This is a genomic window from Marinifilum fragile JCM 15579 (assembly GCF_001310955.1).
In the GTDB taxonomy this organism is placed as follows: domain Bacteria; phylum Bacteroidota; class Bacteroidia; order Bacteroidales; family Marinifilaceae; genus Marinifilum; species Marinifilum fragile.
Genome location: NZ_BAZX01000023.1, coordinates 1 through 57,671 on the forward strand (window position 1 = coordinate 1; position 57,671 = coordinate 57,671).

The 57,671-nt window shown below is 36.4% G+C and carries 45 protein-coding genes and 1 pseudogene (1 of these 46 running past the window's edge); 28 read left to right on the forward strand and 18 right to left on the reverse strand.

What is annotated here, in order from left to right:
• Nucleotides 1–25: 25 nt before the first annotated feature.
• From JCM15579_RS14860 to JCM15579_RS14870, 3 genes are all read right to left on the reverse strand, one after another.
• The gene (locus JCM15579_RS14860) at nt 26–547 is read right to left on the reverse strand and encodes a hypothetical protein (RefSeq protein WP_157471499.1); all 522 of its coding nucleotides are present in this window, start codon (nt 545–547) and stop codon (nt 26–28) included.
• 217 nt (nt 548–764) lie between these two features.
• Nucleotides 765–1,853: a tyrosine-type recombinase/integrase gene (locus JCM15579_RS14865; protein ID WP_083464703.1), complete on the reverse strand. Its 1,089-nt coding sequence runs from the start codon at nt 1,851–1,853 to the stop codon at nt 765–767.
• Between the two features lie 177 nt (nt 1,854–2,030).
• Entirely contained in the window at nt 2,031–2,600 is a 570-nt protein-coding gene (locus JCM15579_RS14870; protein ID WP_054721229.1) for a hypothetical protein, read from the reverse strand.
• A gap of 2,580 nt (nt 2,601–5,180) precedes the next feature.
• Between JCM15579_RS14870 and JCM15579_RS14875 the strand changes: the two genes are divergently transcribed.
• The 3 genes from JCM15579_RS14875 (at nt 5,181) to JCM15579_RS22130 (ending at nt 8,147) form a co-directional block, all read left to right on the forward strand.
• Nucleotides 5,181–5,480 (forward strand): hypothetical protein, encoded by a 300-nt coding sequence (locus JCM15579_RS14875; protein WP_054721230.1) that lies wholly within the window; start codon nt 5,181–5,183, stop codon nt 5,478–5,480.
• Nucleotides 5,481–5,718: 238 nt separating this feature from the next.
• On the forward strand, nt 5,719–6,888 hold the full coding sequence (gene purT, locus JCM15579_RS14880; protein ID WP_054721231.1) for a formate-dependent phosphoribosylglycinamide formyltransferase: 1,170 nt from the start codon (nt 5,719–5,721) through the stop codon (nt 6,886–6,888).
• Nucleotides 6,889–7,316: 428 nt separating this feature from the next.
• On the forward strand, nt 7,317–8,147 hold the full coding sequence (locus tag JCM15579_RS22130) for a YecA family protein (RefSeq protein WP_305067104.1): 831 nt from the start codon (nt 7,317–7,319) through the stop codon (nt 8,145–8,147).
• Between the two features lie 208 nt (nt 8,148–8,355).
• On the opposite strand, the gene JCM15579_RS22335 is transcribed toward JCM15579_RS22130, so the two are convergent.
• The 5 genes and pseudogenes from JCM15579_RS22335 to JCM15579_RS14905 form a co-directional block, all read right to left on the reverse strand.
• A complete protein-coding gene (locus JCM15579_RS22335; RefSeq protein WP_373280239.1) occupies nt 8,356–8,499 on the reverse strand; it encodes a 4Fe-4S binding protein in 144 nt (47 codons plus the stop codon).
• 181 nt (nt 8,500–8,680) lie between these two features.
• Nucleotides 8,681–9,499 (reverse strand): annotated as a pseudogene (locus JCM15579_RS14890) (FMN-binding protein); the annotation flags it as partial.
• 188 nt (nt 9,500–9,687) lie between these two features.
• Nucleotides 9,688–9,978, reverse strand: a complete 291-nt coding sequence (locus tag JCM15579_RS14895) for a VcrB family reductive dehalogenase putative membrane anchor (RefSeq protein WP_054721234.1) — start codon at nt 9,976–9,978, stop codon at nt 9,688–9,690.
• A 66-nt stretch (nt 9,979–10,044) separates the two neighbouring features.
• Complete coding sequence (locus JCM15579_RS14900) at nt 10,045–11,538, reverse strand: reductive dehalogenase (protein WP_054721235.1); 1,494 nt, start codon at nt 11,536–11,538, stop codon at nt 10,045–10,047.
• A gap of 123 nt (nt 11,539–11,661) precedes the next feature.
• Nucleotides 11,662–12,750, reverse strand: coding sequence for a helix-turn-helix domain-containing protein (locus JCM15579_RS14905; protein WP_054721236.1), 1,089 nt, complete (start codon nt 12,748–12,750; stop codon nt 11,662–11,664).
• Between the two features lie 168 nt (nt 12,751–12,918).
• Here JCM15579_RS14905 and JCM15579_RS14910 point away from each other — a divergent pair, with 168 nt between their 5' ends.
• Entirely contained in the window at nt 12,919–13,380 is a 462-nt protein-coding gene (locus tag JCM15579_RS14910) for a hypothetical protein (RefSeq protein WP_054721237.1), read from the forward strand.
• A gap of 14 nt (nt 13,381–13,394) precedes the next feature.
• On the opposite strand, the gene JCM15579_RS14915 is transcribed toward JCM15579_RS14910, so the two are convergent.
• Nucleotides 13,395–14,447 carry a quinone-dependent dihydroorotate dehydrogenase gene (locus JCM15579_RS14915; protein WP_054721238.1) on the reverse strand — a complete coding sequence of 351 codons (1,053 nt, stop codon included), beginning with the start codon at nt 14,445–14,447 and terminating at the stop codon, nt 13,395–13,397.
• Nucleotides 14,448–14,757: 310 nt separating this feature from the next.
• On the opposite strand from JCM15579_RS14915, the gene JCM15579_RS14925 reads away from it, so the two are divergent.
• The 4 genes from JCM15579_RS14925 to JCM15579_RS14940 all read left to right on the forward strand — a co-directional run bounded on the left by JCM15579_RS14925 (nt 14,758) and on the right by JCM15579_RS14940 (nt 17,478).
• Entirely contained in the window at nt 14,758–15,057 is a 300-nt protein-coding gene (locus JCM15579_RS14925; protein ID WP_054721240.1) for a hypothetical protein, read from the forward strand.
• Nucleotides 15,058–15,262: 205 nt separating this feature from the next.
• Entirely contained in the window at nt 15,263–16,126 is an 864-nt protein-coding gene (locus tag JCM15579_RS14930; protein ID WP_054721241.1) for a beta-keto acid cleavage family enzyme, read from the forward strand.
• The gene (locus JCM15579_RS14935; protein WP_054721242.1) at nt 16,086–16,766 is read left to right on the forward strand and encodes a DapH/DapD/GlmU-related protein; all 681 of its coding nucleotides are present in this window, start codon (nt 16,086–16,088) and stop codon (nt 16,764–16,766) included. Before JCM15579_RS14930 ends, JCM15579_RS14935 begins: the two co-directional genes overlap by 41 nt.
• Nucleotides 16,767–16,962: 196 nt before the next feature.
• Nucleotides 16,963–17,478: a hypothetical protein gene (locus tag JCM15579_RS14940; protein ID WP_054721243.1), complete on the forward strand. Its 516-nt coding sequence runs from the start codon at nt 16,963–16,965 to the stop codon at nt 17,476–17,478.
• Nucleotides 17,479–17,534: 56 nt separating this feature from the next.
• Here the strand turns inward: JCM15579_RS14940 and JCM15579_RS14945 are convergent, their stop codons facing one another.
• On the reverse strand, nt 17,535–17,924 hold the full coding sequence (locus JCM15579_RS14945) for an FKBP-type peptidyl-prolyl cis-trans isomerase (protein WP_054721244.1): 390 nt from the start codon (nt 17,922–17,924) through the stop codon (nt 17,535–17,537).
• A 44-nt stretch (nt 17,925–17,968) separates the two neighbouring features.
• Between JCM15579_RS14945 and JCM15579_RS20445 the strand changes: the two genes are divergently transcribed.
• Complete coding sequence (locus tag JCM15579_RS20445) at nt 17,969–18,154, forward strand: hypothetical protein (RefSeq protein ID WP_054721245.1); 186 nt, start codon at nt 17,969–17,971, stop codon at nt 18,152–18,154.
• An 11-nt stretch (nt 18,155–18,165) separates the two neighbouring features.
• On the opposite strand, the gene JCM15579_RS14955 is transcribed toward JCM15579_RS20445, so the two are convergent.
• Both JCM15579_RS14955 and JCM15579_RS14960 read right to left on the reverse strand, forming a co-directional pair.
• On the reverse strand, nt 18,166–19,023 hold the full coding sequence (locus JCM15579_RS14955; protein ID WP_054721246.1) for a YjjW family glycine radical enzyme activase: 858 nt from the start codon (nt 19,021–19,023) through the stop codon (nt 18,166–18,168).
• Nucleotides 18,998–20,539, reverse strand: a complete 1,542-nt coding sequence (locus JCM15579_RS14960) for a YjjI family glycine radical enzyme (protein WP_054721247.1) — start codon at nt 20,537–20,539, stop codon at nt 18,998–19,000. The genes JCM15579_RS14955 and JCM15579_RS14960 overlap by 26 nt, the downstream gene beginning before the upstream one ends.
• Before the next feature lie 174 nt (nt 20,540–20,713).
• On the opposite strand from JCM15579_RS14960, the gene JCM15579_RS14965 reads away from it, so the two are divergent.
• On the forward strand, nt 20,714–21,325 hold the full coding sequence (locus tag JCM15579_RS14965) for a leucine-rich repeat domain-containing protein (protein ID WP_054721248.1): 612 nt from the start codon (nt 20,714–20,716) through the stop codon (nt 21,323–21,325).
• 47 nt (nt 21,326–21,372) lie between these two features.
• Here the strand turns inward: JCM15579_RS14965 and JCM15579_RS14970 are convergent, their stop codons facing one another.
• A complete protein-coding gene (locus JCM15579_RS14970; protein ID WP_054721249.1) occupies nt 21,373–21,897 on the reverse strand; it encodes a hypothetical protein in 525 nt (174 codons plus the stop codon).
• A gap of 196 nt (nt 21,898–22,093) precedes the next feature.
• Between JCM15579_RS14970 and JCM15579_RS14975 the strand changes: the two genes are divergently transcribed.
• From JCM15579_RS14975 to JCM15579_RS15020, 9 genes are all read left to right on the forward strand, one after another.
• Nucleotides 22,094–23,956 carry a tetratricopeptide repeat protein gene (locus JCM15579_RS14975; protein WP_083464704.1) on the forward strand — a complete coding sequence of 621 codons (1,863 nt, stop codon included), beginning with the start codon at nt 22,094–22,096 and terminating at the stop codon, nt 23,954–23,956.
• A gap of 301 nt (nt 23,957–24,257) precedes the next feature.
• Nucleotides 24,258–24,776, forward strand: coding sequence for an RNA polymerase sigma-70 factor (locus JCM15579_RS14985; protein WP_157471501.1), 519 nt, complete (start codon nt 24,258–24,260; stop codon nt 24,774–24,776).
• A gap of 136 nt (nt 24,777–24,912) precedes the next feature.
• Nucleotides 24,913–26,097: a FecR family protein gene (locus JCM15579_RS14990; protein WP_054721253.1), complete on the forward strand. Its 1,185-nt coding sequence runs from the start codon at nt 24,913–24,915 to the stop codon at nt 26,095–26,097.
• 148 nt (nt 26,098–26,245) lie between these two features.
• Nucleotides 26,246–29,815 carry a SusC/RagA family TonB-linked outer membrane protein gene (locus tag JCM15579_RS14995; protein ID WP_218186192.1) on the forward strand — a complete coding sequence of 1,190 codons (3,570 nt, stop codon included), beginning with the start codon at nt 26,246–26,248 and terminating at the stop codon, nt 29,813–29,815.
• Nucleotides 29,816–29,880: 65 nt separating this feature from the next.
• On the forward strand, nt 29,881–31,392 hold the full coding sequence (locus tag JCM15579_RS15000) for a RagB/SusD family nutrient uptake outer membrane protein (RefSeq protein WP_083464705.1): 1,512 nt from the start codon (nt 29,881–29,883) through the stop codon (nt 31,390–31,392).
• A gap of 83 nt (nt 31,393–31,475) precedes the next feature.
• Entirely contained in the window at nt 31,476–32,384 is a 909-nt protein-coding gene (locus tag JCM15579_RS15005) for a zinc-binding metallopeptidase (RefSeq protein ID WP_083464706.1), read from the forward strand.
• Nucleotides 32,385–32,406: 22 nt separating this feature from the next.
• On the forward strand, nt 32,407–33,735 hold the full coding sequence (locus JCM15579_RS15010; RefSeq protein ID WP_083464707.1) for a DUF4302 domain-containing protein: 1,329 nt from the start codon (nt 32,407–32,409) through the stop codon (nt 33,733–33,735).
• 82 nt (nt 33,736–33,817) lie between these two features.
• A complete protein-coding gene (locus tag JCM15579_RS15015; RefSeq protein WP_054721257.1) occupies nt 33,818–34,063 on the forward strand; it encodes a hypothetical protein in 246 nt (81 codons plus the stop codon).
• Between the two features lie 61 nt (nt 34,064–34,124).
• Nucleotides 34,125–35,150: an Ig-like domain-containing domain gene (locus JCM15579_RS15020; RefSeq protein ID WP_054721258.1), complete on the forward strand. Its 1,026-nt coding sequence runs from the start codon at nt 34,125–34,127 to the stop codon at nt 35,148–35,150.
• 769 nt (nt 35,151–35,919) lie between these two features.
• Here the strand turns inward: JCM15579_RS15020 and JCM15579_RS15025 are convergent.
• Genes JCM15579_RS15025 through JCM15579_RS15040 form a run of 4 tightly spaced genes read right to left on the reverse strand, consistent with a single transcriptional unit; the run spans nt 35,920 to nt 38,458 of the window.
• Entirely contained in the window at nt 35,920–37,575 is a 1,656-nt protein-coding gene (locus JCM15579_RS15025; protein WP_054721259.1) for a hypothetical protein, read from the reverse strand.
• 3 nt (nt 37,576–37,578) lie between these two features.
• Nucleotides 37,579–37,821: a hypothetical protein gene (locus JCM15579_RS15030; protein WP_054721260.1), complete on the reverse strand. Its 243-nt coding sequence runs from the start codon at nt 37,819–37,821 to the stop codon at nt 37,579–37,581.
• A 21-nt stretch (nt 37,822–37,842) separates the two neighbouring features.
• Nucleotides 37,843–38,175, reverse strand: coding sequence for a hypothetical protein (locus JCM15579_RS15035; RefSeq protein WP_054721261.1), 333 nt, complete (start codon nt 38,173–38,175; stop codon nt 37,843–37,845).
• A gap of 25 nt (nt 38,176–38,200) precedes the next feature.
• On the reverse strand, nt 38,201–38,458 hold the full coding sequence (locus tag JCM15579_RS15040) for a hypothetical protein (protein WP_054721262.1): 258 nt from the start codon (nt 38,456–38,458) through the stop codon (nt 38,201–38,203).
• A gap of 394 nt (nt 38,459–38,852) precedes the next feature.
• On the opposite strand from JCM15579_RS15040, the gene JCM15579_RS15045 reads away from it, so the two are divergent.
• The 7 genes from JCM15579_RS15045 (at nt 38,853) to JCM15579_RS15075 (ending at nt 53,836) form a co-directional block, all read left to right on the forward strand.
• The gene (locus tag JCM15579_RS15045) at nt 38,853–40,898 is read left to right on the forward strand and encodes a TonB-dependent receptor plug domain-containing protein (protein ID WP_172677447.1); all 2,046 of its coding nucleotides are present in this window, start codon (nt 38,853–38,855) and stop codon (nt 40,896–40,898) included.
• A 663-nt stretch (nt 40,899–41,561) separates the two neighbouring features.
• The gene (locus tag JCM15579_RS15050) at nt 41,562–42,629 is read left to right on the forward strand and encodes a two-component regulator propeller domain-containing protein (protein ID WP_054721264.1); all 1,068 of its coding nucleotides are present in this window, start codon (nt 41,562–41,564) and stop codon (nt 42,627–42,629) included.
• Nucleotides 42,541–44,205, forward strand: a complete 1,665-nt coding sequence (locus tag JCM15579_RS15055) for a helix-turn-helix domain-containing protein (protein ID WP_157471502.1) — start codon at nt 42,541–42,543, stop codon at nt 44,203–44,205. The genes JCM15579_RS15050 and JCM15579_RS15055 overlap by 89 nt, the downstream gene beginning before the upstream one ends.
• 274 nt (nt 44,206–44,479) lie before the next feature.
• A complete protein-coding gene (locus tag JCM15579_RS15060; RefSeq protein WP_054721266.1) occupies nt 44,480–47,569 on the forward strand; it encodes a SusC/RagA family TonB-linked outer membrane protein in 3,090 nt (1,029 codons plus the stop codon).
• 41 nt (nt 47,570–47,610) lie between these two features.
• Nucleotides 47,611–49,245 (forward strand): RagB/SusD family nutrient uptake outer membrane protein, encoded by a 1,635-nt coding sequence (locus JCM15579_RS15065; protein ID WP_054721267.1) that lies wholly within the window; start codon nt 47,611–47,613, stop codon nt 49,243–49,245.
• Nucleotides 49,246–49,495: 250 nt separating this feature from the next.
• Nucleotides 49,496–51,877, forward strand: coding sequence for a hypothetical protein (locus JCM15579_RS15070; protein ID WP_054721268.1), 2,382 nt, complete (start codon nt 49,496–49,498; stop codon nt 51,875–51,877).
• 9 nt (nt 51,878–51,886) lie between these two features.
• Entirely contained in the window at nt 51,887–53,836 is a 1,950-nt protein-coding gene (locus tag JCM15579_RS15075) for a glycoside hydrolase family 97 protein (protein ID WP_054721269.1), read from the forward strand.
• 246 nt (nt 53,837–54,082) lie between these two features.
• Here the strand turns inward: JCM15579_RS15075 and JCM15579_RS15080 are convergent, their stop codons facing one another.
• A complete protein-coding gene (locus tag JCM15579_RS15080; protein WP_054721270.1) occupies nt 54,083–55,099 on the reverse strand; it encodes a helix-turn-helix transcriptional regulator in 1,017 nt (338 codons plus the stop codon).
• Between the two features lie 650 nt (nt 55,100–55,749).
• On the opposite strand from JCM15579_RS15080, the gene JCM15579_RS15085 reads away from it, so the two are divergent.
• Together JCM15579_RS15085 and JCM15579_RS15090 are read left to right on the forward strand one after the other, a co-directional pair.
• The gene (locus JCM15579_RS15085) at nt 55,750–56,856 is read left to right on the forward strand and encodes a slipin family protein (protein ID WP_054721271.1); all 1,107 of its coding nucleotides are present in this window, start codon (nt 55,750–55,752) and stop codon (nt 56,854–56,856) included.
• A 62-nt stretch (nt 56,857–56,918) separates the two neighbouring features.
• Nucleotides 56,919–57,671: the 5' portion of an RtcB family protein gene (locus JCM15579_RS15090; protein ID WP_054721272.1), read on the forward strand. It continues 411 nt past the right edge of the window; the window shows 753 of its 1,164 coding nt (coding positions 1–753); it begins with the start codon at nt 56,919–56,921; the stop codon falls past the right edge of the window.

Here is a 57,671-nt window from a genome sequence, read left to right on the forward strand (position 1 = left end):
TTGTAAAACGTACTTTATTCATTTCTTATCCTGGGTCTTCACTTCTGTATTCTAATTTTATAATCAGGTCATTATCGTCATAGTGAAGTTTTAAATAATCAGATTCTCCAGCGCCAACTACATAAACAATGTTTTCTTCCTGATTTTCGTAATTCGGCATCTCAAATCTATCCCAATCCGTTATTTTTTTCTGTAAGTCAAAATCCAAGTCAAAGGTTTTTGGTTCTTTTTTATCACACGCCCATCCATCACCATCATTTTTAACTTGCAATTTAATTATCGAATCAATCTGTGTACTTTTTAAATTGTCAATTTGTCCATCTGTCGAGCCATCACATCTGTTATCCTCGTGATAAATAAAAATCCAATTATCATTGAAGAATGAACTCAATTTTTCTCCAGTTTTGAGATTCGCTAAAAATTCTGATGCTTTTGAATTTGTTTGAGTTTTAATCTCTGTTGCTGGCTCATTCTTTGTCTTAGAATCAATAACGGTATTATCAATTTGTTCTTTGTCTTTGTCAATTGTTTTCTTGTTATCATTCACATTGCTGTTTGTCGAGCCAGTACATGAAATCAAAATTATCATAAAGCCAAGAAGAGTTATGATTGTCAATTTACTCTTTATCATTTTATTATCATGTTTATTTATGTGCAGTATCGCTCTTAGTATGTTTTACAACGTTGGGCTAACCCAACCTAGTTGGTTTATTTTGATTATATCATTTTGTTTATTTATCAAATTTGGGTGGCTAACCCAACCTTTAGGTAGAGTTATTAAAAATATCATCTATTGGATTTTTAAACTTTGAAATCTCGCTTTTTGCAACATGAGTATAACGCTCAGTTGTTTTACTCGAACCATGACCTAATAACACCTGTATATGTCTCAAGTCTGTTCCTTGCTCCAAATGATGAGTTGCGAATGAATGCCTAAGAATATGTGGATAAACTCTTTTACGAATACCAGCTTTATTAGCTGAAGATTTTAATATTTTTGAAATACTTTCCCCTGAATATTTAGCAGCACCATGCTGACCTTCGATTAAATAAAATTTAGGTTTAAATTCTTTGTAGTATTTTCTTAATATCCTCAGCATATTTTCCGAAAGCTGTACATACCTGTCTTTTTTTCCTTTTGCATTATTAATTTTAACCAGCATTCGGGAAGAATCAATATCCGATACCCTTAAATTTATTAACTCTCCTCTTCTTAAACCACACGAATAAATCATAGCAAGTATTGTTAAGTGCTTAAGATTTAGCGTTGAATCCAGAATTTGCTGAATTTCTTTTTTGCTTAAAACTTCTGGCAAATACTTCTCTTTTTTAGCTCTTTCAATATGATAATATTCTCGATCGCGACCTTTTACTTTTTCGTAATAGAACTTAATTGCATTTATTCTTTGGTTCTGCTGACTTGCAGAGATATTTTTCTCTTTTACAAGTCTATGCACATATCCATTAATATCATCAACACTAACTTCCTCCAGCACTCTATTATTAAAGTAGTTCTGAAACTCCTTAAAATAATGAGTATATGTTTTTATAGTTTGTGGACTATATCTTTTTTGCTCCAACTTCTCCAAATATCCCTTCGGAAGAACAGTTTCAACCTTTTCCTTTTTTTTATCTGCTATTGCCACAATTTCTGCAATGGGAGAGAACACCTCTTTAAACTTTTTATAATCGAATTCTGTTCTGGCAATCCACCAACATTTCTTCGATTGGCTCCATTTTATCTGGAAATGCTTTTTCAATAATTCCAATATCCCCAAATTGTAGTCAAATGTAATCTTGACAACTTTTCGATTTCTGTGTAAATCCGGGGATAATAAAATTCTTGCTTTCATTTCTTGTAAAACTAGATTCTCAAATTTAACAAGATCTTATAATATAACAAAATATATACTTATGAACGGATCTTTGTCACTTTCTCCTTTCTCCTTTTTTTTCCTTTTTCCTTTAACCCAAAAACACCCAACAGCCCCAATAGGGGCCATCAGGTCTCTTTTTAAGCAAAAGCGCGATTATCCCAGCACAAATTCCTTATCCGTCTCATTTCCTGGATAATCGAATGCCTTCACTATAATTTTGTCGCCAGCATATTCCGTATTGGCAACCGTGGCAGCATATTCCCATTCGAAATCGCTACCATTTTTACTGGCCAGGCCTTTTTCAACCAAGCTACCATCATTGTGATAAATCTCAATTTCAACATGTTCAACTTTAAAGTTGTCGAATGCGATAATTTCAATTTTATTCCCAACTTCACCATGATAATTGCTAACATTTAAATCTCCTATCTCAGGAGAATGAAAATAATCCGCAACAGCCATATTATAGGCACTAGGAAAACCTTTTTCTTTTGCAATCTGTTTGTACTCTTCCTTCACATCAGGAATTTTCATTTGAACTTTTGCAAACTGCGTGGCTTTCTTAAATCGGTCCTGTTGCGCAATTTGTCCACTGGTACTTTCACCAGATCGGCGAGGAGCCGACGATAATATGGTTTGTCCACCATTTTGTCTAAATACCAAATCTTTCCCAAGTTTTCCACTTAGGCCTGTTGTAACTAAATTTTTCTTTACTATTGCCATAAGGTTGTGATTTAAATTAGTATTACTTTTAATTATAAAATGAAAAGCCTATAATCCATGACAAACGGATTAAAAACTATGATAAAGTTTAAAAAGATATCTGTAAATGCCAATAGTTTATTAAAAATTATGTCTAGGTTAATAGCAATTGTAGTGAATAAAACCTAACGTATCAATTAAACAATAATCAAAAACTAACCTATATATTCGTGCTTATAGTCTTCCTATAGTCTTCCTTCGGTCTTTCTATAGTCTGCTTATTTCTCGTTTAAGAAAACATAAAAAGATTATTAAGAGACTTTAAATATGATAAGTAAAATAAAGCTTGAAAATCAAGAATATAGAGCGTTATTTATTTTAGTTCTAAATAAATATTGTCATAATATACAAGTTTATTGATTTCCATATAAGCTAAAATAAGTCACTAAATAGGTAATCCTTGACAGCTTATAAATACCTATAAAAAATATGAATGAATAAAAGTAAAATAATAGCCCGTCTGGCTCGAAGACAATACAAACAATCCATATTCGTCGCATAAAACGACCTAGACCAAACCACATCGACACTTGCGACAATAATAAACTGCATCAATAACTCAGGGCGGCGGTCATTATAATTCCCTTGCCCTGGGCTATATGTTCTTTGCCCTTCAGGCAAAAATTGTTATACCCCTTTGCCTGTCGGGATTCTCCCCTGAAAAGGGAAAACTCCCAAATCAACTCAATAGTGCATTTTGAGCGGGAGCTGCCAATCGAGCGCGATTCGGGGCAGACCGTTGCCATAGAAATGCGAACAGCTTTCGATTGGCTTGATTCTTTTGCATACTTTTCTCATTTAAGGAGAAAAGTTTGAGCCCGTCTGGCTTGAAGACAAGAAAGGTTCCAATTTATTTCGTCGCAATAAACCAGCCAGACCAAACAACATCAACCCTTGCGACGATAATAAACTGCATCAATAACCCAGGGCGGCGGTCATTATCATTCCCTTGCCCTGGCAGAGTGTTCTTTGCCTTTCAGGCAAATTGCCATTTTAATGCCATTTAATATAAACAATAGGAAAACCAGATTAATGTAATGACTCGAATATAGATTCAAACCTCAATTTTTGTGAGGATCGGCATCAGCTAGGTAAGTGGGGCCCATAGGAGAGAAAGCGGCAAATAGAAATGCTGTCGAATGAAGAATGAGTGAGACTATCTATTTCTATTCGCTTTTGATCCGTTATGGGTCACTGAGTAGATGCGCCGTAGATTCTTTGCAAACTTTCTCATCAATGGAACCGAACGAAGTGAGCTCATGAATGCCCGTTAAAATTATAAATGAATAAAAGTAAAAGAATAGCCCGTCTGGCTCGAAGACAAGACAAAGAATTCATTTTCGTCGCAATATACCAGCCAGATCAAACAACGTAAACCTTTGTGACGATAAACAATCATTCTCCTTTTCCCTACAGGCAAATGGTAAATTAGTTTCTCATGCTATCCATTCTAAATCAATTCCGTAATGGACATCGAGTGGGAGCGCCAATTTATCTCAACCCGATTCAAGTTAGTTAGGTATGAGCAACGCAGGTGGGGTATCCATAGGTGAAAATGATGATTAAAAAGAAATTCTGTGGAGTGAGGAACGAGCTTCACTATTATTTCTTTTCATCATTAAACCGTTATGGGTCACCGAGTGCTTCCACCTAGATTTTTGTTACTTTTTATCAATGAAAAAGTAAAATAATAGCCCGTCTGGCTCGAAGACAAGACAAAGAATTCATTTTCGTTGCAATAAACCACCTTGATCAAACAACATCCACAGTTGCGACAACAATAAAACTATGTTATTACCCCAGGGCGGCAGTCGATCATGCTCCTTTTCCCTTGGGTATTAATGATCTTTGCCATACAGGCAGAATTTATTTAAAATATCGCCTATTTATTGCAGTAATGCTGACATTCAAAAATTTGTTGGGCCCCATAGATGAAAAAGTCGTTAAGAACAGAATTCCATGAGCGAGGTACGAGTGAATATTATTCTGTTTAGACTTTAAGTCGTTATGGGTAACGAAATTTTTGGTGTCTAGATTTTTTGGTTCTTTTATAGCAATGATAACCGAGCTTTGCGAGCTCATGAATGCCCGTAAAAATTATGAATGAATAAAAGTAAAATAATAGCCCGTCTGGCTCGAAGACAAGACAAAGAATTCATTTTCGTCGAAATATACCAGCTAGATCAAACAACCTAAACCTTTGTGACGATAAACAATCATTCTCCTTTTCCCTACAGGCAAGTGGTAAATTAGTTTCACATGCTATCCATTCTAAATCAATTCCGTAATGGACATCGAGTAGGAGCGCCAATTTATCTCAACCCGATTCAAGTTAGTTAGGTATGAGCAACGCAGGTGGGGTATCCATAGGTGAAAATGATGATTAAAAAGAAATTCTGTGGAGTGAGGTACGAGCTGCACTATTATTTCTTTTCATCATTAAACCGTTATGGGTCACCGAGTGCTTCTACCTAGATTTTTGTTACTTTTTATCAATGAAACCGACCGAAGGGAGCTCATGAATGCCCGTGAAAATTATGAATGAATAAAAGTAAAAGAATAGCCCGTTTGGCTCGAAGACAAGACCAACAATTCATATTCGTTGCAATAAACCACCTAGATCAAACAACATCCACAGTTGCGACAACAATAAAACTATGTTATTACCCCAGGGCGGCAGTCGCTCATGCTCCTTTTCCCTTGGATATTAATGATCTTTGCCATACAGGCAGAATTTATTTAAAATATCGCTTATTTATTGCAGTAATGCTGACATTCAAAAATTTGTTGGGCCCCATAGATGAAAAAGTCGTTATGGGTAACGAAATTTTTGGCGTCTAGATCTTTTGGTTCTTTTATAGCAATGATAACCGAGCTTTGCGAGCTCATGAATGCCCGTAAAAATTATGAATGAATAAAAGAACAGCTCGTTCGGCTTGAGAACAAAAAACGAAAAGCACTATTGGTGTTCTTAATAAAATTGCAATTTGAAAATACTGGTTTGAAATCCTACTTTTGCACTTCAAACAACCAAACACGAATTTTATAAATCCATTATCTAATTTAGAAAGATACATTTATGCTAAAAAAGATTTTACTTTTAGGATCAGGTGAACTGGGAAAAGAATTTGTAATCGCAGCTCAGCGATTGGGACAACAAGTAGTAGCGGTTGATTGTTACGAAAATGCACCAGCCATGCAAGTAGCAGATCACTTCGAGGTAATCAACATGTTGGATGGAGCTGCCTTGGATGCAGTGGTGGCAAAGCATCAACCAGACCTAATTGTACCGGAAATAGAAGCAATTCGCACTGAGAGATTTTACGATTACGAGAAGCAGGGAATTCAGGTTGTTCCAAGTGCCAAAGCAGCTAACTTTACCATGGATCGTAGAGCCATTCGCGATTTGGCTGCCAAAGATCTTGGATTAAGAACTGCAAAATACCTGTATGCAACATCACTTGACGAAATGTATACCGCAGTAGAAGAGGTAGGAATGCCTTGTGTGGTAAAACCTTTAATGTCCTCTTCGGGCAAAGGACAATCGGTAGTAAAATGTCAGGATGATATTCAAAAAGCCTGGGAAATTGCAGGAGCAAAGGGCAGGGGCGATTCAGGTGAAGTAATTGTAGAAGCCTTCGTGAAATTTACCTCAGAGATTACCCTATTAACCGTAACACAACAAGATGGTCCAACTCTATTTTGCCCGGCAATTGGTCATGTGCAAGAGCGAGGCGATTATCAGCAAAGTTGGCAACCAGCCTTAATCTCTGATGCAGATGTGAAAGCTGCTCAGGAAATGGCTGATAAGGTAACCGCTGCATTAGGTGGTGCAGGCATTTGGGGAGTAGAATTCTTTATTTGCGAAGATGGAGTAGTGTTCTCGGAGTTATCACCACGTCCGCACGATACAGGAATGGTTACATTAGCAGGAACACAAAACTTCTCGGAGTTCGAGTTGCATTGCCGTGCCGTATTGGGTTTGCCAATTCCTGAAATTACTTTGGAAAGAGTTGGAGCAAGCTCAGTAATTCTTGCCCATCAGGAAGGAGAAAATCCTTATTTCGAAGGATTGGATCAGATTGCGGTATATCCAAAATCAGACTTCCGATTGTTTGGAAAACCAACCACACGAGAGTACCGAAGAATGGGCGTTACCCTTGCTTACGATTCTGCTGATGCCGATGTAATGGCAACAGTAGAAAAAGCCAAGGAAATGGCTGCTTTGGTAAGCGTAAAAACCAAATAGAAAATCCCAATAGATATCAACAAGAGGCGCAATTTTTTGCGCCTTTGATCTTTGCCTTTCAGGCAATATTTGCAAACTTCCTTAAAATCTAAACTCAATTAAACAAACGCATTATCCATTCAAGTTGATTTGGTATGAGCAACGCAGGTGGGGTACCCATAGGTGAAAATGATGATTAAAAAGAAATTCTGTGGAGTTAGGAACGAACTTCACTATTATTTCTTTTCATCATTAAACCGTTATGGGTCGCCGAGTGCTTTCACCTAGGTTTTTGTTACTTTTTATCAATGAAAAAGTAAGAGCCTGTCTGGCTTGAAGACTAAAAAGCAATTCCTAGTAGGTTGCTCTTAAACACAAATGGATTCTTAATTAATAATTCCCAAATTATAATTGCGAATGCATATCTTTGCCACCTAAACATGAAAGATATGATCCGATCAATAAAACAAGCATTCGATATAATAGACACAAAAGCAACTGGCATTCCTTACGAAGCAATCGATTACCTAAGAAATCACGAAACATGTGATGAGTTGAATGAAAAGCTCGTATATGCACTTAAAAACGCCTATAGTGGAAAGGCCTATTATTCAGAAAAACACAGGGTCATGTTGCCAGCACCTTTATGGTATGCAGTGGTTGCCGAGAAACATTTGTCCGAGGATCTGTTCGAACCTTTGTTGGAAATGTTTACTACCGAGGAAGACTGGGATGTAATGAACGAACAAGCAGTGTATTTGGTTGGATTATTGGCCAAAGCATTTCCTGGTGCATTTCTCGAGAAAGTATTATTCTTTATTGAAGAGAACATCAGGAAAGACAACAAAACCCCATACATTTTCTGTTTCGAAGCACTTTACTATGCAGAGGATAATCATTTCGAAAGAATCCATGCCATGCTCGATAAAGAGAATTTCCATTGGGTAGATCACTATGTGAGAGTATTAGGTGATTTAATGCGAAAAGATACGCTTGCAAAATTCAAGCAGATTCTGCCAAAGTTTGAAGGTAAGCATACTGCTATCGAATTACAGTATTACATTGATGTAATAGAAGGGAAGATTACCGACTTTCAAAAAGGAGTAGCATTCTGTGAAATGCGCGATCCGGAATGGAAGAACCATTATCAACATATGGAGCAGATGTTTGCAAGCGCTCAATCGCCAATACAGCAAGAAGTAAAAGTGAATCGTAACGATGCCTGCCCTTGTGGATCAGGAAAAAAGTACAAGAATTGTTGCTTGCAAAAACTGTCATAAGAAATAAATGAGAGTATAATAAAACGGTTTTACTACAATGTGGTAAAACCGTTTTTTAATAAACCCAAGCGCCAACTACAAGTTATATTTTCTAAGCTGAATTGTTCATGGCATTAGCTTTTAAATCTTACTGGCAATGTAAAGTAGTATGGATAAAAGACAGATTGCATAAAGTGCAAATCCAGCCCATGTTTCCTTTTTAAAATTTTTAAGCATCTTGTTTGTGTTTTTGAATCAGTTGTTTAACTTGATTTCTCCTGGCAATTACCCAATTTAAAATGCCACCTACAGGACAAAAGAATCGACAAAAGAAATTCGAAAAGAACAAGGCCCCTATGAGTGCTGTAGGCAAAATATACCACTGAATGCCTTCGCCTTTTAAAGAGAATCATCATGGCAAAGGGTTCATAAGACGATAAACTTGGATTTTGAGATATAAAGATCAGGATCAACGACAACCAAATCAAAAAGTTTGGAGTGAATGCCAGAGCTTTAGCCAGAGATGGATCCATTTTAATATTAATTCCAGATATCTGATGCAGCAACATTTGACTGGCTCTAAATGGGCAAATGGCTGTGCAATACACATTTTTACCCCAAATGATGATGATACTTAGTGTTGCAGCAACCAAAAGCCACCAGCTTAAATGAGTATGAATATCCGGAAAGTATCCCAATAATATTCTTCCAAAATGAGTCAGCGAAAGCGAGGCATTAAAAAGAAAGCCAATAAACACCAAGCCTAAAAACAGGTTGAAATATATTAGTTTCTTACTCTTAAAATAGATCGCCAAAAAGGCAATGATAATGATTAATGCAACAATTCCCTCTTTGGGAGTAAGTCTCCAGCTTTTCTCAATTCGCGGAGTTTCCAGCTGAAATACCTTATGAGCAATTTGGTAGGAAGCATCACGCGCAGCATTGGCAATGGCAAGTGAGCTAACCGTTGCTCCCGATACGGCTTCTACATCCTTTTTTAATTGAAATCCATCATTCAAACTTTTCTCTTCGTATTGTTTGTAGTATTTCTTATTGGAGAGTTTCGCGACAAATGACGGTGTTTCAAAGCTTTTAATCAGTTCTGTTCCAATAATTAATCCACAGGTGTCGCTTATAACCGCTACCTGTAAAGGTCCACCATAGCCTTGAGATGAACCTGTTGCTAAATATCCATAAAGCTTTTCGTTTTTATAAAGGGGATATACTCCTTCCTCAGCTTCTTTCAGTTGAAGGTCTTCAGATTGAAGTATTTTTAAATGCTCAAGTTCATGGGAGTGATCGGTAAAGATGATACCATAGCAAAAAGCCATGCCCAGACTTATCCAGGCGATCCAATTGATATATTTTTTCATCTGTTTAAATTTATCTTCATTTGTCAGATGGTTCCGAAAGCTTTCGGGATCACAAGAAATTCAATCATTTACTTGTCTGTAAATTATATGATTGAATTTACATGTTCGGTTCATGTACTGTATTGAATCCTAATGAATGGAGATCGAAGCCATACGTATCTATGACTCCGAATCTCCTGAAACAAAAACTATTTGCTTGCCGCTTTTTTTAATGCCAGTTTCCTTGATAAAAGAAGCAGAATGAGCGAAGGAATCACGAAAACGATTAATCCCATACTTGCTGCTCTTGGCTCACCTTCAAGTATTGAACTAAACGACCAGGCGATACCAAATATGAATAAGAAAACCCCAATGCAGATGCTTATCCATGTAGAGATATTAAATTTCAATTTTTGATTGTAATAATATATGAGTCCTGTGGCAAGAGTGGTAATTACGCCCAGGGAAAAAAACAATATTTCTATACCTGTAAATATCATGTGTTTGATTTTTTAAATGTGATTAATATGTATTGCAGTGTGAAGCAACCTGCAATACATTATGCTTTAATGTCCATCGTAGCTTTTGCCTTCAGGACTGTAGAATTTCTTAATGGATTCCTTGTCTTCTACATTACCATATCCAAAGAGTATATCCATTTCACGCATCAGGTCGTGCACCGGACCAGGCATTGCTGCCGTAATGCTATCCACCAATCTGTGATGCCAAAAGTCAGGCTTGTTGTACGGACAGGATGCCATACAAATTCCGCAATCATCTCCCAATTCACCCCATAGTTTAAAGCATTTTTTAGCATCAACATGATACTTTTTAACGCCCTTCACATTGTACCAGGCATTGTCTTTATTGTCGTGAGTTGGCTCAAAGGATGGTTCTTTATCGAATGAAATGGCTTTGGTTGGGCAAGCATCGGCACAGCGCATGCAGTTTTTGCAAAAATCCATTACGCCAAATGACTTTGGCTTGTCGTATTCTACAAAGTCAAAATCGGTATATACCTTTGCCAGTCTAACACGAGGTCCATATTTATAGGTTACGGCTTGTCCCAACCTTGAAGCTTCCCCCAAACCTGCAGCAATAGCATATGGCACACTTAATCCCATATCATTACCTGCCGAAACAGCGTTAAATCCAAGGTTTTTAAGATATACAGCCAACTGATAAGGAACTTTTGCCATTTCTGAATAACCAGCTCCTGCAGCGGCACTTCCCACAAAGGAAGGAGAGGTGGAAATTCCCTCGTAGTCCATATTGAAAGCCATTACAATTACTGTTTTTGGTTCAAAGGGAAAGTCACTCCAGTCGGTAATAAATTTGTCAGGTCCCCAATTGTGAAGTTCTTCCAATTGTTCCTTGCTTGGAGGAGCCAACAATGGTTTTCTGAATAAAGGAGGAACCGGATTCAGGAATTTACTGTAATCCCACCTTTTATCTCTTCGAGTAATTCCTACCAAATCAGCACCAAAAAGTTTAGCAGCTCTTTTAATTTGATTGGCCGCCTCTTGTTTGCTTTCAAACTTGTATTTTTCTTTTACTACATAGTCGTTATCAAATAATGCAAATTGCACTTTTTCAGTGCGCTGTTCCCAGGAGTTTACTCCAAAGTTAGGCACTGCAGCCGGACTTGGTCCAGCAGCATAATTATTCATGGCCCATGCTCCTGCTAACAGGGCTTTATCAGCTTGATTGTATCCAATTTTATCGTTGTCGTAAGCAAAGTTCATTTTCTGAACAAATGCTTGCCCATCGTCAACAATATCATCTTCTACAGTTTCGCCAATTGCTCGTATTTCGTTCACGAAAAACGATCGGGCTTGTACATGATCCCAATTTCGAGGTGGTACATAGTCAGGTCGTACTTCTACAGGAAAATCATCATGTGTGGTTACAAATTTATCCACAAGACGTTTATCCAATTCTTTGGCTGCAGTTTTTTGCGGTAAATTAGTTAAGGCACCCGCACCAACAGCCGCCGTTATTCCTCCAATTTTAAAGAAATCTCTTCGATTTAATTTTGATGAATTTTCGTTTTTACTCATTGCGTCAATGTTTTTGTTACAGTTCAAAGCTGCATCTAAAACATTGATATCGCGACAAAATCAATAATTTCGGACGTATTCCAATTTTATCGTACCATCAATTGCCTCATTTTAAATCGAAAACTATTTGAGTTCTTTCAGGAATTGGGAGGGTGTTTGATTGGTGAATTTTTTAAAAGCTGCATTAAAGGTAGCTTTCGATTTAAATCCAGCCTCGAATGCCAATGCCAAAATGGTGTAGCTCTTGTAAGCTTCCAGTTTCGATAAACGCTTAAATTCCTCCACCCTGTAATTGTTGATGTAATCATTAAAACTTTGATTCATTAATCCATTCATGGTTTCAGAAATCTCGTGGGAAGAGATGTTACATTGTTGAGAGAAACTTGACAAGTTTAGCTCTGGATCAAGATATGGCTTTTCACTTTCCATAAGCTGATTCATTTTGATTACATTCTTTTCGGCCAATTCGCGGGTAAGTTTCGATTTGTCATACTTTTTGAATCCACCTAAACCCACTTTTTCGGTGCTTAAATGCAAAGTTCTAGGTTCACTTACAATTACATAGGAAATTGCATAAGCCAAAAACATCAAAAAACTAAGGTTAATGATATCCATGGTGGCTTCAAAGCCCGATACAAAGAGTGGAAGATTGGTTTTAATTTCAAGAATAACAAAGTGCAAACTCATCATGAAACAAAGCAACTTAATCAAGCCTGTTCTTTTCTTGTTGTAATTAAATATACTTAGCGACATGCCTTTGATTTGGTAAAAATTCCCAATCATCTTTAAAATCAAGAAAGGATAAATCAGGTAAAGGGAAACTAGAATGTTTTTGGCAATTAATAGATATGTGCTTTTAAAAGAATTGGTATTCAGATATAAAATAAAGATGACTCCGTTTATTAAGAAAGGAAGCAGATGCAATAAACTTACTTTCGTGAACTTTAGTTTTCCATATAATACCGACATTACATAGTAGTACACCACTAATGGGGCCATGGTAGCAATAGGAACTACACTATAGGGCCAGTTCGAACCTATAGTTATGAATCCTTTGTAAAAGAAATAATAATAAACGTAATGGAATATAATATTAACGAATATGAGCTTTAAAATAAAGTTAGGCAGAGTTCTGAATTTTTTGCGCAGCAATATCAGGATCAAACCAATAATTTGGGCTGAACAAAAAAGAATCAAATAGGGAATATTCATATAAGAAAAGCGATGGTTTAGATTTTTCGAAAAGTAAAGTATTTTTTAAAAAATCGCAAAATAGCTCGTGCTGATTTAAACTTCAAAAAGGCACAGATGATTGTTTTCGATGTCAATCGTGATTACTATTTCTTATTTGTACATTTGATTCCTTAATGGAATACAATAATGAATAAACCAGACACACTAAAAGTAGACTTGTACAACCAAGTGCAAGAACTAATTCAATCTAAAATCAAGACAAACCAAGAATCGCTATCGGCATTAAAAGAATCTGTCGGCAATGAAACCAAAAGTACAGCAGGAGACAAGCATGAAACGGGTAGAGCAATGATGCATCTTGAGCAAGAAAAGGTGATGCGACAATTAGCAAACAACCAAAAACTAAAAAGTGTTGTGGATAGGATTAGTCCTAAAATCAACAATGAAACTGTTCAGTTAGGTTCACTGGTAATTACCAACCACATATCTTTTTACGTTTTGGCAGGTTTGGGACAGATGGAATTGAATGGACAGAACTATTTCATCGTTTCATTTCAATCCGAATTGGTCCAAGCCTTTAAAGGGAAACGAAAAGGAGATAATCTTACATTTAAAGGGCAAAACTATACGATACAAGAGATTTTGTAGATCTTATTTGGGAATTAGGATATGTGATTGGCTCGTTTGATTAGCGCTTTATTGATATTTTTAATCAGACCAGGACCACCATATATAAACCCAGTATAGATCTGAACCAGCGAAGCTCCAGCATCTAATTTTTCAAGAGCATCTTCAACGGTCATAATACCACCAACTCCTATAATTGGTATTTTCCCATTCGATTTTTTGTGGATGTAGCGTATTACTTCCGTGGACTTTTGCTTTAAAGGATTTCCGCTTAAACCACCTGCACCAACCGCTTCAATTTCTTCATCCGAATAGCTCAATCCATCTCTCGATATAGTTGTATTTGTTGCAACAATTCCGGCAATATTGGTTTCTGTAACTATATCAATAATATCATCTAGCTGTGCCTCATTTACATCAGGGGCGATTTTTAGCAGGATTGCTTTGGTTTTCTTTTTGATTTTATTCAATCCCATTAATTTATTCAATAGATCTTTTAAGGGTTCCTTATCTTGCAATGCCCTAAGATTAGGAGTATTCGGAGAACTCACATTCACCACAAAGTAATCAACATATGGATACAAAGCTTCAAAACAGTTAATATAATCATCGCTGGCACGTTGATTAGGTGTGACTTTGTTTTTACCAATGTTCCCACCAATTATAATATTGGTTTTCTTTCTCTTTAGTCGTTTTACTGCTTCCAAAACGCCATCATTATTAAATCCCATTCTATTCACAATGGCCTTGTCATTTACAAATCTGAATAAGCGAGGTTTGGGATTTCCTTCCTGAGGTTTGGGAGTTAAGGTACCAATCTCAATAAAACCAAAACCCATACTTCCTAGCATATCAAATGCTTCAGCATTTTTATCCAATCCCGCAGCAAGACCTATCGGGTTTGGAAATTTTAAACCAAATAGCTCACGTTCTAGTGAAGGGTGTTTTTGGGTAAGGAATAATGAAGAAATTTTGCGAATAAAGGCAATCTTTTGAAAAAAGATTAAGCATGAAAAAGTAAACTTGTGAATTTTTTCAGCATCGAATTGTATTAATACAGGACGTATAATTAGGCGATATAAACTCATTTTGTAATATTGTTTTGCACAAAGATAATAGGATATTTTGAAGAAAAAGAGTTTTGTGTCTGATTTAAATAGGAGGATATTAAAACGATTGGTAAATATTTACGAAACCAAACGTCTAATTGATTTATTGGATGAGTTTTACCAATGGTTTCGCTGCGGTTAATAGTAAGACTGGTATTTTATCTGGAAATGTTAATATTGCTTATAAAAAGCATAAGAAAAAATTTGTCATAAGTCAGAATATTCCTAAATTCGTAATACAATTTTTTTTTAGAAAAACTACTGCATTAAATATACTAAGTGTTATATAATGAGTAAATTAAAAGAGATTAAACTCAACTTGTTTCAACTAAATGTTCTTTTAGATGAAGAGGAAAAAGCAGCTTACGACTATATTGTTCAGGAAGGCACTTATTGTGTACATTGCAAGGAAATGTGTGCAAAGGGTGTAGAGGTAAAAGAAAACTTTCTGAATGATATGAATGATATCCTGATAAAAGGAACCTGCAAGAAATGTAATGGCAGAGTAAGTAGGTTTATTGAATATGGAGAGTTCGATGATTTTCGGGAAAAAGCACTTCGATTTAGAATATCCATTGGAGCTGAATAAATAAATTCAAATATATGCCTCCTTATTGTATGATAAGGAGGATTTTTTTTGAATTAAGGCTTAAAGTGATCTTAAAATTAAGATGAGATAAATCTGTTTAAGAATAGTTAAAGCGTTGTAAATCTGCACATACGTTCGAGGTCTTAATTGTATAAAAAAAGAAAAATATTGTATATTTAATAATACACCATTAACTATACAATAGATGAAGAACAATGAGATTATTATAAATTTTTGCCCAACCGGAATGGTGCCTACAAAGGATATGACACCATTTGTGCCGGTTTCTCCACAAGAAATTATTGAACAAACTCATGAGGCCTACGAAATTGGGATCACCATTGCACATCTTCATGCACGTGGAGAGGAAGATGTGCCAACTTACAGAAAAAATGTATATCGAGACATTTTTGAAGGGGTACGAAAATATTGCCCCGATTTAATTATATGTGGCAGTACCTCAGGCAGGAATTTTCCCGAATTTGAAAAGAGATCTGAAGTCATAGAGTTAAAGCCGGATATGTGTTCGCTGACCTTAAGTAGTTTGAATTTTGTGAAACAAGCCTCGGTAAATGCTCCCGATATGGTGCAGCGTTTGGCTCTTAAGATGAAAGAATATGGCGTAAGAACTGAACTGGAGTGTTTCGATTTGGGTATGGTCAATTACGGTAAATATTTAATCAAAAAGGGAATTGTAGAAGGTCCATTCTATTGGAATTTATTATTTGGAAATATTGCTGGTTTTCAAGCTAGTTTTCAACAAATGGGAACGGCTTTATCCGAAATTCCAGAAGATCATTTCGTGGCTTTAGCTGGTTTAGCTGCCGATCAACTGAAAGTAAATGCAGCAGCAATTGCAATGGGGTATGGTGTGCGAGTGGGGCTGGAGGACAACATTTGGTGGGATGAAAGGAGATCACGCCATGCAAGCAATATTGAGTTGGTGAAGCGCATCCATTCGTTAATTGCAATTCACGATAAACAGTATTTTTCTCCTAAAGAATTTGGTCAACTTGGATTTAGAAATAATGAAGTCGCAAAAAAATGTGTGCCAGTTACTAGGATTTGATCCGAATTGGATTTGTGTAATTCATGATTTACTCTATTACAATCATGAAAGTGAAATAGATTTGCAGGTTTTTCTGAATATTGAAATGCAGGCAAAGCTTAATGATCATTTGATGGAGATTCCTATTCAGGTAAAAGATAAATCAGAAATTAACAACAATTTGCCTTTGCTATTTGGATTGGCAAGTCCCAAAAATAAATATCCTGTTTATCAGAGTTTTTCAAAGGTTCTAAAGAAGAAGGATTACACCAACTTAATAGCAAACTCATCCATTATTAGCCTTAGTACTCAATTTGACAAAGCACTTTTAATGGATCATCAGTGCATTGTTAGTGCACAAACCAAAATTGGTTTTGGGGTAAGTATTAAGCGTGGTGCAAAAATTGGGCATCACAATGTTATTGGTGATTTTACTGATATCAATCCTGGCGTGATAACTTCTGGAAGTGTTACAATAGGTAAAGGCTGTGAAATAGGCTCAGGAGCAATTATCAAGAACAATGTAAAGATTGGTGACAATTCATTTGTGGGAATGGGCAGTGTTGTTACCAAAGACATTCCGGCCAATAGCATTGCATTTGGTAACCCGTGCAAAGTAATTCGGAAAAATGATATTTGGAACTTTAATTATATCGATTAGAAATAAATATAGGCTTTGGGGATTTACAAACCAAAGTCTATTTTATTTTGGATGACTCGTATTCAATCACTTGTAAAATCAATAAAAACAAAAGGTTTAAATAGAAAGAATATTAAATAGTAAAACACCTGCCTTGCACTCTTGGTTTTTAACAAAAAATGCTTTGTTTTGTAGTGCAATTTTAAAATTACATATCATGTTGAATAATATTATAAGATTGATTATTGCTGGAATTCTACTGTTGGGTTCAATCTTTCTATTTATAAATTCTTTTATAGGATTAGGAGTGTTGGCAGTATTGTTGTCTGGATTATTTGTTCTTACATATTTTAAGAATGAGAAAAATCTTATTGCCTTTTATTTTTTAAGGAAAAATAAGTTTCAATCTGCTGGAAAAGTTTTAGCAGGAGTAAAGCATCCAGAAAGAATGATCAAAAGTCAGGAGGCGTATTACTACTATTTATCTGGATTGATTCATTCTCAAGAGCATAAAAACTCTGTGGCAGAAAAACAGTTTAAAAAAGCCTTGAATATTGGTTTAAGAATGAAAACGGATAAGGCAGTTGCCAATTTAAATTTGTCAGGAATTTACCTGTCAAGAAGAAATAAGCAACTATCTAAATACTACTTGCAAGAAGCCAAGAGCTTAGACAAGCAAAAAATGCTTTCAGCTCAAATCAAGGAGCTTGAACATATGATGAAAAGAATATAATACTTAAATGCTAAGTATAAAGAAGCCTGATAATTGATTTAATCAGGCTTTTTTATTTAAAAAACTTTAGTCAGAATAATATCAAATATCAGTACTGAACCTCCAGGAATTGCTCCATAATCAGTACTTCCATAAGCCAAATGAGATGGGATGATTAAAATTCCTTCTCCTCCTTCTTTAAAATAGGATAATCCTTCTTTCCAACCTTCGATAACTACAGATAGGTTAATTTCCAGGTTTTCACTTTTGTCGAAAATTGTACCATTGGTAAAGTAACCAATATAGCTAATGGATACATTGCAATCAGCAATGGGACTTTTGCCTTCGCCTTTGTTTACAATTACATAGTGTAAACCGGATTCCGTCCTTTGTGCATTAAGCTTATGTTTTTCGATATAATCCTGAATCTCTTTCTCGTTAAGTTGTTTAAATTTATTTTTCTTCATGCTTTTAATACTATCTTGTAAGCTCAAAGTTAGACTTTATAATTATGCATCCTATTTTTTGTTTTATTGGAGGAGCCATTCGCTTTGCAATTCTGTATATTCAATCTTTAATTTCAGGAAGGGAGAGACCCAAGTACATGATGGTCTGTCAGAACAAGTCGAATGCATGGTTGGGATTTTTATTGATTATTCCTTTAATACTTTTGTATCTGTTAATTTATCAATGGTAATATCAGTTTTCTTATATAACAAGAATATCTAAATCTGATTGTGTAAGAATACTTTTTGCATGAATCATTTCATCTTCATTTGGTTCTTTTAGGTATGCAAATTCTTTTCTAATACCATGATTTCGCATCTTAATTAAAGTTTTTCTTACTGATGGAGATACCGATTTCATCAAATTGGCAATATTCATAATTTCGATTTCATCGTTATTGTAATTGGGAACCAAAACAAAACGAAGCTCACATAGTTTGTTTTTAAGGTTCAGATAAGCAACTGAGTTTAAAATCTTCTCGTTGGAATATCCAGTGATTTGCTTGTGTATATCAACCGAATATGCTTTGATATCCAGCATTACACCATCAATATAGGGCAGGAGAGAGTCCCATTTCTCTTGATTTATATTTCCGTTAGAGTCAATTAAAATGGACAAATGTTTCAGTTCTGAATTGGATCTAATTTTCTGAAATAACAACTTTAAGAATGGAGCATGAAGCATTACTTCACCACCAGATACGGTTATGCCCGAAATAAAATCTTTTACCTCATGAATTTCAGAAATGATATTCTCAACCGACATTTGTTTGTAAAATGGACTGCTATTTTCAGGGCAAATTTCCAAACATTTATCGCAACGATTACATGTGTTTACATCGTGAATGATTTGTTGATTTTCAGAATCAATTTGCAAACTGTTAGTGGGACATGTATCAACACAAGTGCCACACAAATTGCACAATCCGATGGTGTGAGAATTGTGACAGTACATGCAGTTTAAGTTACATTCCTGAAAGAAAATAACCATGCGATTTCCTGGTCCATCAATCACACTCGATTTAATAATACCACTAATATTTGCTTGCAACTTGCTCATTGGAAATAACTCGTTTCGAAACACGATTGTCTACATTGGCATTATCCATAGAATTGGCAGCAAAAAGTGTACTTCCATATCTCGAGCCCTCTTCTCTAAACTCTTTCAAGTCACTTCTTCTTACTAAATATCCTGTAATGCGAATAAATTCACCATCCGATAAATTAAAGGTAAACATTCTCATTCCTTTTGAAAATGCTCCTTTGATGATATCCAGAATAGCAGTTGGATTTCGTTTTACCGTTTCATCGAAATGAAAAATGTCACTAATACCACCATTAAACAGATGATGATGTGGAGCCACTGTATTAATATGGGAATAAATATCTGGTTCGCTACCAATTGGAATTCTGGCTCCTGCAGTTTCTTCTATATCAATATCAATACCCGACTGTGAGTGAAAAAATGCTCTGCCATCATTGGCTTCACAATAGGGTAGTTCCCTTGCGTCAACATATTTCTTCATCGTCTCTAAAATCAGGCGTGCAAGTTCATTGGCCTCTTCATTCTTTCCATATGTATGTTCTCTGCCACTTTTTTCTATTAATTGGTTAACACATTCAGCAAGACCATAAAAGCCAAACATGGCAGAGAAATTAGCTAAAGAAATAATTCTCTCTTTGGCAAGAAAATCTGTATCGTAATACTTTACAGTTTCCACCAAATATTTACTTCTGGCCTCGATAACATCCAATGTCATCTCACAATACTTTTTTAAAGTATCCGATAAAAAGCTTTTGATATCGCCCTTATGCAGATCGGTAATCTTTTTCAGGTTTAAACGAATAAGCGTATGAGATCCGCCACCTATTGGCAAAGAATTATAACAACTTACTACGCCATAATCTCCTTTAAAATCAGAAGCAGTCATCTTGTGATTGGCGACATGAGGTTTTGCTACCTCAAATACGGTTTTGCTTGCCTCAAGTAGAAGTTCATCCGATGTTAGTTCAGAATCATATTTCAAAGTAAGATTGGGAACAACCTGCTTTAATTCTCTCTCAATTCTTAAAACAGTTCTGGCAATTACATTATCTACCGGACCGATGTTAATGTGTACAAAAGCATCAGGCAGACTTCTATCAATAAATCGCCAAAAAAGCTTCATTTTTCTATAGATTTCATCTTCCGATAAATCGCCAACATAATCAAGAAGTAGCGTATCAATATTGCCCAGATATACTGAATAACCAGTAATGGAAGGAACCTGAAGGTAAAGAATCGATAGAAAATTAATCGCTTCATCGAAATTTGTAGGAGGATCTAATTCAAGATACTCAACGCCATTTTTTAAGGCATAAGCATAATCTGGAAGTACATATCTTGGACGGTAAGGTGCACTTCCTTCAAACAAGTCGCAAATGATTTTTTGATCTAATGCATCCTTTGCTTCTTCCGATATTGTTGGATAATCCTGAGAGCTCTCTGCAATATAGGCCAAATGGTGCTTTTTTTGTCGATAATCTAAATTACCATCTGTTAATACTTGTAATACTCTTGACTTAATTTCTTCCATTCGTATAAATCTATATTTATTCTAATCGAGGCGATTTTGATGATTCAAAAGTATACAAAACTTAGCAGGCTTGAGATACCAAAACGGAAAATATGTTCGGAATGTTTATTTTGTTTGGTACAGCTATTAACTTTTTACTATTTTGCACACAAGAAACCTACTTGAATTGCATAAATGAAGGATGTAAAAATTATTGAGGAACTAAGCGGTCAAATAAATCGAAACCTAAAACAGGTGCGAAAAGTTACATGGTTAATCAAAGGCTATCAATTGAACGACTCAGGACATGTTACGCATTTGAATATTGCCAAGTGCAACTTGAATGGGAATTGGCCTTCTGCTTTATTTAAATTAACACATTTGCAGTTTTTGGATATTCAAGAAAATCAATTGGAATCTATTCCTGAAGAAATTAAAGAACTCAGGAATTTATCATACCTTGATATTCGCAACAATCAGATTCAAGAATTGCCTCAATCAATAAGCACTTTACCAGTACTTCAAAGGTTATACCTTGGAAATAACCTATTTACCAAAGTTCCTGAATTGATTCAAAATTGTGATACTTTAAAACTAATCGACTTTACCGATAATTTGTTATCTGAAGGTGTAGAGCATATTTTAAAATCTACATCAATAAGCAACATATACCTTAGAAATAACTGTTTAAAATACTTTCCCTTTCACCTCATTAAGCCCGATAGAATTCTTGAGTTGAATATAATGGAAAATAATATTGAAAACTCACAGGAGAATTTATCTTGGGTAAAAAACGTTTTGCTTTGATTAAAAAGAAGGGTGACTATAGAGTAAAAATAGCCACCTTTCAATTATTATCTGGGTTTTAGAATTTTATAATTCACCTTCACAATTTCATTTCTGAAAGGCATATCATACAGCTGGTAATGATCATCTATATATGGATCATATTCAGGATGGAATTCATCATCATGTAATGGATAGTTACGAATAAAACCTGGAAAACCGGTTGATGGATTTAAATCGAACCAGTATACATCATAAGGATTCAAGTGAATGTATATTCGAAAATCATGCTCATATTCATCGGGGTGGTAAATATAACCTCGCTCACTTAGTGAATGAATATCGGCGCGACTCCAATGTGCAACAATTCCATTTACTTCAACCCATCCGTTTTCCAGTTGAACAGGCCTACTATTTTTATCCCTGATAAAAACCTGTACTTCCTTATTGTTATTGTAATCTTGTGCGATTCGCACCGAAACTTTCAATAGTGATGGATCAGTCAATTCAATATCGCTAAGGGCAGATTTGCTGCATGATTGCATGCTCAGTAAACCAAGGAGAAATAATAGTGTATATATTCGTGTTTTCATATTTTTATAGTATTGATTTACTACTATGACAGCTATCTAAACAAATACACGTATTAAAAAGATGATTTTGTGGGAATAAAGTGAACAAGTCAAAGCTACTGCCTGCCTTTTGCTAAATATTTTAATTATCCTATAGATAAAATTGTTTTCAAGCTAGGTATAAATCTATATATTTGACCTGTATAATACTTGCCTTATGAAAAGCTTTCTACTTACTATACTTCTTTTAACATTATTTTTTTCAAACTCAGATGCTAATTCTACTATACAAATAAATAGGCTTGATAGCTTGGAAACAAAACTTATCAGTTCTTCAGGGCAAGCAAAGCTAGATGTATTATTGAAACTTTGTGAAAGCCTGGTAGAAAAAGATTCTGAGAAATGTATTCTTTACAGTAGGCAAGCCCTTGATTTGGCCAGAGAATTGAGACAACCTGATAATGAAATTAAGGCATTAATATATTTGGGGCGCGAACACTCTAATTTGGGAAATTATTTTGAAGGTCTTCAGACATTTAAAAAAGCCCAAAAAATTGCCATTGAAAATGAGTTGGATTATTCATTAGTAAATGCATTGAACGAAATAGGAATTACTTATTTTCATATAGGAAACTATAAAGAAGCTCAGACCTATTATTTCAAAGCTCTCGAAAAGGCTGAATTAATAGGGTATAAAGAAAGAGAAATAGGCTTACAGAATAATATTGCAATTATCTATTCCATTTATAAAGATCACGATAAAGCTCTTGAATTATTTACTAAGTTGTTACATATCTACGAAAATGAAAATGATTCAATTCAGATTGCACTTACGTCAGTTAATATTTCTAACATATACGATGAACTTGGCAAATACGAAGAGGGATTACAATATTTAAATAAAGCTATCCCTATTTTTATTTCTTCGGGAAATAAACTGAAACTTTCGTCTACCTTGAATAATCGGGGAAGTATTTATTTTAAAGTAGGGAAAGTTGATAAGGCATTGAATGATTATAGGGATGCATTAAAAATTGCGGAAAAGAATAATTTTGAAAGTGGCATTATTTCTTCATCTATAAATTTAGGACAGTATTTCATATTTGATAAGAAACATGAAAAAGCAATCGAGTTCTATGAAAATGCACTAAAAATATCACTTGAAAACCATGATAAAGCACGTGTAATGGAATGCTATGAAGGACTTGCCAATGCATACGAATTATCAGGGAATTATAAAATGGCATTGAGTAATACAAGGCTTTATCTCTCATACAAGGATGAAATATATAATGAGCAAACTCAGAAGCAAATTAGCGAGATTCAAATAAAGTACGAAACTGAAAAAAAAGAGAATGAGATTGAGTTTTTGCAAGCTCGTATAAAAACACAAAAGAGAAATCTTCTTATTATCTTGGGAGGTTTACTTGTGATAAGTGTATTGATATTGAGGCTTCTGAGATTGAAGCAGACTAGTCTGGAACGGAAAAACCTTCTTTTGGAACAAGAAAAGCAAATGGATCAGCTCGCACTGCTAAAAATGGAAGCTGAAACAAGAGAAAAAGAGCAAGAGAACCTGCGATTGAATGAAGAGATGCAAGCCAAAGAAGAGATTAACAAGTTAAAGCAACTCAAATACAAGTCTGAATTAAAACACAAAGAGAGAGAGTTGGCAGCTAATGCTTTGCACATGGTAAGTAAGAACGAAACTCTGAATAGTTTTAAAAAACTCGCGGAAGATGCATTGCTGGCTCAAAATACAGAGGTGAAAACAGCATTAAAAAAGTTGATTCAAGAAATAGAAAGTAACATTCACTTAGATCAGGATTGGGACAAATTTAAAATGCATTTCGAGGAAGTACATCAAGGATTTTTTAAGAGTTTATTGGAGAAACATACCGACCTGAATACAAATGAACTAAGGTTTTGTGCCTATCTAAGATTGAATTTGGATGCCAAAGAAATTGCCAGAATCCTTAATATTTCCGTTAATGCCATCGAAAAACGTCGATATAGATTGAGAAAGAAATTAAGTTTAGAGTCTACGGATAGCTTATTTGAATATTTAAATAGATTCTAATTTTATTCTAAAAACAAGTTCTAAATTCTCACCATAAGGCAAAAAAGGGTGGGATTAATTATATGCTGGAACTTGATCTGTCCGCACAGAAATCTAAGCCAATAATCACCATTCAAATGCTACTTTTTAACTTGCGACCCCTTTTGTCTGGGTGTGCAATATTCATACGACCCCTTTTGTCTATGCTGTAAGTTAGGTGTTTATGCAACTGTTGAGATAATTTTAAACGCAAGATTTGGAAGTCTCCCAAAGCTTCTAAATTCTTAGAAAAATTATTAACCAACAATAAATACCAACCAAAGTGAAAAGGAAGACAAAAGAATTCCAACAGTTTTTTGAAAGATTTTACCCAATGCTGTGTTTGTTCGCCCAAAAGTATGTTCAAGATTCAGATGTGGCAGCAGATATGGTTCAAGAATCTTTTATTAAGCTTTGGAAAGGGAAGGATGACTTTGAGAATCAAAGTGCGGTGAAGGCTTTCTTGTATACTGTAACACGAAACAATTGCTTGAACTACCTAAAACACAATAAAATTGTTCTGGACTACAGTTTGCAAGTTATGGAGAAAGACTTGTTCTATAGAGATCACATTATAGAACAGGAAACCTATATGGCTATTCACGATGCTATTGAAGTATTACCATCACAAGGAAAGCGTGTGGTTGAAATGAGTATGCGTGGGATAAAAAATCCAGAGATTGCTGAAAGGTTAAGTATTTCGGTAAATACGGTAAAATCAGTAAAGGCCAATGCATATCGTCTGCTTCGATTAAGATTGCAGGATGTTGTTGTTCTCCTGATAATGTTTGTTTTTCTATAATGAGATTGTATTTAAAGTGTTGAATACCTGTTAAATGTTGGAGTTTATATGAGCTCTGGCATTTTTTTTTACAAAAAAGACAAATGACACCCACCCACTTTTATTTCTGAATTGTTTAAGCACTAAATATTTTTAAATGGATAAGATTGACCACTACATAAGAATATCTCAATTGATTGCTCGAGAGGTAAATTATGAACTTACCACTGAAGAGAAACTTGAATTGGATAATTGGCTCAATGAGAGCAAGGAAAACCTTGACTTATATCATAGCATTCGTAATCGTGAAAAATTTTTGGATTGGGACCAACAGTTACATCAAATAAATACTGAGAAGGGGTGGGATAGATTCGAATCTACAATTAAACCACATTGGAGCATTAATACTTTTAAAACAGTTTTAAGATATGCGGCGGTTATTCTGATTCCTTTGTTTTTATCAGGAATAGGATACTTTATTTATAATGATATTTCTTCTCTACCTCAACAGCATGGGCAAGTCAAAGATCAAAAGCAAATGAAACCAATGGCAAGATTGATATTGGCCGATGGTAGCAAAGTAAACCTAGAGAATCAAGAAAATGTTGCCTTGAAAGAGAAAGATGGAACCTTGATTGAAAAAGATGCAGGTCGATTGAAATATCAGAATAAGGCAAATGAAGATTCAAAGGTCCTGTATAATACTGTAGAAATTCCCAATGGAGCCAATTATCAGCTGTGTTTGACTGATGGAACCAAAGTTTATCTGAATTCAATGAGCGCATTGAAATTTCCTACCCAATTTTCAGGTAAAACAAGAGAGGTGCAATTGACAGGAGAGGCCTACTTCGAGGTTGTCAAAGACAAAGAACATCCATTTTTAGTAAATGTGTCAGGAACCAGAATAGAGGTCTTGGGTACTTCTTTTAATGTAAAGGCATACAGTGATGAAAATGAAATTGTCACCACTTTGGTTGAGGGGAGTGTGAAAGTCAATCCTTCTGAAGTTGATAAATCGACTTTGCTTAAACCGGGTCAACAGGCAGTTGTAGATGTTAAAAAGGAAGGAATACTTGTTCAGGATGTAGATGTTAATCTGTTTACATCCTGGAAGGATGGTGTCTTTTTGTTTAAGGCAAAGAGACTTGAAGACATTATGAATGAATTGACTCGTTGGTATGATTTAAAAGTTTTTTACATGAATCCAGCTGTAAAAGACCTTCGTTTTGGTGGTCATTTTAACAAGGATGAAGAATTTGAATCAATTATGGAAATGTTTGAGTTAACCAGAAAAATAAATATCGAAGTAAATGGAAAAACCATTTTAATCAGTGCAAAATAAAACAGGAAATGCTCCAACATTTCCTGATGTATATATTTCTGCAGCAACAGAAATAAAATTTAAGTACAACCTAAATTAACACAAAGTTATGAAAAAATGTTGGAACGACGGCTTTCGACCCCGAAAGTTGTTTAAAATGTTGTTATTTATGAAGATGCTAGCCTTGTTTTTATTGGCCAGTGTAATGAGTGTATCGGCAAATACCATAGCTCAGGATGCCAGAGTTACCATTAACTTGAATGGAGCGGACTTGGAGCAGGTATTGTGGGAAATTCATGAACAAACAGGCCTTATCTTCCTGTATAGTTCGGAAGATATTAAGGAAGTGAAGGATGTTTCGGTTGAAGCACAGGATGAAACAGTTAAATCTGTACTGCAACATTGTTTAAAAGACAGTGAACTTGAATATGAATTCAAGCAGGAAGCAATTACACTTCGTAAGAGTGTAAAAGAAAAACAGCCATCAGGTGAGGTTCAGCAAGAGAAAACGCGTAAGATTTCTGGTGTGGTGGTGGATGACCAAGGACTTTCTCTTCCTGGTGTATCGGTTCTAATAAAAGGAACAACAAATGGAGTATCTACCAATTTTGATGGTGAATTTACTCTAGAAATTCCAGCAACAGGAAAGTCGGTATTGACCTTTTCTTTTATTGGAATGCAATCTCAGGAGATAGTGGTAAGCAAGCAAACTAATCTGAATATTACCATGAAAACTGACTCAGAACAGTTAAGCGAAGTGGTTGTTGTATCAGATGGTTTTCGTAAAACTGACCGCCGTTTGTTTACTGGTTCGGCTACGACTGTTAAAGCTGAAGACGCCAAAGTTGCTGGGGTAGTTGATGTAGGACAAATGCTGGAAGGTAAAGCTGCGGGTGTTTCTGTTCAAACTGTTTCCGGAAGTTTTGGTGCAGCACCAAAAATACGTGTTCGTGGTGCCTCTTCCATTTATGGAGATCAGAAACCTCTTTGGGTTGTAGATGGAGTTGTATTGGAAGATGTAGTAGACGTTTCTCCTGATGATTTATCTTCTGGTGATGCTGCAACCCTAATTAGTTCAGCGGTTGCAGGTTTGAACTCCGACGATATTGAAAAATTTGAGATTTTGAAGGATGCATCGGCAACAGCTCTGTATGGAGCACGAGCAATGAATGGAGTAATCGTTATTACAACCAAGCGCGGGAAAAAAGGTGCAACTTCAGTTTCATATTCTGGTGAATTTACGATGAGATTAAAACCATCTTATTCGAACTATAATATTATGAATTCTCGTGAGCAGATGTCTGTTTATCGTGAATTGGAAGCAAAGGGGTGGTTGAATCATGCGGAGATCTCTCGACAGAAAAGTGGTGGGATTTATAAGAAGATGTACGATTTAATTAATACCTACGATCCTACAACGGGTTTTGGTTTGCAAAATACCCCTGAAGCAAGAGCTAAATTCTTACAGAAATATGAAATGACTAATACCGATTGGTTTGATGAATTGTTTACCAATAACATTACACAAAATCATTCGGTTAGTTTAACTGGAGGTACAGAAAAGAGTAGTTTCTATTTCTCGACAAGTTATTACGGAGATAAGGGATGGTCTATTGCTGATGAGGTAGACAGGTATACAGTTAATGCAAATGCTTCTGTTCAATTAAATGAAAAGTTGAAGATCGGATTTATCACAGCAGGTTCATTTCGTCAGCAGAAAGCACCCGGTACTGTGAGTCGTACAGAAGATCCTGTGAATGGAGAATATAGTCGTGATTTTGATATTAACCCATTTTCATACGCCTTGAATACAAGTAGAGTTTTGCGTCCTTATGATGATAATGGAAATCTGGAATATTATAGAATGAATTATGCCGATTTCAATATCATTAATGAGATGAAAAACAACTATTTGGATATTGATATGTTGGATTTGAAATTGCAGGCGAATATCGATTATAAGTTGTTAAAAGGACTGGATCTGAATTTTGTGGGTTCGATTAGATATGTGAAATCTACTCAGGAGCATAAAATCTTGGAAAATTCTAATATGGCATCAGCTTATAGAGCAAATGATACATATGAGATTGCCAAGGACAATAAATTTCTATTCAAGGACTTAGAAACTCCAAACTCATTGCCAAAAGTGGTTCTTCCGAAAGGAGGATTTTACAATAGAAGTGACAATAGTCTGTTGAACTATTATTTTAGAGGAACTACAAACTGGAATAAAATCTTTGAGGAAATTCATATCGTAAATGTAATGGGTGGTATGGAGATTAAGTCTTCCAATAGAAAAAACAGTGCATTTGATGGTATTGGTTACCAGTGGGAAAGAGGTGGAATACCATATATTGATCCTGACTTTGTTAGACAGCAGTTGCAAAATGGAGTTTCTTATTATGGAATGCAAGAATATCGAGATCGCTTTGCTGCATTTTTTGCAACAGGAAGTTATTCTTATGCAGGAAAATATACAATCAATGGTACTTTCCGTTATGATGGTTCAAACCAGTTGGGAAAATCAACTTCTGCACGTTGGCTGCCAACTTGGAACGTAAGTGGATCATGGAATGCACACGATGAAGATTTCTTAAGAGATTCTGAAGTGATTTCGCATTTGTCGTTGCGAGCTACCTATGGACTTACAGCAAGTATGGGAGCTGCAAATAACTCAACATTGGTATTAATGAATCAGGTGACAGATCGTCCATATATTTCAGAGCAGGAATCTCAGATGTACATTGATGGTTTGGAAAATTCAGAACTAACTTGGGAAAAACAGTATGAAACCAATGTGGGGATGGATTTAGGTTTGTTTCGCAACAGAATCAATCTGAGTGTGGATGCCTATCAGCGTAAGGGGTTTGATTTGATTGCTTATATCAAAACTTCTGGTATTGGTGGTGAATTCTGGAAATATGCCAATTATGCAGATATGGAATCTCATGGTATTGAGTTTACACTAACCACACACAATGTGAAGTCTGATGATTTTAAATGGAAAACCAACGTGACTTTTGCCTACAACAAGAATGAGATTACAAAATTGAAATCGTTCCAGAATATTTACAACTTGGTGAAAGATGTTGGAGGACCATTGGAGGGATATCCAGTAAGAAGTCTATTCTCTGTACAATATAAGGGACTCAATGCTGAAGGTTTGCCTACATTTATTAATGAAGATGGAGTATTAACTGTTTCTGATCTGGATTTCCAATCGACCAAAATCGATCATTTAAAATACGAGGGATCCATTGATCCAAAAGTTACAGGTGGTTTTGGTAATATGTTCACTTACAAAAACTGGAAGTTGAATGTTTTCATGACTTACCAATTTGGAAATAAGGTGAGATTACGACCTCAGTTTAAAGCAAAATATTCTGATCTGGATGCCATGCCGAAAGAATTTTACGATCGCTGGATGCTAAAAGGAGATGAAGAGATTACTGATATTCCTACCATATTATCGCAACGTCAGTACAATGTAAACTATAGTAAGGCTTACAATGGATACAATTTATCTACAGCTCGAGTTGCCGATGGTTCTTTTGTAAGAATGAAAGAGATTTCTCTGGCTTATAGCCTTCCAAAAAAATTACTGTCTGGAATAGGTTTGAACAGTGCGACGTTTAAACTTCAAGGGTCGAATTTGTTTTTGTTGTATTCCGACAAAAAAATTGAATGGACAAGATCCAGAGTTTATGGGTTCAGGAGGTGTAGCAATGCCAATTCCTAAGCAATATACTCTATCGGTAAAACTTGGTTTTTAAATAGTGAAGAAGATCGATAAAAATTAAGACAATGAAAAAAATTAAAAATATAGCCTTAGTCTTTTTGGGGATGACCATCTTATCTTCATGCAATGACTATTTAGATGAAACACCTGATAACAGGACTATTTTGGATTCACCTGAAGCAGTGAGTGAATTATTGGTATCTGCATACCCAGAAGCTTTCTATCATGGATTTGCAGAAGTAATGTCTGATAATGCTGGTGATAAAGGAATTGGACAATATGTCGCAGAATATATCCCAAATGAAAATGCTTACTATTGGGAGGATGCTGCTTCTTCGCAGTACGATACACCTACAATGTATTGGAATGCTTGTTATGCTGCGATTGCTGCAGCCAATCACGCTTTAGATGCGATTGAAAAGGCTTCGGATGAAGAAAATTACACTGCCCAAAAGGGAGAGGCTCTTGCCGCACGTGCCTATGCACATTTTATGTTGGTGAATTTGTTTGCAAAGCATTACAATCCTGCTACAGCAGAGAATGATTTGGGAGTGCCTTTTGTTGAAGCACCAGAGAAAGTAGTATTCAAAGATTACAAGAGAGCCACTGTAAAAACCATATACGATAGAATTGAGGCTGATATCGAGGAAGCAGATAAGCTGATTAGAGATGATAGCTATGCTGTTGGTAAATATCACTTTACACAAGCCGCACTTCATGCCTTTGCATCGCGATTCTATTTGTTCAAAGGTGATTGGGACAAAGTAATTGAGCATTCTGATATGGTTTTGGGTAGTGATCCGTCAAGTAAATTGAGAGACTGGAACGGAAAATATCTTACCTATGAAGCAAGCGAACTTTGGGCACAGTATACAAAAGCCGAAGAAGCTTCCAATATCATGTTGGCCAGAGGATATTCCAATTGGGGGAATGGTGCTGTTGTTTTTCGATATTCTCTTTCATCCCTAAAAATCCAGGAGTTGTTTGGAAAAGATCCAATAACAGATGCAATGCGCTTCGAAATGGTGATTGGTGACAAAGTTTTGTATGCTGCAGGTTCTCAACTGTTGGGCTTTATCCCAAAATTAAAGGGCAGAATTGAAAGTCATGATAATAATCCTGATCAGGGGCTTGCCAATATGGTTGCTCCACTTTTTACCACTGAAGAAGTGCTGTTTAATAGAGCTGAAGCCTATGCAATGAAAAAGGATTATGCATCGGTATTGGAGGATTTGGATAGCTACCTGAAAAAAAGAGTAAGATCCTATAATCCAGAAAACAAAGTTACGCTTGAGAAAATACAGAAGGAATATGAAATGGCTGATGGACCTGAATTGGCTCCATACTATACCATTGAAGAGGGACAGAAATACTACCTATGGTATGTGTTGGATTTGCGTCGTCGTGAGTTTGTTCATGAAGGAATGAGATGGTTCGATGTGAAGCGATTCAACATTGAAATTACTCATGATATTATTGACGGTAGCTCAATTACCTTATCAAAGGATGATAATCGCAGAGTGATTCAAATTCCTGAACAGGCGATAGCTATTGGTTTGCAGGCAAACCCTAGATAAAAAAGGAAAGAAATGAGTTATTTTCTCCTTATGGAGTTATTGGAACTAAAATGGAGAATGAATAATCAAATAAAATTTAAGAGATGAAAAAATATATATGTTTTCTAATGTTGGGACTCCTGTTTTTAGGGGCGTGTAGCAGTGATGATGACTTGGGAGAATCGTTAATTGATACCTCTACGCCAGAACTGAACGAAGTGGATGAATGGATCAGAGAAAATTATACCTACCCCTACAATGTAGAAGTGAAATACAAGTGGGACAACTCGGAGTTGGACAACACAAAAATTTTAACCCCAACAACATTGGACCGTGTAATTCCTTTCTTGGAGAAAATGAAGGAAATTTGGGTCGATCCGTATGCAAAGAATGGAGGCGAAGATTTTATGAAAGCCTATATTCCCAAGCAAATGGTATTGGTAGGAAGCCACAATTATGAAGATAATGGAGGTATCGTGTTGGGTCAAGCTGAAGGAGGAAGAAAGATTACCATTTTCGACCTGAATTACATTGACTTTGATCTGTCAGGCCTAAATAGTTGGGAGAAACGCAGGGCAATGGAGCCCATTCTTCGAGTATTTAAAACGATGCATCACGAGTTTGGTCATATTCTTCATCAGACCATAGCATATCCTGTGGAGTACAAGAAACTCACAACCGGTTATACATCTAACTGGATGAATTTTGGTGATTCTGAGGCCAGAGGAATGGGATTTATTACTGCTTATTCTCTGTTGAATCCTGATGAAGATTTTGTGGAAATGTTATCTGAATTCCTAACCCGAAGCAATGAGGATTGGAATGAATTGATTGATAAGATCAAAGTGTATGATGAAAACTATTATACAGATGAAGATGCGTCAAAATTAGCTAGGATTAAAATTCGTGAGAAGGAGAAAATGATTGCAGATTACATGTTGCAGATCTGGAAGATTGACATCTATAAATTGCAGGCGGATATTGCCGCGGTTTTAGACGAATTGAGTAATTAATTCATAGAAAAACAAGAGAGTTATGAGAAAAATACATTTAAATATAATATGTTCCATGCTTGTTTTGTTTACGGCATGTGACAACGATTTTGAAAGTGAGTTTGATCTTGCACCAGATGAAAGAGCTGCTATAGCTGTTAAAGAGTTTAAAGATGCTTTAACCTCATCAGAACATGGATGGCTGACCCATTACTATCCTAATCCAACAAAATTAGGATCATATACCTTTCATTTTATATTTGATGAGACAGGTGTCGTAAATATGAATTGGGATTATTATGATTTTCCAGATGAATCGGAATATTCTGTGAAGATGTTCGAAAAGCCAGTTTTGATTTTCGACACCTATAGCAAATTCTCGAAGATGACTGATCCGGAAATTGGGGAACCAGGTAAAGGATTTGGCGGTGAACTGGAGTTTAGCATGACTAAAAAATCAGTGGATGGTGACACTTTGTATCTTGAAGAAAGAGTGAGTGGAGATCCAATGGTGTTGGTTAGAGCTACTGCCCAAACGACAACTCAGCTAAGAGAATACGCCAAACATACGAAACATCTTGAAAGAGCTGATGAGCAGGTAGTGGTGCCTTTTTACTTCAACTTATCCGTTGAAGGTTGGGATACCAAAGTAAATATGGTATATAGTGGAGATAAGATTATTGCATTTCTTAACTATGTAGATAAAGGAGAAGTAAAGCATGAGCTGATGCCAATCAACTATACTCATGAAGGTTTTGAATTTCATCATCCTGTAGTGTTGAACGGTATTGGGGTTAAATCTTTTAAATATGATGAAGCAAAGAATCAGTTCGTTGTAACGGATGCTGGAGTTACAGGAACTTTTAAATATGAAGCAGATTGTCCTGCTCATATTGAGGGGATGACCGATAAGTTTTTTGGCCCCAAAACATTTGGTGGTGATGCGAAGATAGTTAGTCCTAAATTAGCCAATTTGATTGATGGGATTTATCCAGATGCTGCATTCAATTATTTTTCGACAGATCCTTATGTAGCTTCTTGGGGACCTAGTACTTTCAAAATAAATTTTGCCGATTGGACTACCTTAAAGATCGCAGTTTCTTACAAAAAGAAAACTGAGGATGTTGTAGAAATGGAATTTCTTGGCTATCAAACGGAGTGGTCTGGACCATTTGTTGATTTGGAATATATTGAAGGATTAATGTCTACAGAGAAAGGACAGGCTATTTTAGATATAGTAGCCAGTCCTAAGGGATGGACCATTGTTCCTATTGAGCTAAAGGAATATGGATCATCTTATTATCTGGTAAGTAATGAAGATCCAGAAATGTATATGTGTTTTGGGTTGAATTATAGCGATGATGAGGATTAATTAGACGTTTGAATACCCTTCTGCTTATGTATATAATTGTATTTAAGCGGGAGGGGTTTTAAAAATCTCAATTATAAAAAAAATGTTCGATACGAGTTTTGGATTAAAAACATGGATTTATCCGGGATTGATTTGGGGTGTGATCATGTTTGTTGGCGTTACTATGTTCGTGGTTGAAAACAATGATGAGCTAATAACATGGAAACAATTGTATACTCTTCCGATTTATTTAATTGGTGGTTTAGTACTGCAATATCTTCAGTTTAAGCGCCTAAACAAAAAGGGAAGAAGAGAAATAGGACAGAAAACAGATTCTCGTGAGTATTAGAAATAGATTTCATAAATGAACATCTTGGTAAATTGGAAATAAGATTAAAAATAAGGACGATATGAAATCAATTATGATATGCGCCAATGGTAATGTACTGAGTAAGTATATTAAAATTTTAAAGAGTTTTTCTAATCTGTTTGTGATTGTAATCCTACTCCTTGTTTCTAGTTGTCAAAAGGATGAGAGTACAAGTAATCCGCTTAATGTTGTATCAACTAATATTTCTGATGGTGCAACAGGAATAGATGTTTTTTCAGAAATAATGATTCGCTTTAGTGAAGAGTTGGATGTTAGCTCAGTAAATGAAAATAGTTTTCTGGTAAAAAAGGGGCAATATCCTGTTTATGGTAAAATTAGCAGTGTTGGAAATAAAGCTGTTTTTAAGCCTTCACAGCAATTAGATGGAGAACAAGCATATGAATGTACTATAACTACTGATGTGCAGGGTATAAATGGTGAGGTAATGGCTAATGATTATCATTGGGGCTTTACTTCAGGAGAGGAGCCGGATATGGTTGCTCCCCAAATTAAAAAGAGTATTCCTGTTGATATGGAAATTTCAGTTTTTACAAACATTGAAATTTTGGTGTATTTTGATGAAGAGGTTGATCCGGAAACGCTTAATAATAAGTCATTTATTGTGAAAACAGGAGAAACAGTTGTTGGTGGAAGTATTACCTATGAAGCTAAAGTTGCAAAGTTTATTCCTGATGTGGAATGGATGTATGAGACTGTATACACTTGCACGCTTACCAGTGATGTTAAGGATCTTGAAGGTAACGCATTGGCGAGTAATTTTGAATGGCAGTTTACAACGATACCCGAAGTGTTAAGTTTTAGTGCTCTTATTCAACCCATTTTTAAAGATCAGGATTGTTGGACCTGTCATAATGAGAATCGTGATCCTGATTTGAGAGAGTCAATGGCATACAATTCTTTGCTTAATGGAAACTATGTGGATACTGATTCGCCTGAGGATAGTCGTATTATTAAACAATTGAAGGGGGGGCATGCTGGTTTTATTACACAAAAAGAAGAGGATTTGATTCTGGAGTGGATTAAACGTGGAGCAAAAAATAATTAATAAAGAGGCGATGGAAATATGTAAGAGTATGATCTAAACATATGTAAATCATAGCTTACTAATTCTATTAGGCAATATTTAGTTGGAGGTTAGAGGGCCTTCTCGATATTCGCACACATCTTAAAAAAATCCAAGAGAAGGCCCCTCTTTATTCTCATGGTTTGAATCTAACTATAACCTCATATATAAACTCAAGGAGCACTTCTAGCTTTTTGAGTTTTACCATAAAGTCCAGCATGGTTGTTATTCTTAGTAATACTAGAATATCTGTTTTCAAGAATTAGCTGATTTTCATAATTTCACTTAAATTATGAGGTTATTTCGATTGACAGTACTAAAAACATATGTCATTCGTTTCTCACACATTTCCAAACCTATCGAATGAACTTGCCAATATTTAATAAATCTTCTTCGGGATATATATTAGGAATTTTAATTCTGACATTAATAAATGCTATCATCATGTGCTACATTACTTCTTTTTAGGGGTAAAAAAGTACGTATTAATCCTGTGAGAGCTCAATTTTCTTGATGTTTGTAAGCCTGTAGTTTAAACTAGCATTTTACGTGTAAAATTCGTAACTTATTAATTCTTTGCAACGAAGACTATTTATATATGTGTGTTAAAAATTAGGGTTAGTCTTCAACAGAGCGATTTCATTAATAGGGTATAGAATGAGTGTGTAAAAGATTCAATGTATTTAATGAAATCGCTCTGACCTTTTTATTAGAATATACCTTTAATTTTATCGGATATCAGGAATCCAAATTAGTGATCCAAATCAAGAGACAACCTGTTGTACTGAAATTTATTATCGGCAAGATATTTTATTAAGTCTATACCTAGCTGAATCCAGCCGATTGGTCCTTTTGCAATTTTAATGGCAATAGAAATAACCGTACCTAAAAATTCAGATACTTCTTCAAGTGCATTGGTAATCCACCTGTTTTTGCGGATGTGTTCCTCAATTAATTCCTTGTCTGTTCCAATAACTGTGGTTAAACTGTCGAAGTTAAAATCGTAATCAGTGATCAGTTGACTGCTCGTGTTTTGGGATTTTACAATTCTCTTTGAAAAGAAAAAAGACAAGGCTGTTTTGGCCATATGAAATGCCTTTTTTAACTCTCGCAATAATATCTTAATTCCATTTTTAAACCATTTAAACAGGTTTTTAATCGATTGGATAACCCATTTAATTCCATCTTTGATAAAATCACCAATGCGTTTGAAAAATTGGCCAATTGAGCGAAGTAATCTTTTGCCTCCTCTTGTTTTGGATTTTAAATTCGTAGGAGATTTAAACTCGTCTTTTATTTGTTGATCAATCACTTTCAATACATTTTTTTTATCTTCTTCCTTTTCCAATTTGTTAATAATGGTGCTAAACTCTTCCGATATGGTTTCCATCTTCTTATCACTTTCCATCCTAACAAGTACAGGGAGCAAAGCCTTAAAAAGATAGCTAACGTTTAACACCCACCTGTCATTTCCTAAGCGCATTAACAAATCACTCATTTTATATCCCTGTTTTCCTCCATAGCTATCGTGTATATACGAAATAAGCGAATGAATACCAGTAATGCTTAAAGGGCCAAGGTCATTGTCGAGCTTGCCCTGATAATTGCCCAATAACCACAATCTAATTTGTACCAAACGAGTCATGAGCTGATGCAATTGATCCTTTTCAAAGCTATCAAATTCAACTTTCTTTTTTTGAACCAAGTTTAAAGTGTTTTGGCTCTCCTTAGGAATAAATGCTAATCTGGATTCGAATCTTTTCTTGTTGCTTGTAAACTTTACATCTTGATCTTTTAACTTTTTGTAAGAGTTTTTAAAATAGATCAGGTGCTGATAGCGGGATTTAGGGTAGGAGTCTTGTTTTGCAATCGCTATTGAAAGATCTTCCATGTTTCCCAATAGTTCAATAATTTGTTCATGATCTGAAATGTTACACCATGATCCTAGCAGATTTATATGTTCTGTGAGATCATCGGATAATTGATTGGTAATACTTTTATTGAATATGGAAAGAATTCCTAATCGCCAGTTAAGAACTCTCGATAGGATAGGGTTTTGCCCAATTTTATTTAGTGGGTACTGATGAAGCTCAAATTCCCCTTCCAAAGAGGATAGTTCATGCAGGAAGTCAAGTTCTTCCTCAGAAAGCAATTGACTTTTAAATGTTCCAAAATGATCAATGCCTTTATGGAAATCCTGTTTGTGCAATTCATATTCCTGCCTGAATAGGGAAATGCCTTCCTTTAATTGCTCCAATGTGGCAGTTTGCTTTTCGCTGTTACGATCAAGTTCGATATAACCCAAATTATCCAGAACTTCCTCACATTCTAGCTTATGGATGGCAGTAAAGTTTACCTCTGTTTCGGGTTTCAAAAACTCACTTTTAAAAATTTCTTGTATCGACATGATCTACGATTTATCCAGTTTCTTTCTCATGAATTGTAGAAAATTTACAAATTGCTTTTGAATGCTAACAACATATTTTCCATACCCTCCGGAATCATGAGGTTGATCCTCATTGGCTTCTGTATAAGGAGTAATTTCCAGAGCATTTTGTGCCATTAATTCGTCCCAAATGCTGGAGGCCTGAAATGGACTCTCCTTAAGATTAATTTTAAGGGTACAGAAAATATACTTGACTTTTTGTTTCACAGCTTCAGATGATAAAGTTTGTTATTTGATTACATCTTTTAGCGTTTTGTAGATGGTATTGAACAGAGTTTTGCGTGTTTCCAGGGCCGACTCAACCAGGATGCTATGATCTTCTACCAAAGCAGTAAGCTCTTCCTTGTTGTTTACAAAGTTTACTGCATCTCCATCCAGTTCAAAACGAGTATAGGCTACAAGGTCAGATTGAGCCAGATTGCTTCGAATGGCTTCAAAAATATTTTCGTTCGATCCATTGGTAAGATCAAACTTATTGTCATTTGCATTGGTTAAAGTGGCAACTTCAAGGGTTGCTACATCATTAATTGCCTTTTTGATAGGTTCTACATTGATACTCATAATAGTTTGTGTTTTATTAGTAATATTAAAGGAGCGATCTGCTAATGAAATCCCAAACAGCTTTTCGATTTCTGCTTGAACAGATCAATAATTCGTTGTGAAGTTCTGTGAGTTGTTGATTATTTTTCGACAATACCTGTATGGCATCGCCTCCTAATTTAATCTTCCCATAGGATAGGAGTTTTGCTGATGAACTATCAAAATCTTGTTTTTCAATGATAGCTACTTCGTTGCTGTTTAGGTCTTGCATCAGCTCCTTAACAGCCTCTTTTAATTCTGACATACTACTTAAGTAAATTTAATAAGTCGATTAGAGTGATAGTTTTTAATTACTCTCCTGTTTAATTTGATAACAATTGAGAGCGATCTTTTAATTTTCATAAAAAGTTACAATTAAAAATGAAACTGCCAAAAATAATTTTAACTTAATTCAAGTTATTAGAGGTGTTGAAAATAAAAGTAATTGATTACGAGATGTTAAGATGTGTTGACCTGGATAGTTTCACAATAGGATTAAATGTAGCTTTTAATTGTTCACTAACTGGCTTTGTTGTCATTGTGATTACACAGAATGAAAGAAAATGCTTAATATAGACTAAATAAAAGTAGGTTTAGGCTGTTAAGATTATTTTTATTTCTACTTTTGCCATCCTTATTATAAATAGTAAATGAAAGTAATGTTAAAACAAAGCCAATGGGCTCGCACCTTAACATTCCGTCGCTGGGGTGGTAAAAACTATTCATTATTTCAGGCTATTAGCAAGCAGGTTAAAATTACAGTTCTACTTGTAGTTTACCTAACTGTTGTTAGTCCCGAAATTGTTTTTGCTCAAAGCGTTTCATCGGATGTAAGCATGCAGTACGACCTTGATGAGATCAAAGTCAGTGCCCAAAGATCGCCTGTTACCTACTCGCAGGTGGCGCGGATAGTATCCGTAATTGAGAGAGAGGAAATTGAGGCTGCCCCTGTGCAGAGTATACAGGAACTGCTGGAATACGCTCTTAGTGTTGATGTCAGACAAAGAGGTGTACATGGCGTTCAGGCCGATATTTCGGTTCGTGGAGGTTCCTTCGATCAAACATTGATCCTTTTAAATGGCATCAACATCTCCGATCCTCAAACCGGACATCACAACTTCAACCTTCCGGTGAGTCTGAAAAACATTTCAAGAGTTGAAATCCTGCAAGGACCCGCAGCACGTGTATATGGTCCCAATGCATTTTCAGGAGCGATTAATATCATCACGGGTGAAAATACCGAAAATGAAATGAATCTTGATTTGGCTTATGGGGAGCACAACCTTTTGGATTTAAATGCCAGTTATGCTTTTGCAACAGGTAAATATAAGCAGTTTGTAGCCGCAAATCGAAAATCTTCCGATGGATACATTGACAATACCGATTTCGAAACGCATAACATTTTTTATCATGGACAGCTGCAAAGTGAACCTGGAAAGTTAGATGTGCAATTGGGTTATACACAAAAAGGATTTGGTGCCAACAGCTTTTATACACCAAAGTTTCCTAATCAGTACGAAAAAACCAAAACTACTTTTGCATCCCTGCAATACGAAACAGGAGAGAAATTACACTTTAAACCATCATTATACTGGCGCCGTCATCAGGATCGTTTCGAGTTGTTTCGCGATAATCCGGCAAGTTGGTATACCACACACAACTATCATTTAACAGATGTATTGGGAGCAGGCTTAAATACTTGGTTTAGTTCCAGCTTGGGAAAAACTTCATTTGGAGCAGAATTCCGATCGGAAAACATCTGGAGTAATGTATTAGGGGAAGAAATGGATGAGCCTATTAAAGTTCCAGGAGAAAGTGGTCATTATTTTACTCGTTCTCATTCTCGCTCTCATGTTTCCTATTTTGCAGAGCACTCTTTATACTTGAACAAGTGGAGCATCTCAGTAGGTGCCATGTTTAATTGGATATCCGACTTGGATTTTGATTGGAAGATTTATCCAGGAATTGATGTCGCTTACCAGATTAGTGATGAGTTGAAAATTTATTCGTCGGTAAATTCTTCCATGCGCATGCCTACATTTACCGATTTGTACTACAATGGTCCTAGCAATATTGGTAATCCCGATTTAAAGCCAGAAAAGTCTTTGACTTTCGAAGGAGGTTTTAAATTCAATAACAAAGCCTTAAGAGCACATATCAATACCTTTTACCGAAATGGTAAGGATTTAATTGACTGGGTAAGAGAAAATGAAGAAGAGAAGTGGAAAACACAGAACCTTACCGAGGTAAATTCTTTTGGAATTGAGACTGGATTTGATATTTCACCAGAGAAGATTTTTGAAAAATCAATCTTCATTAAAAAAGTAAAGTTGAATTACTCCTACATTAAACTAGATAAGGGAAGTCAAGAGTATTACTCCAACTATGTATTGGACAACCTGAAGCATAAGTTCGATTTAACGGTGAATCATGGCATATGGAATAATCTGTCGGCCAATTGGCAATTGAGTTACCAAGACCGAAATGGTAGCTATATGAATTTCGAGAATGGTGAATATACCGGAGAAGTAGCTTATGATCCTTTCTGGTTGCTTAATTTAAAATTGCAATGGCAGCACAAGAATTTGCTACTGTATTCAAGTGTAACCAATTTGTTGGATGAAAAATACAATGATATCGGTAATCTGCAACAGCCTGGCCGTTGGTTCACATTCGGACTACATTATAAATTGAAATTCAATTAAGATATTATTTCTGTAATCCAGATTAATTTAGAAGCAAATCCTCCTTTTTAAAGGGGGATTTTTTTTGACCTCATCTTTGCCTTATCCTCAAGGATAGAGAATTGTGTGTAGCATTTATTGTGATACCATTTAACTATTAAAATGCGATGGTATAATACCGATACATATTCAACGTGCTTTTAGAAGAGTTAGGAATAAAAGCTTACAAGTAGATTCAAGGCACAGCCTTGGGTTTATCATTATTACGTGAAGAAATGGGATAGATAGCATAAATACTGTCTTTACCTATTTGGAAAATGTATCTTTTGTTGAAAGAGTAAGTCTGTTTTGTAAAACAAAATTGAGGGATGAGCTAATAACAAGAGTTTTCTGTCAATAATATAATCATTTGGTCAGTTAATACTTCTTTTTGGTCATATTGTGCAAGCAGGAAGCCTTTGTTTTTGCTTGTTTTACGTAAGTATTAAGATTGGGGTTGGTAGTCTCGATCTTAATGTTTTGATCAGATATTACTAGTTGATTTTTGGTTTATGTGCATTTGAAACTAGTAGTAAAAGATTCAAGTTTTTTAAATTTAGATGCGTGGCAAGAGTGGCTATACAATGTGGGAGATTGGGTAGCACTCTTGTTTTTTCTATCTTTGAGTTTTAGTAAACAATTGGGATGCAAAGAAGGATTGTAACTTGTTTTTATATATTTCTCTTAGCCTGTAGTATTCAACTTCAGGCGACAAATTATTTTCAAAAGTTAAGCAAATTTACTACCGAACATGGTATTGTTAACAACACCATTTATTCAATTTTCCAGGATTCGACAGGAGGAATGTGGTTTGGAACTTTAGAAGGATTGAGTTCTTATAATGGAGTTGTATTTTCTTCCTATCCTATGTCGGATTCTTTAATGGGATATCCCATTACTCTAATTGACCAGATCAATAAAGATCAACTTCTGTTGGGAACAAGTAATGGCAATTATACATTTTCAATGTCAAGCAAACAATACCAGAAGATTGATGTGCCGGGAGATTTTTCGATGCTTACCACTCTATTTAAAATTCTTAACAGAACTTATTTCTGTACAAAATCAGGAGTTTATGAATTTGATGATCAAAACATGAGTGGTCTGAAAGTACTTGATCATTCGATTACTTGCAAACAGCTTTCTCCTGAAGGAAAATTATTGTTGGGAGAAGTAGGTGGTGGAATTTGGGAAGTAGAGTTGAATTCGGACTCTTTATTGACATTGACTAGAACTTATCCGGAATTGCAACAAGAATCGGTGAAAGCGATTTCTTTTTTGAATGAGGGAGAGCTTGTAATACTAACTGAAAAAGCTTTGTGGTTAATGCAAGGAGATAAGCTGGCACCTGTAATAGAAGGCTCCTTTTCTTCAATGAATATCTCTCAACACAATGAAATACTCTTGGGAACTTTGGGTGATTTTATTCAGCAAGTATATAAAGTTGGTGAAAGCTACGCTTTAAAGGAGTACATCAATAGGGACAATGAGATTTTCAATGACTTTTACGATGCTCAAATTAATGTGCTGTTTAAGGATCATTCTGGCGCAGTATGGATAGGTACCAATCGAGCGGGACTGGATAGAATAGATAGAAAAAAGATAACCTACAAAAAGTACAAAAGTGATATTCAGAATCAAGAGCCTGAAGCAGGTTATATCAATGCACTCTTTCAGAATGATGAGGGGAGAGTTGGTGGGAACTTCAGGTAAGGGATTGTATGATCTGGATCGGAAAAAGGATAGGTTAACATCGGTACCTATTTTTCCCGGGAATTTGAATGACCTGTATGTGGAGGCCATCTTGCAGTACAAGAATAAACTCTATGTGGGAACAAGACATATGGGAATCATTACCACATCGGTTGTAGCAGGTGATAATACACAAGTAGTTGCATCAGGACAATTGTACTCCAAAGAAGCGGGCTTGGCAAAAAATGACTACGTCTATGCTTTAAAGCGCTATAATGAAAAATTATATATCTGTTCTTCTAAAGGGACCTTTGTTTATGGATTTGATGATGCTAACTTTTCGAAATTAGATTCTGTACCTTCCATTAATTTTGCCCTGGATTCCTTGAATAACAGATGGATTTTATCCTATAGAATGGAGCTTTATTTCAATCAACAAAAATTGGAGATGGGGACTGAAGTTTCGGACTTTTACATCGGAAAGGATGGTAAGGTTTGGCTTGCTACAGGCAAAGGAGTGGCATTTCTGTCAAATTTGAATGCAAAGCCTATATTTTACAATCCTGCAAAAAAGGTGATCGAATTTACATCGATACGAAAGGATGAAGATGGGTATTTTTGGTTGGGATCCCGAATGGGTATTTATCGATTCGATCCGCAATCCAAACTTTTTGCCAGCTATCAAATCACTGGAGGATCAAAAGCGAATAGTTTCAATCATGCTAAGCTATTGAAAGGTTTGGAAGGTGAATTTTATTGGGGAAGTAACGATGGAGTGGTTTCGATTAATCCACAGGCATGCAGTTACCTTCCCAAACCGATGTTTGAAGTCGGGCAGGGAAAAAAAGAAGATGCATCCATATTTAATGTCTACAACTACTCCTTTAATCATCAGGAGGAAAATGGACTTGCTTATCGGTTCTCTCATCCCGATTCAAGTTGGAATTACCTGCCGGGAGACAAGCATGTATTGGATTTTTCCAATCTTGACAGAGGTTCATATCAATTGGATATTGCTGCAATCAATGCAGATGGAATCATGAATGACAAGTTTAAATCATTTAGTTTCCAGATCAAGCGCTCCTTGAATTATACGCTAAGCTTGTGGGGAATTACTCTGATCATTTTGGTAGGTATTGTTTTCTGGTATTGGAGGGCAAGAAAAGCAGACTTGGCTCCATCTATTAAAGAGGAAGAAGAACAAGCAGAGACACCTGAAGATAAAATCTACAGGGAATGGACTCAGGATGAGTTCATGCAAAAAGCTCTACTTGTTATTGAAGAGAACCTTTCTGATAATTCTTTTGGCGTGAATGAGCTTTACCTGGCAATACAAATGAGCAAATCGAACTTCTACCGCAAGTTGAAGAAATTTACCGATTTGTCGCCCAATGAACTGATTCGTTTCGTTCGTTTGAGAAAATCCGCACAATTATTAATTGAGGCGAAACAAAGTGTAAATGAAATCGCCTATGAAGTAGGCTTCAATTCGCCTTCTTACTTTACACGATGCTTTAAACAACAGTTTGGCATCGCCCCATCGGAATACAAAGAACATTATAACATGCTTTGTTGTACACCCGAAAAAGCACTTTAGTGTGCCGAATTAATCTAATTTTTCTTTTTTGAATTCCTCTTGTTTAAAATCCTGTGATTTTAAGGCAAATTGGTCATTCCGTACAAATTTTTGATCAGCATTTACAAGCTGAAATGCCCTGTTTTAGGTTGTTTTGGACAAGTCAAAGTTTGACTTTGCTGCTTGTTTGAATCATTCATATCGAATGAAAAACTTCAAGCAAAATGAGCCAGGGATGCTCCCACCTTCCCTTGTGAAAAACAATTGTATTAATATTTAATCTAACCAAAAATTTATGAAAGAAATCACAGGAAGTTTAGCAAGGCAAAGCACCTTGCTAAAGAAAAGTTTTTCATGGATTGCAGGCTTGTGTTGTAGTGCATCATTACTTATGGTCACTCCGGCATTTGCTTCATCTAGTTATGAACACACATTTGTAGCTGCAGAACAAAACCAGGAAAAACTGGTAGTAGGTAAGGTGGTAGATAAAAATGGTGAAGCCTTAATTGGTGTAAACATCATTATTAAGGGAACCACAACGGGAACAATTACTGATTTTGATGGGAACTACAAATTGAATGTATCGGAGGATGCAGTGCTTGTATTCACTTTCATTGGGTATCTCAATCAGGAAATTGCTGTGGCAAATCAAACTACCATTAATGTTACTCTTGAAGAGGATGTAATGGGATTAGACGAAGTGGTAGTGGTAGGATATGGCACTCAGAAGAAAGCCAACCTTACCGGTTCTGTATCTGCCGTAAAAGGAGACGAAATGGTGAAGAAACCTATGACGGATGCCAGACAAGCACTTCAGGGAGTTTCAACAGGTGTTACGATTGTAGATCGTGGTGGGGCTCCGGGAGAGGAAGACTTGAATATCAATATTCGTGGTATCGGATCCTTATCAGCAAGTACATATCCATTGATTTTAGTTGATGGGATTGAAATGTCGATGAGTGATGTGAATCCAAATGATATCGAAAGTGTATCCATATTGAAAGATGCTGCATCTTCATCGATTTATGGTGCAAAAGCTGCCAATGGGGTAGTTCTTATCACCACAAAACGAGGCAAAGAAGGTGGATACAAGGTAGATTACAATGGATACTATGGATGGCAAACCCCAGCAACCTTGCCTGAATTGGTTGGTGCCGAAGATTATCTGAACCTGGTGAACGAATCTTTGGTAAATGCAGGTATGAACCCGAAATACACGCAGGAGTACATTCAGAAAACAGTTGAAGGAAACGATCCGATAAATTATCCATATGTGAATTTATTCGATGAATTGTTTGAAACCGTACCGGTTTTTAACCAATCTGTTCGAATTAGCGGTGGGAATGAGAAATCGAAAATTGCATTATCTCTAAATCACATGAAGCAGGACGGAATGTTGAAGAATGTGGAATCGGAGCGTTTTGGCTTTCGTTTGAATACAGACTTTCAGGTGAAAGATAATTTCAAAGTGCGAGCTGATGTATCTTTTAACCGAAGAGACAATGAAAGACCAAACAGGTTGAATGATGCAATTGGAGCAATTGTAGGTACCTCTCCAGTTACTGTACTGAAACATCCAAATGGTGTTTATGGATTAAACAAGGACAATACCAACGCCTTGGCATGTTTGGAAGTAGGAGGAATGAACGAGGAAAACAAAGAGGCTCTTAATTTGAAAATTGGTGCCGATTTGGAAGTGTTGAGTGGATTAACATTAAGATCGGATCTTTCCTACAAAAGCATAAATAACAGATACAAAAAATATAAAGCCGCTTATGATTTCAGAAACCCTGAAAATCCTGATGAAATAGTTCACAGGTGGACACCAAGTAAGTTGGAAGACGGACGTTGGAATCAGCAGGAAATCAACTTTAAAGCTTTATTGGATTACAACAAAACATTTGGAGATCATTCTTTTCATGTGTTAACAGGTATCGATGTAACCGAAAACAAAGCTTACGTAATCAAAGGTGAAAGAACCAATATCTATAGTGATGATTATGTGGAGCTAAACACTGGTGATGCCGAAGGACAAACCAACAAAGGGTATCAGGAAGATTGGGCATTGCTTTCTTACCTTGGAAGAGTAAACTACGCTTACAAGGGCAAATATTTACTGGAAGGAAACATCCGCTACGATGGTTCATCTCGATTTGCAAAAGGAAACAAGTGGGGTGTTTTTCCGTCCTTCTCAGCGGGATGGAGAATGTCAGAAGAAGACTTTATGACTTCGCTTGAGTTTGTAGATAACCTAAAGTTGAGAGGAAGTTGGGGACAGCTAGGAAATCAGAATATTGGTTACTATAAATTTACTTCTACAGTTTATGCCGATTTTCCATACAATTTCAACGATGCAGAGGTAAATGGATATTCTCAGTGGTACTATGCAAATACTGATATTACCTGGGAAACCACTGAACTGATTGATTTTGGATTTGATCTGACCTTATTTAATAATAAGCTGGAGGTGGTTGCCGACTGGTATCAGAAAGACACAAAAGATGTATTGCTAGTACTACCGATTTCCTATTTAACAGGTTTGGGAGCATCAGAAACCAATGCTGGAAAAGTTCGCAATACCGGATGGGAAGTTTCTGTAACACACCGAAATAATATTAATGACTTTAATTACTCTGTAGGTTTCAATATCTCTGATGTCAAAAATGAGTTGGTAGATTTTGCAGGGAACGAACCTTCCATAAGCGGATGGACCATATTGAAAGAAGGGGAATCTGTGAATGCATTTTACGGATATGAATCAGATGGTTTGTTCCAGTCGCAGGAAGAGATTGACAATCATGCGACCCAACCAAATCAATCGCAGTTAAAGCCGGGTGATATTAAATTGGTTGATCAAAATGGTGACGGTGAAATCAACGATGAAGACCGTAAAGTAATAGGTTCTTCCATTCCACGATATAATGTTGGTCTTAACCTTTACATGGAGTACAAAGGATTTGATTGCTCTGCCTTTATGCAAGGAGTCATGAAAGCTGAAAATTATTTTTACGGAGCGCCAAATGAAGGTCCAGCTTATGAGATTTTCACTACCAAAAGAGTGTTAGATCGTTGGACTCCTGATAATCCCGATGCATCCTTTCCTAGGCTAGAAGCTGCTTCGAACAAGAACAACTATTTGTATAATGATTTTTGGCTTAGAGATGCTTCTTACCTAAGACTGAAAAATCTTCAAATTGGTTATTCTCTCCCAAAATCTGTTTTGGAGAAATGGAAAATCGATAAGATGAGATTCTACATTGGAGGAACCAATCTGTTTACCATAACAGATGTGGAATCAGGGTTGGATCCTGAAACCTATGACGGAAGACCAAATTATTATCCTCCGGTATCAACCTACACCATGGGAGTACAACTTCGTTTCTAGATGTGCTTTATTGATTCGTTTAACTTGAAAAATATTAACAGATGAAAAAAAATATAATAGGTCTGGTTTGTGCTTTACTATTTGTATTCGCAGGCTGTAGCGAAGATTTCCTGGAACGCTCACCTAGCGACCAGGTGTCTTCAACAAACTTCTTTACGCAAGAGAAAGATTTGGTATATGCAGTGAATGCTGTTTATGCATCAATTGGCTTTAACAGCTGGGAAACCACTTATGGATATTCGACAGATTTGTTGCGCATTGAAAACTTAACCGATAATGCTCTGGATCATCATTCATGGAATGCTGGATTCCGTTTGGCAGACGGAACGGCATCTGCATACGACTGGTATGTGGAACATCGTTGGAGAGAGCGATACAGAGGAATTCAAAGAGCGAATAGAATATTTGAAGGTGCTGATGGTGTAACTGACATAAATGCTGAGAAAAAGGCTCGCTTGTTGGCAGAGGCAAAATTTCTTAGAGCCTACTTCTATTTTGATTTGGTTTATCTATTCGGGGATGTGCCATTTATAACGAATAGTTTAACGCCTGATGAAGCTGCTGAAAGCACAAGAACAGCAAAGCAAACAATTCTTGATGCGATTCTTGCAGACCTTACTGCAGCTGCAACAGATCTACCGATATCATATTCAAGCGATAATCTTGGACGAGTAACCAAAGGTGCTGCACTATCATTAAAGGCTCGCATCTTGCTTTACCAGGAAAAATGGGGAGAAGCAGCCGCAGCTGCAAAAGAGGTTATGGATTTGGCTGTTTACACCATATATCCAAGCTATCAGAAAATGTTTACCTATGAGGGGATTAATAATTCAGAGGTGATTTTCGATTTGCAGGAAATGCACGAGAAACAATGGAATTTCACTTTGCAGAATTATGGGCCTAACTCTGTAGGAGGTTGGAGTAGTGGTTGTCCTTTACAGTCATTGGTTGATACCTATGAATGTACTGATGGTAACACCATCGATGTATCGCCATTATTCGATCCGAATAATCCATACGCAAATCGTGATCCTCGTTTGACTCATTCTATTCTTTATCCTGGTCATGACTGGCGTGATGGTGTTTTTAATTCCATTCCCGGAGCAACTTATCCTGGAAAAGAAATTATTGCAGGCGATGATTTGACCGATGGAACAGGAGGACAATGGAACAAGACAGCAACAGGTTACAACTGGTTGAAATACATCTCTGAAGATGATGTTGACAATGGAGATTATTGGAATGGAGCCATACACTTTATTCTGATTCGATATGCAGAAGTATTATTGACTTACGCTGAAGCGAAAATAGAGAATGATGATATCGATCAGTCAGTTTATGATGCTATTAATGAAGTGCGTCAGCGCCCTGATGTAAATATGCCTTTGATTACTACTGGCAAAACCAAGGAACAACTGCGTACTATTTTGCGTCGTGAGCGTAGAGTGGAATTGGCTTTTGAAGGTTTGCGTCTTATGGATATTCGCAGATGGAAAATCGCTGAAAATGTAATGCCTGGAGTACCTGAAGGACTTACATATACCGATCCAAACTCAGGAGAAGAGGTGACTCTTTCATGGGGAGAGCGCACTTTTAATGCTAATAAACACTATCTGTGGCCTATTCCACAAACGGAAATAGATATATCACATTTAGAACAAAACCCTGGATGGTAAAAACCATCATTCCCGGAGGAATTCCTCCGGGAATGTTAAAATAAAACCTTAGCCCTAAAATGATTGAGAGAGTAGAAGTAGTTTTAAACAAGTAAAGAGAATGGCTTTGGTGTTATAGGATATGATTCCAAAGCATGAAAAATGAAGTTAGTATGAAACGTACAGGAGTAAATAATTATGAACTTACTCAGGAGGAAGATTATTTGCGAATGGTAAGTTTTATATGGCAACTGTGACAAATTAAAATCAAATGAAAAGAACAATTGTAGCAATGGTCTTCTGGTGTCTCATTCAAAATGTAATGGGGCAGGAAAAGGTCTTTCCGGGAGCTGATGAACAAAGCCCATCGCGTGCCCAGTATTTTTCCTGGATCAACAATACCAACGAGGGAGCAACTGAAGAGCAGACCTTAATTAACCTGGAATTTTTTCAATGGCTTCAGGATGAGTATGGGATGATTTTGGATATTTATGCTTTTGATGCAGGAGCTATTGATGGAAAGCGTTTTTATGGGAGCATCTATTCAGAGCGTTTTAAGAATCAGTTTCCCAATGGATTTGATCCTATTTATCAAAAGGCGAAGGCCATGGGAACCCGATTGGGTGTGTGGGGAGGACCCGATGGATTTGGAGAGAGTGAAGAGGAAAAACAGGCTCGTATCAATCAGATGGTAAGCCTTTGTAAAGATTATGAATTTGCCCTCTTTAAATTTGATGCGGTATGTGGACCTTTGCCTCCTGAAAAAGAAGATGCATTTATAAAGATGATGCAGGAGTGCCGCACTTACAGTCCTGACTTGATTCTTTTGAATCACCGATTGGGATTGAACAAAGGGAAACCATATGCAACAACATTTTTATGGGGAGGACAGGAGACTTATATTGATGTGTTTACATCCAATACCACCACAGCTCTTCACCACAGGGCAGGTGCCTTGGAAAGAGGATTGGTTCCGGGCTTGAAAAGATTAACCGAGGACCATGGGGTTTGTATTTCATCCTGTCTGGATTATTGGGATGATGATTTGATTCTTCAGTCTTTTAACCGTAGTATGATATTGGCGCCTGAGATTTATGGCAACCCATGGTTGTTGAAAGATGAGGAATTTGCCAAGCTGGCAAGAATTTACAACCTGCATCGCAAGTATGGTAAAATTCTGGTTAATGGAATGGTATTGCCTGAAGAGAAGTATGGAAAATCTGCAGTGTCGAGGGGAGATAAGGAAACAAGGTTGCTTACGTTAAGAAATTTGACTTGGGAACCCATTACTTACAAGATAAAACTAGATCAGGAGATTGGATTGAATGTAGAAAGTAAAATTGAAGTACGTCAGTTCCATCCTACAGAAAAAATATTGGGCTCTTATCAGGCTGGGAGTGAAGTTGAAGTGGAAGTAGCGCCATTTCGCTCTTGCTTAATTTTGGCAACAGCCAATCATTGCGATGAGCCTGGCGTAATAGGCGCAGATTATGAAGTAGTACGAAATGTTCCTGGCAAGTCCACACTTATCAAGCTATTGGGAATGCCTGGTAGCAATTCGAAAATTCAGCTTGTGAATGCTGACAAATACAACACAGCAAAACTCAACGGAAAGTCAGTTTCCTCATTACTTAAAGGAAAATCGCTTAAGCTTACATTTGAGGGAGAAGCTTTAAAGCAGGAAGCTTACCGAAAATTGGCGGCTTTAGAAGAGGTTGAAATTCCACAGGATGCAAAGGCACTCTACGAGGCAACCTGTTATGCGGCCGACAACAATGCATTGGAGGTTCGTTCACTGGAGAGATCGGGTGCAAGTAATATCCCTCAGGTTCAAAAGGCTCGCGATGCTTTCTTTAATCAATCCGTTTTTGTAGATAGAGGAGTGTGGGATAAAAACCTGTTTGATGGCGATAGGAAGACAGGATTTTGGCCTAGCAGAAAATACAATATCGACCAAAAAGTAGAAGGAGGATGTTTTCGTCTTGATTTGGGTGAAATCACTGATGTGGACCATTTGATGATTAGGGTTCCCGATGATTTTTCTCTGCAACCACTATTGAAAGATGAAGGAAATTACGCTGAAGTTTCTTCGGATCTGAAAAGCTGGAAGACACTTACTTACTATGCAGGAGAAGAAATGAGAATTGATATCAACGGATCGGTTCGCTACATCCGATTGTGGGATCAGCCAGGACGAATTGTGGAAATTGAGGCCTGGAAGAATGGACAGATGTTGGATAGAAGCAAATGGAGAGCATCCAACCTGTTTGCATATCCAAACAGGAAGAAAGCACAAAAGGCATGGAGTGCAAAATTCAATCTGAATGAAATCCCGGAGGGAAGCTACTTGTCAATTGCCATTGAAGGGAAACATGGTATCGAAGGGGCTTATGCTGCCGCAAAAATAGATGGTGAACTGGTAGGATGCCCAGATAGAAGCGTTTCTTTTCCATCCAATACCTGGGAATTTGTGAACGTTAAAAGAGATAGCAATTACACCTATTATCTTCCCTTAAATAAAAACATGAAAGGAAAAGAGATTGAAGTGTTTGTTATCGGCTTCGACAAAGAAAATCTCGATTTCAAACCAGAAGTATGGATTTCTGCCTATCCAGCACCCTATCAAAATCAAATCTTAGAACTAACCAAATAAACGTGAATCATGACTAAAAAAATAATTTGCCTTTTTAGCCTTTGCCTGTGCATAAGCGCAGTATTTGCGAAGGACTATCAATTGCAATCGCCAGATAAAAAAACAAGCATACGAATTCAAACAGGAGAGGACTTAACTTTTGCAGTGCAATACAAGCAAACCCCTCTGCTCAATCCTACGGTAATTGCCCTGGAACTGGAGGGAATCATTCTGGGGAAAGAGCCGAAAGTAATCCAAAAGAATACCAATTCCGTAAACCGAATGATTAAGCCGGAAGTATGTGAAAAGAGTGAATTGATTCACGAAAATTTCAACGAACTGAAACTGACTTTCGAAAAAGGATTTGATGTGATTTTCAGAGCTTACAATAATGGTGTTGCCTATCGATTTGGCACTCACTTGCCAGGTGAAATAACTGTGAAATTAGAAAAGGGAAATTTCAATTTCCCTGAAAACAATATGGTGTACTGGCCAAAGGAAAGAAGCTTCCATTCCAACAACCAAGTGTATTATGATTTTACCTCCCTGGGAGAGTTATCTTCTAAGGATCTGGGAAGTTTACCCGTCCTAATGGATACAGGTAAAGGCCCAAAGTTGGTGATTGGCGAAACGGATTTGGAAGATTATCCGGGAATGTGGTTCAATGGAGCTGAAGGAAATGCTTTGGTTTCCACTTTTCCTGCATACCCAAACAAAACTGAACAGGTGGGCGATAGAGATGTATTCGTTAGAGATAGAAAAGATTACATCGCCAAAACCAAGGGAACCAGAACATTTCCATGGCGTTACATCGCCATCGCTGAAAAAGATGGTGACCTGATAACCAACCAATTATCCTGGTTGCTGGCTGATCCTTGCGAAATTAAAGATCCTTCATGGATTAAACCGGGAAAAGTAGCCTGGGATTGGTGGAATGCCAACAATGTGTATGGTGTTGATTTTCGTGCAGGAATTAATACCGAAACCTACAAGTATTACATCGATTTTGCCGCTGATTATGGTTTGGAGTACATCATATTGGATGAAGGTTGGTATGAGTTGGGAGATTTACTGAAGATCGTTCCTGAAATGGATATGGAAGAACTTGCCAGCTATGCAAAAAAGAAAGGAGTAGGACTCATTCTTTGGGTGGTGTGGAAAACATTAGATGATCAGCTGGAGCCTGCCTTGGATCAGTTCCAAAAATGGGGAATCAAAGGCATCAAGGTAGATTTTATGGATAAGGATGACCAATGGATGGTAAACTATTATCACAAGATTGCCAAAGAATCGGCAAAGAGAGAGATTCTCGTGGACTTCCACGGTTCATACAAGCCAGCGGGTTTGAGAAGAAAATACCCGAATGTGCTTACCCGCGAAGGAGTGAACGGAGGAGAGCAGTACAAATGGAGCATTAGACAAACTCCCGAGCATAACCTGATTACCCCTTTCTCACGCATGGTGGCTGGCCCAATGGATTATACGCCAGGAGCAATGAACAATGCTCAAAAGAAAAATTACAAACCAATATTCGATCGTCCTATGAGCATGGGAACACGTTGCCACCAGTTGGCCATGTATGTTGCTTACGAGAGCCCATTGCAAATGCTTTGTGATAACCCATCGAATTACCGAAAAGAGCCTGAATGCATGAAGTTCTTATCGGCAGTTCCAGCGGTATGGGATGAAACCAAAGTATTGGATGCAAAAATATCCGACTACCTGCTTCTTGCCAGAAGAAAAGGCAAAGAGTGGTATTTGGGTGCCATGACCGATTGGGATGCACGCATACTGCAATTTGATCTTTCTTTCTTACCAAAGGGAAAAAAATACAAAATGACCATTTATCAGGATGGGATCAATGCAGACAGAAATGCCACAGATTTTAAAATGAAAGAAATTATTGTAGACAATACTTTTCAATATGAGTTGAAAATGGCTCCCGGTGGAGGTATGGCCGCGATGATTCAACCACTTTAATTGATAAGATAAAAAAGAGGATGTCCAAAAAGTAAGTTCAAATTAATATAGTGTCATGTTGAACAAAGTGAAACATCTGATCATCAAAAGAGCAGATTCTTCTTCCGATTCTTCGGGATCAGAATGACAATATGATTGAAATTTTTGGACATTCTCTTGTTTATAAACAGCCTTACTCAAAGTTGACATTCTTTTGTTGACGCTAAATGAATCATTTGAGATACTGAGATGTCTACTGAAAGGAATTCACTTTTTATATACTAAACCAGCCTGTTCAGTTAATATGCCAATTCTCTTTCTCATTGATGGAGGAGAAATAACTTCCAAGCCAGGACCAAAACCAAGAAGAACACGTTCCAATTCATAATTTGGTATCACTTTTATTTGTATGGTAATGCCATTAGGCCCATTATCAATCATTTTTTGTGATGCATGAATGGGTTTGGTAATGACATAAGGGGCATGAGTTCGGTCAAGTTTTATGCTTATGGTTCTTGGACTCAATCCTTCATTCACCGTAACTCCTATAGAATGTTTGTAATATTCGTCAGGATTAAAATCTGGATCATCCAAAAATTCCATGCTTTCCTGATGCTCAACGGAGTGAATTCTATCCAGAGCTAGTGTCATGAATTTGTTTTTTTTTAATTTCTGTCTCCCAATAAGAAACCAGCGGTTATTGAATTCCTTTAACAAATAGGGATAGAAGTATATTGAATTTCTGTTTCGTGCTTTAAATGATTGATATTCTAACCTCAAAACTTTTTTAGATTGAATAGCCTGGTAGAGTGCATTCAAATGCTCAAGGCCTTTTAAATTTTCATTTGTGTCGATGTGGATGATTGATCTTTCCTTACATTGCTCTGTATGGATTTTGTTTTCCAACTTTTGAATCAATCCGGTCATTTCAGAGAAATGTGAAAATCCCTGGAATTGTTTTAGGATTTCTACTGCATCATTCAATTTATTCAAATCCTGATCCGATAAAGGAAGCTGGGTAATGGAATACTCAGGATTATCATAAGTGTAGAATTTTTTATCGGTAACCACAATGGGCGCATTGTATCCCAATTTTTCACTTCTCATGTTTTGGATATCCAATTGTATGGTTCGTCTGCTTACCCCTTTGTCAATTCCTTCAAACTCATAAAGTGCATCAGAACAGGCTTCCATTAAATCTTCCAAAGTCCATTTTCGATACTGATTTCTAAGGCATTTGTCAATGGTTGTATAGCGGATTAAGGCATTTCTATTTACTGGCATTTGATTTTTTTTAAGAAAAGTAGAAAAAATATTTTACTGCGCAAAAAGATTGCGCACTGGAGCTGCACCTTTGTATCAGAAAGTTCTTTAAAATGATGATCGCATACTTTTGGTATGAAAAAAAATATCTTCTGCAAAGAAGGAAAAATCATGAAAAAATCCTCAGTTCACAGACCTGACTTAAGTTTCTGTATAGCTTGGTAGTATTGACCCAATAGGGTTAAATATGCTTCTGTTACTGATGGAATTTTTCATTCACGTTGTGTGTCGGGGGTTCGAATCCCTCTCCTAAAACAAGGATAACTCAGTACGGGTAGAGTAACAACCAAATTATGGCCAAAAAATCCATTAAAACGAAGACAGGCACTTCAAAAAAAGCCTACCAGCCGAAAGTAATTTGTGCCAGACCAGCTTTTTCTTTCTGAAAGATAAAACAGTCTTTACAAGGTTTCGAAAGTTGTAATCCCTTTCAAAGGAAACATTTGCTTTATAGGGGGAAGAATCAAGCAGAATAGACTTGGCAATTCACTCTTACGAACCAAATATTGCAATTTGCAAGCATTAGAGCTTCCACTTTGTAGAGGCGGTTAGGCACAAGTTCCTTTCTTTTTAAAGAAGAAATTTAAAATCAATACAATAAACAAACAATCATGAAAAGAGTAAGAATTAGAAAAGGAACTGTAGGACTTGTATACAGGAAAGAGGAATACAAGAAAGTCCTTACTGAAGGAACTTATTGGATAAGCCCCTTCGAACAAGTAAATGTTTTAGAAAGAAAGGGTGCATTTACATCTACCGAAGAATTGGCCATCTATTTACAAGATGAAAACTTGAAGAATTTGCTTAGTATAGTGGAAGTTAAAGATGGTGAGTTAAGTTTTATGTATGAAAATGGAATATTTAAAACGGTACTTTCCGCAGGAATCTATGCATGGTGGAAAGGTTATACACCATTGTCATTTCAAACAGTAAATACCAGGGAAATAGAAGTTTCTGATCAGATTGAAAAGACCATACTTTCAAGAACCAATGTCCTGCCTTACCTAAGGGTATACCAGATAGAATCATATGAAACGGCATTGCTTTTTGTGGATGGCAAGTTCAAACGAGAACTTGAAGCTGGAACCTATCATTTCTGGAAAAATGCAAGCCCAATCCAAGTGTATAAGATAGATACCAGGCAACAAAAGTTCGAAGTGTCGGGTCAGGAAATCCTGAGTAAGGACAAAGCTGCCTTAAGAGTCAATTTCTTTGCCCTTTATCAAGTGAATGATATAAAAAAAGCAATCATGGAAAACAAGGACTTCGAAAAACAATTGTACATTCTATTGCAATTGGCATTAAGAGAGTATTTGGGATCGCTTACATTAGATGAAATATTAGAGAAAAAAGAGAGTGTATCTTCTTTCATTCATGAAAATACAAATGAAAGGGTGGCTGCCTTAGGTGTTAAACTTTTGGATAGTGGTATTAGAGATATTATATTGCCTGGAGATGTAAAAGAGATCATGAACCAGGTATTGATTGCACAAAAGCAAGCCCAGGCAAATATCATTACTAGAAGAGAGGAAACTGCATCAACCAGAAGTTTGTTGAACACTGCGAAACTAATGGAAGAGAACGAGATGCTGTTTAAATTGAAAGAGATGGAATATGTTGAGAAAATCTCTGAAAAGATTAATAACATCAGTCTTTCGGGAGGTTCCCAGGTGGTGAATCAGTTAAAGGAAATTTTTACTGTGAACAGTAAACAGTGATCAATTAACAATTATCGATTAGCTGTTGGCTGATAGCTGACCGCTGAAAGAAAAAAAAAGTCATGATAAATATAAATTCAACAGAAAGAATCCCAATAAAAATGTGGGTGAGCGATTTGGAAGAATCAGCCATAAAGCAAGCCGAGAACCTTGCCAATCTGCCCTTTGCCTTTAAGCATGTGGCCTTAATGCCCGATGCACATTGTGGATATGGAATGCCAATAGGTGGCGTTTTGGCCACGCTGGGAGTAGTTGTTCCCAATGCGGTAGGTGTTGATATTGGTTGCGGAATGTGTGCCGTAAAAACCAATATCGAAGACCTCGATTCTGAAAGTCTCAAAAAAATAATGAGCGGAATTCAAAGCAGAATTCCACTGGGTTTCTCCAAGCATGCACAAGCTCAGAATGAGAAGTTGATGCCGGAAGTGGAGTCTGTGCCTGAAGTGATTAAGAATCATTATCAAAATGCATTGTACCAGTTGGGAAGCTTAGGAGGAGGGAATCACTTTATTGAAATACAGTATGGTTCCGACAATTGTATTTGGGTGATGATACATTCGGGTAGTCGAAATCTGGGAAAACAGGTTGCCGATTATTACAATAAATTGGCTAAAAATCTGAACTCAAGATGGCATTCTCAAGTACCTTCGAACTGGGACCTGGCCTTTTTGCCCATCGAAAGCCAAGAGGCAAAGGAGTACATAAAAGCCATGCAGTATTGTGTCGATTTTGCTTTTGCCAACCGAAAACTGATGATGGAAAGAGTGCAAGAAGCTTTTAAAAGAGTATTGTCTGAGCCTCTTGAGTTTTCAGAA

Excerpts from the sequence above, each read along its gene's own strand:
- JCM15579_RS14865 (WP_083464703.1), bottom strand. The coding sequence starts at position 1,853 with ATGAAAGCAAGAATTTTATTATCCCCGGATTTACACAGAAATCGAAAA.
- JCM15579_RS14870 (WP_054721229.1), bottom strand. The coding sequence starts at position 2,600 with ATGGCAATAGTAAAGAAAAATTTAGTTACAACAGGCCTAAGTGGAAAA.
- JCM15579_RS14875 (WP_054721230.1), top strand. The coding sequence starts at position 5,181 with ATGAATAAAAGTAAAAGAATAGCCCGTTTGGCTCGAAGACAAGACCAA.
- purT (WP_054721231.1), top strand. The coding sequence starts at position 5,719 with ATGCTAAAAAAGATTTTACTTTTAGGATCAGGTGAACTGGGAAAAGAA.
- JCM15579_RS22130 (WP_305067104.1), top strand. The coding sequence starts at position 7,317 with ATGATCCGATCAATAAAACAAGCATTCGATATAATAGACACAAAAGCA.
- JCM15579_RS14895 (WP_054721234.1), bottom strand. The coding sequence starts at position 9,978 with ATGATATTTACAGGTATAGAAATATTGTTTTTTTCCCTGGGCGTAATT.
- JCM15579_RS14900 (WP_054721235.1), bottom strand. The coding sequence starts at position 11,538 with ATGAGTAAAAACGAAAATTCATCAAAATTAAATCGAAGAGATTTCTTT.
- JCM15579_RS14905 (WP_054721236.1), bottom strand. The coding sequence starts at position 12,750 with ATGAATATTCCCTATTTGATTCTTTTTTGTTCAGCCCAAATTATTGGT.
- JCM15579_RS14910 (WP_054721237.1), top strand. The coding sequence starts at position 12,919 with ATGAATAAACCAGACACACTAAAAGTAGACTTGTACAACCAAGTGCAA.
- JCM15579_RS14915 (WP_054721238.1), bottom strand. The coding sequence starts at position 14,447 with ATGAGTTTATATCGCCTAATTATACGTCCTGTATTAATACAATTCGAT.
- JCM15579_RS14925 (WP_054721240.1), top strand. The coding sequence starts at position 14,758 with ATGAGTAAATTAAAAGAGATTAAACTCAACTTGTTTCAACTAAATGTT.
- JCM15579_RS14930 (WP_054721241.1), top strand. The coding sequence starts at position 15,263 with ATGAAGAACAATGAGATTATTATAAATTTTTGCCCAACCGGAATGGTG.
- JCM15579_RS14935 (WP_054721242.1), top strand. The coding sequence starts at position 16,086 with ATGAAGTCGCAAAAAAATGTGTGCCAGTTACTAGGATTTGATCCGAAT.
- JCM15579_RS14940 (WP_054721243.1), top strand. The coding sequence starts at position 16,963 with ATGTTGAATAATATTATAAGATTGATTATTGCTGGAATTCTACTGTTG.
- JCM15579_RS14945 (WP_054721244.1), bottom strand. The coding sequence starts at position 17,924 with ATGAAGAAAAATAAATTTAAACAACTTAACGAGAAAGAGATTCAGGAT.
- JCM15579_RS20445 (WP_054721245.1), top strand. The coding sequence starts at position 17,969 with ATGCATCCTATTTTTTGTTTTATTGGAGGAGCCATTCGCTTTGCAATT.
- JCM15579_RS14955 (WP_054721246.1), bottom strand. The coding sequence starts at position 19,023 with ATGAGCAAGTTGCAAGCAAATATTAGTGGTATTATTAAATCGAGTGTG.
- JCM15579_RS14960 (WP_054721247.1), bottom strand. The coding sequence starts at position 20,539 with ATGGAAGAAATTAAGTCAAGAGTATTACAAGTATTAACAGATGGTAAT.
- JCM15579_RS14965 (WP_054721248.1), top strand. The coding sequence starts at position 20,714 with ATGAAGGATGTAAAAATTATTGAGGAACTAAGCGGTCAAATAAATCGA.
- JCM15579_RS14970 (WP_054721249.1), bottom strand. The coding sequence starts at position 21,897 with ATGAAAACACGAATATATACACTATTATTTCTCCTTGGTTTACTGAGC.
- JCM15579_RS14975 (WP_083464704.1), top strand. The coding sequence starts at position 22,094 with ATGAAAAGCTTTCTACTTACTATACTTCTTTTAACATTATTTTTTTCA.
- JCM15579_RS14990 (WP_054721253.1), top strand. The coding sequence starts at position 24,913 with ATGGATAAGATTGACCACTACATAAGAATATCTCAATTGATTGCTCGA.
- JCM15579_RS14995 (WP_218186192.1), top strand. The coding sequence starts at position 26,246 with ATGAAGATGCTAGCCTTGTTTTTATTGGCCAGTGTAATGAGTGTATCG.
- JCM15579_RS15000 (WP_083464705.1), top strand. The coding sequence starts at position 29,881 with ATGAAAAAAATTAAAAATATAGCCTTAGTCTTTTTGGGGATGACCATC.
- JCM15579_RS15005 (WP_083464706.1), top strand. The coding sequence starts at position 31,476 with ATGAAAAAATATATATGTTTTCTAATGTTGGGACTCCTGTTTTTAGGG.
- JCM15579_RS15010 (WP_083464707.1), top strand. The coding sequence starts at position 32,407 with ATGAGAAAAATACATTTAAATATAATATGTTCCATGCTTGTTTTGTTT.
- JCM15579_RS15015 (WP_054721257.1), top strand. The coding sequence starts at position 33,818 with ATGTTCGATACGAGTTTTGGATTAAAAACATGGATTTATCCGGGATTG.
- JCM15579_RS15020 (WP_054721258.1), top strand. The coding sequence starts at position 34,125 with ATGAAATCAATTATGATATGCGCCAATGGTAATGTACTGAGTAAGTAT.
- JCM15579_RS15025 (WP_054721259.1), bottom strand. The coding sequence starts at position 37,575 with ATGTCGATACAAGAAATTTTTAAAAGTGAGTTTTTGAAACCCGAAACA.
- JCM15579_RS15035 (WP_054721261.1), bottom strand. The coding sequence starts at position 38,175 with ATGAGTATCAATGTAGAACCTATCAAAAAGGCAATTAATGATGTAGCA.
- JCM15579_RS15040 (WP_054721262.1), bottom strand. The coding sequence starts at position 38,458 with ATGTCAGAATTAAAAGAGGCTGTTAAGGAGCTGATGCAAGACCTAAAC.
- JCM15579_RS15045 (WP_172677447.1), top strand. The coding sequence starts at position 38,853 with ATGTTAAAACAAAGCCAATGGGCTCGCACCTTAACATTCCGTCGCTGG.
- JCM15579_RS15050 (WP_054721264.1), top strand. The coding sequence starts at position 41,562 with ATGCAAAGAAGGATTGTAACTTGTTTTTATATATTTCTCTTAGCCTGT.
- JCM15579_RS15060 (WP_054721266.1), top strand. The coding sequence starts at position 44,480 with ATGAAAGAAATCACAGGAAGTTTAGCAAGGCAAAGCACCTTGCTAAAG.
- JCM15579_RS15065 (WP_054721267.1), top strand. The coding sequence starts at position 47,611 with ATGAAAAAAAATATAATAGGTCTGGTTTGTGCTTTACTATTTGTATTC.
- JCM15579_RS15070 (WP_054721268.1), top strand. The coding sequence starts at position 49,496 with ATGAAAAGAACAATTGTAGCAATGGTCTTCTGGTGTCTCATTCAAAAT.
- JCM15579_RS15075 (WP_054721269.1), top strand. The coding sequence starts at position 51,887 with ATGACTAAAAAAATAATTTGCCTTTTTAGCCTTTGCCTGTGCATAAGC.
- JCM15579_RS15080 (WP_054721270.1), bottom strand. The coding sequence starts at position 55,099 with ATGCCAGTAAATAGAAATGCCTTAATCCGCTATACAACCATTGACAAA.
- JCM15579_RS15085 (WP_054721271.1), top strand. The coding sequence starts at position 55,750 with ATGAAAAGAGTAAGAATTAGAAAAGGAACTGTAGGACTTGTATACAGG.